Origin of the sequence: Lelliottia sp. JS-SCA-14, from assembly GCF_035593345.1 — a bacterium.
Taxonomy (GTDB): Bacteria; Pseudomonadota; Gammaproteobacteria; order Enterobacterales; family Enterobacteriaceae; genus Enterobacter; species Enterobacter wanjuensis.
On sequence record NZ_CP141606.1, the window covers coordinates 3,504,290 to 3,561,960 of the forward strand.

51 protein-coding genes and 1 pseudogene (2 of these 52 running past the window's edge) are annotated in these 57,671 nt (G+C 56.6%); 18 read left to right on the forward strand and 34 right to left on the reverse strand.

Features of this window, described 5'->3' with window-relative positions; genetic code table 11:
- Positions 1-463 carry the 5' portion of a Fe-S cluster assembly transcriptional regulator IscR gene (iscR, locus tag U9O48_RS16345; protein WP_282494191.1) on the reverse strand. 29 nt of this gene lie to the left of the window's left edge, so 463 of the gene's 492 nt are visible here — the first part of the coding sequence; the start codon lies at positions 461-463; its stop codon lies beyond the left edge, outside the window.
- A gap of 202 nt (positions 464-665) precedes the next feature.
- A complete protein-coding gene (trmJ, locus tag U9O48_RS16350) occupies positions 666-1,400 on the reverse strand; it encodes a tRNA (cytosine(32)/uridine(32)-2'-O)-methyltransferase TrmJ (RefSeq protein WP_285146889.1) in 735 nt (244 codons plus the stop codon).
- Between the two features lie 135 nt (positions 1,401-1,535).
- Between trmJ and suhB the strand changes: the two genes are divergently transcribed.
- A complete protein-coding gene (gene suhB / locus U9O48_RS16355) occupies positions 1,536-2,342 on the forward strand; it encodes an inositol-1-monophosphatase (protein WP_282494189.1) in 807 nt (268 codons plus the stop codon).
- A 68-nt stretch (positions 2,343-2,410) separates the two neighbouring features.
- Here the strand turns inward: suhB and U9O48_RS16360 are convergent, their stop codons facing one another.
- Both U9O48_RS16360 and U9O48_RS16365 read right to left on the reverse strand, forming a co-directional pair.
- Positions 2,411-3,391: a nickel/cobalt transporter gene (locus U9O48_RS16360; RefSeq protein ID WP_324722803.1), complete on the reverse strand. Its 981-nt coding sequence runs from the start codon at positions 3,389-3,391 to the stop codon at positions 2,411-2,413.
- Positions 3,382-4,020, reverse strand: coding sequence for a DUF1007 family protein (locus tag U9O48_RS16365; RefSeq protein ID WP_282494187.1), 639 nt, complete (start codon positions 4,018-4,020; stop codon positions 3,382-3,384). The genes U9O48_RS16360 and U9O48_RS16365 overlap by 10 nt, the downstream gene beginning before the upstream one ends.
- 125 nt (positions 4,021-4,145) lie before the next feature.
- On the opposite strand from U9O48_RS16365, the gene csiE reads away from it, so the two are divergent.
- Positions 4,146-5,423, forward strand: coding sequence for a stationary phase inducible protein CsiE (gene csiE / locus U9O48_RS16370; protein ID WP_285146892.1), 1,278 nt, complete (start codon positions 4,146-4,148; stop codon positions 5,421-5,423).
- Here the strand turns inward: csiE and U9O48_RS16375 are convergent.
- The 4 genes from U9O48_RS16375 to U9O48_RS16390 all read right to left on the reverse strand — a co-directional run bounded on the left by U9O48_RS16375 (position 5,418) and on the right by U9O48_RS16390 (position 12,269).
- On the reverse strand, positions 5,418-6,566 hold the full coding sequence (locus U9O48_RS16375) for a 3-phenylpropionate MFS transporter (protein WP_285149789.1): 1,149 nt from the start codon (positions 6,564-6,566) through the stop codon (positions 5,418-5,420). The genes csiE and U9O48_RS16375 overlap by 6 nt on opposite strands.
- 72 nt (positions 6,567-6,638) lie before the next feature.
- On the reverse strand, positions 6,639-7,484 hold the full coding sequence (locus U9O48_RS16380; protein ID WP_324722804.1) for an aldose 1-epimerase: 846 nt from the start codon (positions 7,482-7,484) through the stop codon (positions 6,639-6,641).
- A complete protein-coding gene (locus U9O48_RS16385; RefSeq protein WP_285149787.1) occupies positions 7,484-8,926 on the reverse strand; it encodes a sugar porter family MFS transporter in 1,443 nt (480 codons plus the stop codon). Before U9O48_RS16385 ends, U9O48_RS16380 begins: the two co-directional genes overlap by 1 nt.
- Before the next feature lie 70 nt (positions 8,927-8,996).
- Complete coding sequence (locus U9O48_RS16390; RefSeq protein WP_324722805.1) at positions 8,997-12,269, reverse strand: DUF5107 domain-containing protein; 3,273 nt, start codon at positions 12,267-12,269, stop codon at positions 8,997-8,999.
- A gap of 115 nt (positions 12,270-12,384) precedes the next feature.
- On the opposite strand from U9O48_RS16390, the gene U9O48_RS16395 reads away from it, so the two are divergent.
- The 5 genes from U9O48_RS16395 (at position 12,385) to U9O48_RS16415 (ending at position 19,079) form a co-directional block, all read left to right on the forward strand.
- Positions 12,385-13,584, forward strand: coding sequence for an ROK family protein (locus U9O48_RS16395; RefSeq protein ID WP_285158598.1), 1,200 nt, complete (start codon positions 12,385-12,387; stop codon positions 13,582-13,584).
- A 213-nt stretch (positions 13,585-13,797) separates the two neighbouring features.
- Positions 13,798-15,189 (forward strand): MFS transporter, encoded by a 1,392-nt coding sequence (locus U9O48_RS16400; RefSeq protein ID WP_285149784.1) that lies wholly within the window; start codon positions 13,798-13,800, stop codon positions 15,187-15,189.
- Complete coding sequence (locus tag U9O48_RS16405; protein WP_285149783.1) at positions 15,186-17,378, forward strand: alpha-galactosidase; 2,193 nt, start codon at positions 15,186-15,188, stop codon at positions 17,376-17,378. The genes U9O48_RS16400 and U9O48_RS16405 overlap by 4 nt, the downstream gene beginning before the upstream one ends.
- A 72-nt stretch (positions 17,379-17,450) precedes the next feature.
- Positions 17,451-18,869: an OprD family outer membrane porin gene (locus U9O48_RS16410; protein ID WP_390889407.1), complete on the forward strand. Its 1,419-nt coding sequence runs from the start codon at positions 17,451-17,453 to the stop codon at positions 18,867-18,869.
- A 27-nt stretch (positions 18,870-18,896) separates the two neighbouring features.
- Positions 18,897-19,079: a ChiQ/YbfN family lipoprotein gene (locus U9O48_RS16415; protein WP_282494177.1), complete on the forward strand. Its 183-nt coding sequence runs from the start codon at positions 18,897-18,899 to the stop codon at positions 19,077-19,079.
- A gap of 90 nt (positions 19,080-19,169) precedes the next feature.
- Here the strand turns inward: U9O48_RS16415 and U9O48_RS16420 are convergent, their stop codons facing one another.
- Entirely contained in the window at positions 19,170-19,664 is a 495-nt protein-coding gene (locus tag U9O48_RS16420) for a DUF2569 domain-containing protein (protein WP_285149781.1), read from the reverse strand.
- Between the two features lie 171 nt (positions 19,665-19,835).
- On the opposite strand from U9O48_RS16420, the gene U9O48_RS16425 reads away from it, so the two are divergent.
- On the forward strand, positions 19,836-20,258 hold the full coding sequence (locus U9O48_RS16425; RefSeq protein WP_285149780.1) for a DoxX family protein: 423 nt from the start codon (positions 19,836-19,838) through the stop codon (positions 20,256-20,258).
- 81 nt (positions 20,259-20,339) lie between these two features.
- On the opposite strand, the gene glyA is transcribed toward U9O48_RS16425, so the two are convergent.
- On the reverse strand, positions 20,340-21,593 hold the full coding sequence (glyA, locus tag U9O48_RS16430) for a serine hydroxymethyltransferase (RefSeq protein ID WP_095282924.1): 1,254 nt from the start codon (positions 21,591-21,593) through the stop codon (positions 20,340-20,342).
- Between the two features lie 304 nt (positions 21,594-21,897).
- On the opposite strand from glyA, the gene hmpA reads away from it, so the two are divergent.
- Positions 21,898-23,076, forward strand: coding sequence for an NO-inducible flavohemoprotein (gene hmpA, locus U9O48_RS16435; protein ID WP_285149779.1), 1,179 nt, complete (start codon positions 21,898-21,900; stop codon positions 23,074-23,076).
- A gap of 142 nt (positions 23,077-23,218) precedes the next feature.
- On the opposite strand, the gene glnB is transcribed toward hmpA, so the two are convergent.
- The 5 genes from glnB to purL form a co-directional block, all read right to left on the reverse strand.
- On the reverse strand, positions 23,219-23,557 hold the full coding sequence (gene glnB / locus U9O48_RS16440; protein WP_002914032.1) for a nitrogen regulatory protein P-II: 339 nt from the start codon (positions 23,555-23,557) through the stop codon (positions 23,219-23,221).
- Between the two features lie 80 nt (positions 23,558-23,637).
- Positions 23,638-24,975 carry a two-component system response regulator GlrR gene (gene glrR, locus U9O48_RS16445; protein ID WP_282494174.1) on the reverse strand — a complete coding sequence of 446 codons (1,338 nt, stop codon included), beginning with the start codon at positions 24,973-24,975 and terminating at the stop codon, positions 23,638-23,640.
- Positions 24,972-25,736 (reverse strand): two-component system QseEF-associated lipoprotein QseG, encoded by a 765-nt coding sequence (gene qseG, locus U9O48_RS16450; protein ID WP_285149778.1) that lies wholly within the window; start codon positions 25,734-25,736, stop codon positions 24,972-24,974. Before qseG ends, glrR begins: the two co-directional genes overlap by 4 nt.
- Positions 25,733-27,166: a two component system sensor histidine kinase QseE/GlrK gene (gene qseE, locus U9O48_RS16455; RefSeq protein ID WP_282494172.1), complete on the reverse strand. Its 1,434-nt coding sequence runs from the start codon at positions 27,164-27,166 to the stop codon at positions 25,733-25,735. Before qseE ends, qseG begins: the two co-directional genes overlap by 4 nt.
- A gap of 536 nt (positions 27,167-27,702) precedes the next feature.
- The gene (purL, locus tag U9O48_RS16460) at positions 27,703-31,590 is read right to left on the reverse strand and encodes a phosphoribosylformylglycinamidine synthase (protein ID WP_324722806.1); all 3,888 of its coding nucleotides are present in this window, start codon (positions 31,588-31,590) and stop codon (positions 27,703-27,705) included.
- A gap of 251 nt (positions 31,591-31,841) precedes the next feature.
- On the opposite strand from purL, the pseudogene mltF reads away from it, so the two are divergent.
- Positions 31,842-33,407, forward strand: a pseudogene (gene mltF, locus U9O48_RS16465) (membrane-bound lytic murein transglycosylase MltF); the annotation flags it as partial.
- Here the strand turns inward: mltF and tadA are convergent.
- Genes tadA through murQ form a run of 4 tightly spaced genes read right to left on the reverse strand, consistent with a single transcriptional unit; the run spans position 33,295 to position 36,766 of the window.
- A complete protein-coding gene (tadA, locus tag U9O48_RS16470; protein ID WP_282494165.1) occupies positions 33,295-33,834 on the reverse strand; it encodes a tRNA adenosine(34) deaminase TadA in 540 nt (179 codons plus the stop codon). The pseudogene mltF and the gene tadA overlap by 113 nt on opposite strands.
- Before the next feature lie 24 nt (positions 33,835-33,858).
- On the reverse strand, positions 33,859-34,494 hold the full coding sequence (yfhb, locus tag U9O48_RS16475) for a phosphatidylglycerophosphatase C (protein WP_285146910.1): 636 nt from the start codon (positions 34,492-34,494) through the stop codon (positions 33,859-33,861).
- 3 nt (positions 34,495-34,497) lie between these two features.
- Entirely contained in the window at positions 34,498-35,859 is a 1,362-nt protein-coding gene (locus U9O48_RS16480; protein WP_285146911.1) for a PTS transporter subunit EIIC, read from the reverse strand.
- Positions 35,860-35,872: 13 nt separating this feature from the next.
- Positions 35,873-36,766 (reverse strand): N-acetylmuramic acid 6-phosphate etherase, encoded by an 894-nt coding sequence (murQ, locus tag U9O48_RS16485; RefSeq protein ID WP_282494162.1) that lies wholly within the window; start codon positions 36,764-36,766, stop codon positions 35,873-35,875.
- 116 nt (positions 36,767-36,882) lie between these two features.
- Between murQ and U9O48_RS16490 the strand changes: the two genes are divergently transcribed.
- Complete coding sequence (locus tag U9O48_RS16490) at positions 36,883-37,731, forward strand: MurR/RpiR family transcriptional regulator (RefSeq protein WP_285149774.1); 849 nt, start codon at positions 36,883-36,885, stop codon at positions 37,729-37,731.
- A 56-nt stretch (positions 37,732-37,787) separates the two neighbouring features.
- Positions 37,788-38,048: a YfhL family 4Fe-4S dicluster ferredoxin gene (locus U9O48_RS16495; RefSeq protein ID WP_015960043.1), complete on the forward strand. Its 261-nt coding sequence runs from the start codon at positions 37,788-37,790 to the stop codon at positions 38,046-38,048.
- Here U9O48_RS16495 and acpS read toward each other — a convergent pair.
- The 12 genes from acpS to rseD all read right to left on the reverse strand — a co-directional run bounded on the left by acpS (position 38,045) and on the right by rseD (position 47,460).
- On the reverse strand, positions 38,045-38,425 hold the full coding sequence (gene acpS / locus U9O48_RS16500) for a holo-ACP synthase (protein WP_285146913.1): 381 nt from the start codon (positions 38,423-38,425) through the stop codon (positions 38,045-38,047). The genes U9O48_RS16495 and acpS overlap by 4 nt on opposite strands.
- Positions 38,425-39,156 (reverse strand): pyridoxine 5'-phosphate synthase, encoded by a 732-nt coding sequence (pdxJ, locus tag U9O48_RS16505; protein WP_285149773.1) that lies wholly within the window; start codon positions 39,154-39,156, stop codon positions 38,425-38,427. Before pdxJ ends, acpS begins: the two co-directional genes overlap by 1 nt.
- Before the next feature lie 27 nt (positions 39,157-39,183).
- Entirely contained in the window at positions 39,184-39,894 is a 711-nt protein-coding gene (gene recO / locus U9O48_RS16510; protein ID WP_285149772.1) for a DNA repair protein RecO, read from the reverse strand.
- Between the two features lie 10 nt (positions 39,895-39,904).
- Positions 39,905-40,810: a GTPase Era gene (gene era, locus U9O48_RS16515; RefSeq protein ID WP_282494156.1), complete on the reverse strand. Its 906-nt coding sequence runs from the start codon at positions 40,808-40,810 to the stop codon at positions 39,905-39,907.
- Positions 40,807-41,487 carry a ribonuclease III gene (gene rnc, locus U9O48_RS16520; protein WP_095284345.1) on the reverse strand — a complete coding sequence of 227 codons (681 nt, stop codon included), beginning with the start codon at positions 41,485-41,487 and terminating at the stop codon, positions 40,807-40,809. The genes era and rnc overlap by 4 nt, the downstream gene beginning before the upstream one ends.
- A gap of 221 nt (positions 41,488-41,708) precedes the next feature.
- On the reverse strand, positions 41,709-42,671 hold the full coding sequence (gene lepB, locus U9O48_RS16525) for a signal peptidase I (protein ID WP_282494155.1): 963 nt from the start codon (positions 42,669-42,671) through the stop codon (positions 41,709-41,711).
- Between the two features lie 16 nt (positions 42,672-42,687).
- Complete coding sequence (lepA, locus tag U9O48_RS16530; RefSeq protein WP_282494154.1) at positions 42,688-44,487, reverse strand: translation elongation factor 4; 1,800 nt, start codon at positions 44,485-44,487, stop codon at positions 42,688-42,690.
- Positions 44,488-44,672: 185 nt separating this feature from the next.
- Positions 44,673-45,149 carry a SoxR-reducing system protein RseC gene (rseC, locus tag U9O48_RS16535; protein WP_285149771.1) on the reverse strand — a complete coding sequence of 159 codons (477 nt, stop codon included), beginning with the start codon at positions 45,147-45,149 and terminating at the stop codon, positions 44,673-44,675.
- Entirely contained in the window at positions 45,146-46,099 is a 954-nt protein-coding gene (gene rseB / locus U9O48_RS16540; RefSeq protein WP_282494152.1) for a sigma-E factor regulatory protein RseB, read from the reverse strand. Before rseB ends, rseC begins: the two co-directional genes overlap by 4 nt.
- On the reverse strand, positions 46,099-46,752 hold the full coding sequence (gene rseA / locus U9O48_RS16545) for an anti-sigma-E factor RseA (RefSeq protein ID WP_095282945.1): 654 nt from the start codon (positions 46,750-46,752) through the stop codon (positions 46,099-46,101). Before rseA ends, rseB begins: the two co-directional genes overlap by 1 nt.
- Before the next feature lie 31 nt (positions 46,753-46,783).
- Entirely contained in the window at positions 46,784-47,359 is a 576-nt protein-coding gene (gene rpoE / locus U9O48_RS16550; protein ID WP_095282946.1) for an RNA polymerase sigma factor RpoE, read from the reverse strand.
- Positions 47,356-47,460, reverse strand: a complete 105-nt coding sequence (gene rseD, locus U9O48_RS16555; RefSeq protein WP_228483504.1) for a rpoE leader peptide RseD — start codon at positions 47,458-47,460, stop codon at positions 47,356-47,358. Before rseD ends, rpoE begins: the two co-directional genes overlap by 4 nt.
- A 323-nt stretch (positions 47,461-47,783) precedes the next feature.
- Here rseD and nadB point away from each other — a divergent pair, with 323 nt between their 5' ends.
- Positions 47,784-49,403, forward strand: coding sequence for an L-aspartate oxidase (gene nadB, locus U9O48_RS16560; RefSeq protein WP_282494151.1), 1,620 nt, complete (start codon positions 47,784-47,786; stop codon positions 49,401-49,403).
- On the opposite strand, the gene trmN is transcribed toward nadB, so the two are convergent.
- Positions 49,388-50,125 (reverse strand): tRNA(1)(Val) (adenine(37)-N(6))-methyltransferase TrmN, encoded by a 738-nt coding sequence (trmN, locus tag U9O48_RS16565; protein WP_324722807.1) that lies wholly within the window; start codon positions 50,123-50,125, stop codon positions 49,388-49,390. The two genes, nadB and trmN, sit on opposite strands and share 16 nt — an antisense overlap.
- A 131-nt stretch (positions 50,126-50,256) precedes the next feature.
- Here trmN and srmB point away from each other — a divergent pair, with 131 nt between their 5' ends.
- A complete protein-coding gene (gene srmB, locus U9O48_RS16570) occupies positions 50,257-51,588 on the forward strand; it encodes an ATP-dependent RNA helicase SrmB (protein WP_285146921.1) in 1,332 nt (443 codons plus the stop codon).
- 52 nt (positions 51,589-51,640) lie between these two features.
- Here the strand turns inward: srmB and grcA are convergent, their stop codons facing one another.
- On the reverse strand, positions 51,641-52,024 hold the full coding sequence (gene grcA, locus U9O48_RS16575) for an autonomous glycyl radical cofactor GrcA (protein ID WP_100779271.1): 384 nt from the start codon (positions 52,022-52,024) through the stop codon (positions 51,641-51,643).
- Positions 52,025-52,338: 314 nt separating this feature from the next.
- Between grcA and ung the strand changes: the two genes are divergently transcribed.
- A complete protein-coding gene (gene ung, locus U9O48_RS16580) occupies positions 52,339-53,028 on the forward strand; it encodes a uracil-DNA glycosylase (protein WP_282494198.1) in 690 nt (229 codons plus the stop codon).
- An 86-nt stretch (positions 53,029-53,114) separates the two neighbouring features.
- Here ung and U9O48_RS16585 read toward each other — a convergent pair whose 3' ends face one another.
- Complete coding sequence (locus U9O48_RS16585; protein WP_282494148.1) at positions 53,115-54,215, reverse strand: tRNA/rRNA methyltransferase; 1,101 nt, start codon at positions 54,213-54,215, stop codon at positions 53,115-53,117.
- Between the two features lie 206 nt (positions 54,216-54,421).
- On the opposite strand from U9O48_RS16585, the gene trxC reads away from it, so the two are divergent.
- From trxC to U9O48_RS16600, 3 genes are all read left to right on the forward strand, one after another.
- Positions 54,422-54,841: a thioredoxin TrxC gene (trxC, locus tag U9O48_RS16590; RefSeq protein WP_285146922.1), complete on the forward strand. Its 420-nt coding sequence runs from the start codon at positions 54,422-54,424 to the stop codon at positions 54,839-54,841.
- Between the two features lie 69 nt (positions 54,842-54,910).
- On the forward strand, positions 54,911-55,609 hold the full coding sequence (gene tapT / locus U9O48_RS16595; protein ID WP_285146923.1) for a tRNA-uridine aminocarboxypropyltransferase: 699 nt from the start codon (positions 54,911-54,913) through the stop codon (positions 55,607-55,609).
- A gap of 35 nt (positions 55,610-55,644) precedes the next feature.
- Positions 55,645-57,671: the 5' portion of a bifunctional acetate--CoA ligase family protein/GNAT family N-acetyltransferase gene (locus U9O48_RS16600; protein WP_285158647.1), read on the forward strand. It continues 637 nt past the right edge of the window; the window shows 2,027 of its 2,664 coding nt (coding positions 1-2,027); its start codon is at positions 55,645-55,647; the stop codon falls past the right edge of the window.

The following is a 57,671-nucleotide window of genomic DNA, read 5'->3' on the forward strand; positions in this document are numbered from 1 at the left end:
CTTGTCCGCGGGTGCTGCGTTGTGATTCATGGCTGTGCTGGCGGCCAGATACATCCAGAACTTCCTGGTTATTCACCAGTTCACCGAGGGTGATGTTGTTCAGGAAGCCGGTCAGACGGTCGCTCAGATCGCGCCACAGCGCGTGGGTCAGGCATTTATCGCCGCCCTGACAGCCGCCTTTGCCCTGGCAACGGGTCGCATCTACCGACTCATCAACAGCGCTAATAACTTCGCCCACTGCAATACTGCCCGCGTCTTTACCCAGCAGATAGCCGCCGCCTGGGCCGCGCACGCTGGAAACCAATCCGTTTTTACGCAATCTGGAGAACAGCTGTTCCAGATAAGAGAGGGAAATTCCCTGACGTTCAGAAATATCAGCCAACGGAACCGGGCCCGATTCAGAGTTGAGCGCAACGTCCAGCATCGCGGTCACAGCATAACGCCCTTTAGATGTCAGTCTCATGTCTTACTTAACCTCAAACTCGCCCCTGCCCGGGGTTTTTTATTGTAAAATGGGGGGTATTGCATAGCAGGGCCAAGTCTGACATTCCCGACTAAATTGGTCAACTATTTACTTGACTGTTTTAGTCAGGTATTTAGCCATATGTGCGCTCAAAGCCTTGCCGGGTGGCGCTTCGCTTACCCGGCCTACAAAATCGTGCGCACTACTCTTTATTCTTCTGCTCAATAATCGACGCCAGCATCCCGCGCAAAATGTTCAGTTCCTGCGTTTCCGGGCGAGCGCGGGTAAACAGACGGCGCAGCTTGTTCATCACCTGACCTGGGTGCGACGCGCGGATAAAACCGGTGGTCAACAGCGTTTGTTCCAGATGACCGTAGAAACGCTCCAGATCGTCCACCAGCGGATACGCGGCCTCTTCTTCCTGCTCGGCGCTGACGCCTTTTTCCTGGGTTGCCAGCCACGCCATACGTACTTCATAGGCGATAACCTGCACCGCCATCGCCAGGTTCAGGGAGCTGTATTCCGGGTTTGCGGCAATCGCCACGTGATAATGACACTTCTGCAGTTCGTCGTTGGTCAGGCCGACGCGCTCACGGCCAAACACCAGAGCGATAGGCGCCTGCTGTGCTTCGGCGACGCTTTTCAGGCCGCATTCGCGCGGATCGAGCATCGGCCACGGCAACGTGCGTGAACGCGCGCTGGTACCAACAACCAGGCTACAGCCCGCCAGCGCTTCGTCGAGGGTATCAACGATCTGCGCGTTGCCGATCACGTCACTCGCGCCTGCTGCCAGGGCGATGGCCTGAGAATCTGGTTTCACCAGCGGATTGACCAGCCACAGATTGGTTAAACCCATGGTTTTCATAGCGCGGGCGACAGAGCCCATATTGCCGGTGTGCGATGTTTCGACCAGTACGATTCGGATGTTTTGCAGCATAATGAGTTTTTCGAAAGCCAGTGTCTGAAGAATATTCGGTCATATTATCATAAACGAGAGACATGATCCGAACTCGCTGCTATACTCTGGGCCGTTTTCGTTTCCCTGTTCTTTAACATCCAGTGAGAGTAACCGATGCAACATCCTATGTTGACCATCGCCGTGCGCGCAGCGCGCAAGGCGGGTAATGTAATTGCCAAACACTACGAAACACCAGATTCTGTAGAAACCAGCCAGAAAGGCAGCAATGACTTTGTGACTAACGTCGATAAAGCCGCAGAAGCGATTATTGTCGAAACCATTCGCAAATCTTACCCGCAGCACACCATCATCGCTGAAGAAGGCGGTGAAATGACAGGCGAAGATCAGGATGTTCAATGGGTAATCGATCCACTGGATGGCACCACCAACTTCGTTAAACGCCTCCCACATTTCTCTGTTTCTATCGCTGTACGCATCAAAGGCCGTACTGAAGTGGCCGTTGTTTACGATCCAATGCGTAACGAACTGTTCACCGCAACCCGTGGTCAGGGCGCACAGCTGAACGGCTACCGTCTGCGCGGCAGCAACTCTCGCGATCTGGATGGCACTATTCTGGCGACCGGTTTCCCGTTCAAAGCCAAACAACACGCTCAGACCTACATGAAGATCCTCGGCAAGCTCTACACCGAATGCGCGGATTTCCGTCGCACCGGTTCTGCTGCGCTGGATCTGGCTTACGTTGCCGCGGGCCGCGTTGACGGTTACTTCGAAATCGCGCTGAAGCCGTGGGATTTTGCAGCAGGCGAACTGATTGCCCGTGAAGCAGGCGCCCTGGTGTGTGATTTCACCGGCGGTCATAACTACATGATGAGCGGTAACATTGTTGCCGGTAACCCGCGTGTCGTGAAAGCGATGCTGGCGAACATGCGTGACGAACTGAGTGAAGCGCTGAAGCGTTAATTCCTTTCGGTTCCCTCTCCCTGTGGGAGAGGGTTAGGGTGAGGGCATCAGCGCTCACCCTACTAAAATTAAAACGGTCGTATCCCCCGCCCCACCGGCACCGCGCTGATCCACATCGTCACCGCCGCCACCAGTAAAATTACCCCGCCCGCTAATGCCAGCGTCGTCCAGCCCACCTGCCGCCACAGTACCGGCGTTTTGTTGCCGCTCAGTTTTACCGCCAGCTGGCGAAAACTGTGGACCAGCAAGGCCAGCGACGTAATCGTCAGCGACGTCCCCGCCGCCATCGCCAGCGCGGAGATCACGCCCCAGCTAAACACCCCAATCACCTTACTGAACAACAGCACCATGATCGCCCCGGAACAGGGCCGCATCCCCATCGACAGGATAATCACCAGCCGCGCGCGCCAGTCGTCCCCGCTTTGCAGCTGCTCCTGCGTCGGCAAATGCTGATGCCCGCAGCCACAGTGTGCATCGTGAACATGATGCGGCGTAAACGCTTTGAATTTGGGTTTCTGCAGCAAGGCCCGCAGTTTTTTGACCGCTCGCCAACAGAGCAACAGCCCCAGCACACCCACCAGGGCATAGCTGCCCTTTTCCAGCCAGAAGCTGCTCATGTGCAGCTGGCGAGCCGGGAGTTGCAGCACCGTCAGCACCACAACCACCAGCGCAATCGCCACCAGCCCCTGCAATAAAGAAGAGGCGAGCGTCAGGCCAATACTCGATTTGAGCTTTGAAGGATGGGTTGCAAGCCAGGTGGTGATCACAATTTTTCCGTGGCCCGGCCCCAGGGCGTGCAGCACGCCGTAGAGAAAACTGAAGATCAGCAGCGAGCCACCCGCTTTTGTCGGATTCTCCGCCACCGACTTGAGCAGCCCGCTCATCTGCTGATTAACCTCGCGCTGCCAGATGATGCTTTTCATCATCACCTGCGGCCACGCCTGCCAGAGCCACAATGCGCCAACGGCGGCCAGAATCAGAAAAAGGAATAGCGGCCAGAGATGCAGCCAGCGGCGTTTTTTACTGAGTGAGGAGACAATCACTGACATTGCACGGTCACCTGCTGCGCAAACTGTTTACCCAAATCCATATCCTCCGGCGGCGCGTCGGCTTTATCGAGGGACAGCGCAAAATTCATCGTCTCTTCGCTCGGCGTTGGCGTATGGACCGCAATTTTGCAGCGCTTTTGCAGCGCGGCGGGAAGGGTCGCGTCTTTGTCCTCGGCATAGCTCATGTCGACGTAGTAGCTCGGGTCAAAGGTCGAAAACGTGTATTTCTGCCCGGCGAGCGGCTGCGGTTCCGCCAGCGGCAGAATAAAGGTTAACACCGCCTGATGACCGTCGCGCTCCATCCCGTAGGTGGTGGGCCGATTGAGGAATTTCACTTTCTGGCCGTTGTGCCAGAACTCGGTGAAGTAGTGCTGCCCGAGCACATTCGCCATCACCTCCGCCGCCAGTTTTTTCCAGATCTCATCGCCCGGTTTCGCATTACCTGCGTCATAGAGCAGATCCGCTGATGTGATTTCATCCATCGTCCAGCGCATTTTCAGCCCGCTGAGATGCGTATCATCCGCGACAATTTCCGTCTGCAGGCTGATAAAACTGTGAGGATGCGCGGCAGCGGCAGAAGATAAAACCGCCAAAAATAGCGCCGTCGCGCTGTGTTTAACTATTTGCATCTATTCCTCACGTCAAAAATTCTGTGATGTTCTCCCGCATTCCTGACGGAAAGACCCGCGGGTGCGCTTTCCTGCGCACATCCTTTAGCTATTCTTATCGAATACCCCTACTGGATACCCGACAGATGATGACGACACTCGAAAACCCATCTGTGCTTTCCAGTTCGCAGCGCCGCTGCCAGGTGCTTTTGATGCTTTACCTGCCAGGTTTTGCCGTCACCCCGCAAAGCATTATCGATATCAATGGGGTCGACGACGACATCGCACGGCAAGATATAGCCGAGACGCGCGATGAGATCCAGCGCTATCACCGGCTGAACATCGTGACGCATCATGACGGCAGCTTCCGAATTGAAGGTACGACGCTCGATCAACGCCTATGCCTGCTGCACTGGTTGCGCCGGGCGCTGCGGCTCTGCCCGCATTTTATTAGCCAACAGTTTACCCCGGCGCTTAAAACGGAGCTTAAACAGCTCGGCATCGCGCGCACGCTGTACGACGACACCAACCTGCGGGCGCTGATCGGTTTCTGTTCGCGCCGCCTGCAGCGCCACTTCGAATGCCGCGACGTGCAGTTTTTGCAGCTCTACCTGCAATATTGCCTGATCCAGCATCATCTGGGGCAGACGCCGCAGTTTTCCCCTGTACAGCGCCACTGGGCGCATTCGCGCGGTGAATACCTGGCGGCGCAGGAGATTGTCCGCCACTGGCAGCGCCGCGTGCATCAAAGCCCCCATGCGGATGAGCCGCTGTTTCTGTCGCTGCTGTTTATGATGCTGCGCACCCCCGATCCGCTGCGCGATGCCCATCAGCTGGACCAACGCCTGCGCCACGCCATCTCACGCATGATTGGCCGTTTTCGCGGCCAGACGGGCATGCGCTTTAGCGACGAACAGGGGCTGACGGATCAGCTGTACATCCACCTTTCCCAGGCGCTGGATCGCTCGCTGTTTGGGATTGGCATCGACAACAGCCTGCCGGAAGAGATCGGTCGCCTGTACCCGCGCCTTATGCGCACCACAAGGGACGTGCTGTTTGAAGTGGAAGCGGAATTCGGGCTGCGTTTTTCTGATGAAGAGATGAGCCTGGTGGCTGTGATTTTTGGTGCCTGGCTGATGCAGGAGACCGACCTGCATGAGAAGCAGGTCGTGTTACTGACGGGCGATGATAAAGCCTGCGAAGTGCTGATTGAGGGGCAGCTGCGCGAACTGACGCTGCTGCCGCTGAACATCCGCTATGTGTCGCTTCAGACGTTCCAGAAAGAGGGCGCACCGCGCGAGGCGGCGCTGATCATTACCCCTTACGCCACCGCCCTGCCGCTGTTCTCGCCGCCGCTGATCCACGCCGTGGAGACGCTCAACCCGCAGCAGCAGGAACATATTCGCGCCATGCTGGAATCATAACGCCACGTTTTGCGCTGCCACTTTGGGACGAACCACCAGAGCCGGCAGCGCCACCAGCGCCATTACCCAGAACACGCCGTGGCCGAGATGCTGATACAAGAAGCCCGCGAACACCGTCATCACCGCAATACTGCCGCCCATCGCCACCGCCGAATAGACCGCCTGGAGACGAATGACTTCGCTGCCCTGACGCGCGGCGATATAGCGCATCGCCGCCAGATGGCAGACGGTGAAGGTCCCGCAGTGCAGGATCTGAGCCACAATCAGCCACGGCAACTCGGTGGTCCAGCCCATGATCCCCCAGCGCAGCACGCCGCACACGGCAGAGAGCAGGAGCAGATCGCGCGCGCCAAAGCGGCGGAACAGCTTTTTACTCAGCGCGAAAATGATGACTTCCGCCACCACGCCGAGCGACCATAAATACCCGACCGCCGAGGCGGAATATCCCGCACCCTGCCAGTAAATCGCGCTAAAACCGTAGTAGGCCGCATGCGCGCCCTGCAACAGACAGACGCAGGCGAGAAAACGCCAGCTCTGCTTAATCAGTGTGCTCCACGCGGCCCAGCCGGTGCTCTCCTGATGGCGGCTTTCGCCCTGTGGTTTGACCGAGGGTTGCAGCAGCATGCCCAGCAGCATCGAGGCAATGCCCACGCTGAGCAGCGCCAGAATCGCCCGATAGTCATAGAGACTGACCAGCTTGCCGACCAGCGCCGAGCCAATCACAAAGGCCACCGATCCCCACAGACGCACGCGCCCGTAGTCCATCGTCACCTGTTTTTGCCAGGTGTTCGCCAGAGCATCCGTCAGCGGAACCAGCGGCGAGAAGAAGAGGTTAAAGCCGACCATCACCACCATCAGCCAGGCAAACTGCTGGCTGACCCAGAAGCCCGCGAGGAAGACCAGTGTGAGGAGCGCGAGAATGCGCATGGCTTTTATGAGCAGAGAGGGATCGCTGACGCGCGGCGCAATCAGCAGGCTGCCGAGGAATCGCGCCACCAGACCTGCGCCCAGCAGCACGCCGATGGTTTCCGGCGTCAGGCCGATACCTTTGAGCCACACGCTCCAGAAAGGCAGAAAAATACCGTAGCTAAAGAAGTAGGTAAAATAGCTGAGCGCCAGCCAGCGCGTGGAATGCAAACCCATGAATCCCTCCCGTTTTGGAGGCGCTAGTCTGGCGCTAAAAAGGGGCTGGCGCAAGCAGCTATTAACAGCCGATTAACAGGAACTTATCGCCGGATCGACGGCAATTTCCATCGCCAGACCAGTGCTTTCACCCCGCCCTAACGCCACTAATCCAGGCTGTCCGGCCTGATGATGGGCGTTCACCGGATGGCTCTGGGGTTCGAGGCATAAGAATGATTCACCCGACATTCGAAACAGCATCAGCCACGGAGTTTGCGATGACAATGTGACCTTCATCACATCGCGCTGGATCTGCGCCACCCCGTTCCAGCCGGAATAGCCGACATTCAGCCAGCCGCTTTCGCCGTGTTTTGCCTCGCCGAAGTCGATCGCCGGTGGAATTTCCCCCTGCCATGCCAGCGGCAGATGTTTCTCCCCTTCCGGCCAGTAGCCGCTGGCGGAAAACTGCACGCGGCTGCCCTCATCAAACACAAACCACGGATGAAAGCCGAGACCGTAGAGCATCGGGTTTTGGCCGAGGTGCGTGAGCGTCAGCTCCGCCCGCAGAACCTTTTCCCGCAACCCGTAACGCAACTCAGCCAGATAGTCGAAACCGCAGGAGTGCTGGCTGCGAAGCAGAAGCAGGCACTCCGTGTCGGAGACGGATTCGACGGCCCAGCGCTCGAGCCAGCCGTTGCCGTGCAGGAAGAACTCATCATCGACCGGGCTGTGCGGCAGCGCAATCTCCTGCCCCCGAAACGAAAAGCGATTCCCGGCGACGCGGTTGGCCAGCGGCAGCATCGGGAACAGCGCGCTGTCGCCCTGATCCCACAGAACGGGCGTGTGATGTGTGAGGGAAAACAGCTCGCGCAGCCCGCCGCCCTGCGGATTGACGCTAAGGCGCAGATGCGCGTTTTGCAGCAGTAACGTGTCCGCCATCAGTGCACCCGCCCGGCATTCGCCGCGTGAGCGGTTTTGCTGTGCTGTTTCTCCAGCTGTTCTTCCAGCGCTTCGAGGGTTACGCCTTTGGTTTCCGGGACGTTACGCAGAATATAGAGGAACCCGGCCGCACAAATCACGCCGTAGAGCAGGAAGCTGCCCGCCGCGCCCAGCCCGGCATTGAGCAGCGGGAAAGTGTAGGTCAGCAGGAAACAGGCCACCCACAGGGCCAGCGTACCAAGGGACATCGCCAGGCCGCGCACGCGGTTAGGGAAGATTTCCGAGAGCAGCACCCAGGTGACCGGGGCCAGCGTCAGGGCGTAGATCGCAATCGCCGCCAGCACCAGCAGCAGGACCGGCCAGCCCATAATGTTCATCGCATAAGCGCTGGCGATCAGCACATAGATAATCGTCAGGCCCGATGCGCCCAGCAGCATCAGCTTGCGGCGACCAATTTTGTCCACCAGCGGCAGCGCGGCGACGGTAAAGACGAGGTTGATAATACCCGTCGCCACAATCGATTTGAGAGTGTCGTTGATATCAAACCCGGCGGAGGCAAAGATCTCCTGCGCGTAGTTGAAGATCACGTTGATCCCGCACCACTGCTGGAACATCGCCAGCACCATCCCGATGATTACAATCGGTTTGATTTGCGGCTGCAGCAGCGTGGAGTAAGAGACTTTCTGGGTGTCTTTTTCCAGCGTATGGGCGATCTCTTTCAGCGTCTGGCTGGCGTATTGCGCGGTGCCAATACGTTCCAGCATGGCGCGCGCGCGTTCCGGTTTGCCGACTTTCATCAGCCAGCGCGGGGATTCCGGCACGAAGAACATCAGCAGTAAAAAGGCCAGAGCAGGCACCAGTCCCGCGCCAAACATCCAGCGCCAGCCGATTTGCCCGTTCCAGCTGTGGAGGATGGTCTCCTGCGTTGCCCCTGCCGCTACCGGCTCGGCGATCATCAGGTTCACCAGCTGCGCAGCCAGCACGCCGACCACGATGGTGAGCTGGTTGATCGCCACAAAGCGACCGCGTTTTTCCGCCGGGCTGACTTCGGCGATATAGAGCGGGCTGAGCGCCGAGGCAAGCCCAATCCCGATGCCGCCGATAATGCGAAACACCACGAAAATCTCAAAATTGCTCGCCAGCGCCGTGCCCAGCGCCGAGATGCTGAACAGCAGAGCCGAGAGAATGAGTGGGCGCTTACGCCCCAGTTTGTCAGCGCACCAGCCGGAGATCAGCGCACCCACAATACAGCCCACCAGCGCGGAGCTCATCGCCCAGCCGGACTGGGCCGGATCGGTTATCGAGAACCAGGCTTCATAGAAGGGTTTGGCCCCGCCGATCACCACCCAGTCGTAGCCAAACAGCAGCCCGCCGCAGGCGGCGACCAGGCAGATGGTCCAGACGTAGCCCATTTTCAGTTGTGTCTGTGCGTCATTATTCATCGTGATTCCTCTTTAAGGGAATGCAGGGAACAGAGGGTTAACAGGCGGGTTTTCCCGCCTGTCGGGTCAGTTAGTGAAAAATGCCAGCCGCCTGCGCGTGCTGAACGAAATGCGCTTTGTCATGCGCCGGATTCAGGGTTAACAGGGTATCGAGGCACCGCTGGCTGGCGGTGAAATCCCCCAGTCCCGCGTGGCCGAGCGCCTCGATAAACAGGCAGTGCTGCTGATGCTGTAGCCCGGCGGGCGCGTCGAGCACCACCAGATCCGGCAGCGACACGGCAAAGAAATCGGCCTCAGGCACCTCGTCGTGATGCGCTTTCGCCCAGGCCAGGAACCCGTTGAAGTGGCGCTCCGCTGCGGCGCTGTCGCCCAGGGCGCGCATCGCCATTCCCTGCCAGAAGAGATAATCCGCAGGCTGGTCGTTGTAGTAGCGCCCGGCATCGAGCGACGATCCGCCCTGCGCCGCGCGGGTGAAACAGCGCTGCGCCTCGGCCTGGCTGTCGAGCCGCGCGTGGCAGTATCCGAGCAGATACCCGATATCGTTATCCGTTTGCCCCGGCAGACGCCCTTCCCCGAGGTTATGTGGATAGCGGAGCGCGGCCTGCAGCAGGTTTATCGCCTCAGCAAAATTCCCGCTGGCAATATGCTGCAAAGCGCGATGCTGCTGGTTGAGCAGATACTGGCCGGTGACTTTGCCCTCCCCGCCCTCCCACGGGTGGAACTCACGGGTTTTGAGGACATTTGCCGCCTCGGCATAGCGCCCGGTCCCGTTCCACAGACTCAGCAGTTCCGCCGTCAGGTCGTCGCGTTTTAGCGCCACGCTTTGACGCGCAGTCAGCATGGCGAGGCGTTTTTCTACCGGCTGCCCGGTGAGTTTGTTGAGGTAGTCGAGTTCAAACAGGAAGCGCGGATTCTCCGGCTCCAGCTCGACGGCGCGCTGCAGATATTGCTGCGCCAGCGCCAGATCGTGCTGTTTGTTCCAGGCGTAAATGCCGAGCAGACGCTGGGCTGGCGCGAACTGCGGCTCATGTTGCAGAGTGAATTGCCAGCAGGCCACCGCCTCGTCATAGCGACGTTTGCTGTACCAGAAACAGCCCAGCTGATAGCGGGCAAACGGATCGTCCTGCAGGGTTTGCAGCATTTGCACTTCGTCGAGGGCGTTCGGGAAACGCACGCGATTGGGCTCGCAGCGCCGCGCAGCGGCGAGGTAACGGGTGCGCGTCTCGAGAGTGTCGCTCAGCGCGGCGCGCCATAGCAGCGGGAGCGTCTCCTGGCTGTCGAGCAGATCCAGCACCTCGCGCGCCGCATCGCTCATCCCCATCGACGTTAACCAGCCCGCCAGCACGCAGGCGTTGGCTCCGCGACAGCCTGTCACCTGACGCAGTTTTTCCCGCGCGACGTCATCCTGACCGATCGCCCAGCGCGCATAGTGCAGGGCGTAGCTGAGAGGATGGGTGTGCAGACCGGCATCGATAAACGCCAGCGCGTCCTCTTCGCGCCCGAGTTTTGCCAGCGCCAGCGCCTTCAGCCCCATCGCCAGGTTATTGCTGGCATTGATCCCGAGACTGACCTCGACTTTTTCCAGCGCGTCGGGGTAGTCACCGCGTTTCATCGCCAGACGCGCCAGGGACCAGAACGCCGCGTCGCGACAGTTGCCGCTCCACGAGGCTTTGTAGTAGTGATCCCAGGCCTTGTCGTTATCGCCCTGACGCTCCAGTGCCGTCGCCAGCAGCTGGCTGGCCTCGCCATCGCGCGGGTTTTTATTCAGGCGATGCGCGCGAACCAGCGCCGCCTCGGCACACTGCTGCGCCAGCGCCCAGTCGGCGCGGTTGAGCGCCAGCGTGCCGAGGGCGACGTTGTTGCGATAGTCATGCGCATCGAGTTCCAGCGCGCGGCGGTAGTAATCCTCCGCGTAACGGCTGGCGTGGTTGTACTGCTCCAGATGCTGGCCGATGAAATAGAGTTCATCGCCGTTGACGATGTTTTCCGGGAGCGCCGGTGCGGTGGCCGGTGCGGGCAGCGGTATCTCCTCCGGAATGTGCTCCTGATAGCTCAGCAGCGTCTGGCCTGAGGCGTCTTTCACCGTCAGGGTTAAACGCGCGTCGTGGCCTGCCAGCGTCTGCTGGTGGCTCTCGCCCGGCATCAGGCTGAGGCGCGTTTCCCAGAGGGTGTGACCCTCGACGCTCAGTTCGAGACTGACGTCCTCCAGCGGCGCGATGGCATAAATCCCCAGCTCGATTTGCGGCGCGTGGCGCTCCAGTTTCAACGCCAGCTGGGTATTGGCATTCTGCACCATGCCCAGATCGCTGTAGGGCAGGAAATTCTGTACGAACACTTTCTCTTCATACGGCGCAAGCCAGGTGAAATCCGGCTGGTTATCCGTGAAGACGCCGGTCATCAGCTCGATGTAGGGGCCGTTTTCATCCGTCAGATGGCGATCCCAGGCGCGGCCAAACTCTTCATAGCCCCAGGTCCACTGCTTTTTGCCCGGTGACACGTGGTGATCGGCGACGTGCAGCAGGCCGCCGCGCTCGCCGTGGTGGTACGCCCCGACGAAATCGTAGTCAGATTTTTCGGCCATGTAGGAGGTCGGCACCGGCACGTTTTTGTAGCGCGAGATATCCACGCCCGCCGAGTAGTCGACTTTGTAGTAGGTTCCATGAGCAATCGGGAAGGCAGAGACGTCGCGTTTACCGTGATCGAAGACCGCCGTCACATCCGGCGGGAAGACGCTTTGGTGGTCGTCCCCGCCCTTCACCGCCGGGTTGGCCCACCACAGGAAGTGGCGCGGCGTGGCGTTGGGGTTGAACACTTTGCCGGTGATTTCAATCAGGGCGCGATCCGGATAGAGGGTAAAACCGGTCATCACCTGCAGGCCGCGCATCGGTTCGGCCTCGCCCATCCAGACGGTTTGCGCGCCGTTGTCGGCAGGCTGGATGGTGACATCGACGGGCATAAAGGTGGTCGGGCGATGGTGCTGCGGCCAGTTGAATTCGATCCCGCCGGAGATCCACGGCCCGAGCAGGCCCACCAGCGCGGGTTTCACCACTTCGTTGTAATAGACAAAATCGCGCGCTTTGACTTTGTCATAAGCACGGTGAATTCGTCCGCCCAGCTCCGGCAGCAGCATAATGCGGATAAAGTCGTTCTCCATCCACACCGCCTGGTACTCGCGCATTTCGCGTTTACCCGTCAGGGTGTCGGTGACGCCATAGGGATAGACCGCGCCGGACGAACCCTGATAGACCCGCTTCTCAAGGAACATCGGGTTGGTGTCTTCGCTGCCTGTGGTCCAGGTGGGGAGAGAGAGAGTTTCTTGCCAGACTTTAACAACTCCGTACATAGCCATTCTCCAGTAAACAAATGTTAGTGAATGAGGGGATGGCAACAGTCTGGCGGAGAGTGATATGTTTTAATTGCTCAAAGCTCACGCAATACAGTTAACGAGGTTTAGTGAAATGCAGGAGTCAGGTCTGAACAATCAGCGGGTGCGACAGCTCAATCGCCAGACCCTGCTGAAACTGGTGTGGAAACACAAGCAGCTGAGTAAATCGCGCTTCGCGCAATTTACCGGTCTGTCGATTCCTGCGGTCAGCAAAATTCTCGACGAGCTGGTGGAGGACGGGAAACTGAGCCACTCCAGCGAAAATTTAAGCAGCAGAGGATTGAACGGCGGCAGTTATCAAATCCCGCCGGAGGGCGATTACATTCTTTGCATGAATGTGACCCCTACCAGCATCGAAAGCCAGCTTTGCGATGCGCAGCTGTCGGCGCTGGGGGAGTTTGAGCGCCGCGCCATCTCCGCCCCCACGCCGCAGGCCCTGCTGGCGGCAATTGAAGCCATCTGGCAGCAGCAGTCCAGAAACTGGCCGCGAAAAACCATCAATCTGGCGCTGGGCATTCACGGCCAGGTCGACCCGGTGACCGGGGTGTCACAAACCATGCCGCAAGCGCCGTGGCGCGGGAACGTAGAGATTAAATATCTGCTGGAAGAGAAGCTGCGCGTGACGGTGAAACTGGATAACGACTGCGTGATGCTGGCCCTGGCGGAGAAGTGGCAAAACGCCCAGAACCGCGAGGATTTTTGCGTGATTAACGTCGACTACGGCATCGGCTCGTCGTTTGTGATCAACGGACAGATCTATCGCGGGAATCTGTACGGCAGCGGGCAGATCGGGCACACCATCGTCAACCCGGATGGGGCGATGTGCGACTGTGGCCGCTATGGTTGTCTGGAGACGGTGGCCTCGCTTTCCGCCCTGAAAAAGCAGGCGCGGATCTGGCTCAAAAACCACCCTGCCTCCCCTCAGCAGGATCCTGAAACCCTGAGTTCACAGCAGCTGGTGAACGCCTGGCATGCGGGGGACGAACACGTGATGCGCTGGGTGGAGGAGTCGGCCCATGCGATTGGCCTTAGCCTGTATAACTTCCTCAATATTCTGAACATTAATCAAATCTGGTTTTATGGCCGCAGTTGCGGATTTGGCGAGAGCTGGCTTGAGGCAATTAAACAGCGCATCGGTTTTAATCCCTTTGATCACAGCGACGGCTTAAAACGCAATGCCACCCAGATTAACTTCGGCGGTTTAACCCGCGCCCAGCAGGTGATGGGCATTGGTTATTTATATGCCGAAGCCGCACTGGAAAATGAAGGCTAACGCGATTCAGCTTTTCATTTAATATATTTACCAGAGAAATGCTTTATTACTTCAAATAGTGTTTTAGGGTTTCGATTAGTAATCCGTGTTTACTGAAATATAAACTCCCGCGCAAAGTCCGTTTCATTTTTGCCTCCTACAATTGCCAGCATTCAATTCTCTCCGGGTTCAATAAACTGAATCCACGCTTCCTGGCAATTAGGAGTTTTCAGAATGGAATTAGCACAAGTCAATGAACAAAAGAGCGTGAATAAGGATAATTTCGCGAGCGACAGAGTCTCCTGGAGCACCGCTATTTCATACGGAATGGGAAGCTTTGGGGCAAATGTGATGTATGCCTTCATTGCTATCTACCTGATGCTGTATTACACCGACAGTTTTGGCATCAAAGCCGCGGCGGTGGGATTATTGTTTTTAATCGCTCGTCTTGTGGATGGCGCGACGGATATCGCCCTCGGTATTCTGGTGGATAATACCCACACAAAAATGGGGAAATTCCGCCCGTGGATTTTGGTCGGCAGTATTCTGGTTTCCCTGACCACCGTCGCCTGTTTTCTCAGTCCGAATCTTTCTGAGGCGGGAAAGCTGGTCTACGCCTACTCGACCTATATTTTGTGGAGTATCTGTTTCGCGATTATCGATATTCCTTACTGGTCGCTCTCTGCCGCCATCACGCAGAACCCCACCGAGCGCACCAAAGTGATTACTATCCCCAGAACCATTGCCACCTTTGGCTTTCTCTCCGTCAGCGCCTCGACGCTGTGGCTGGTGAAGTATGTCGGAAGCTGGTGGGCGGTCGCCATTATTTACAGCGTGGTGTTTCTGGTTTGCATGCTGATCACCTTTTTTGGCGTCAAAGAAAAGCATACGGTGCCGCGCAAAGAGCGACAGAGTTTTAAAGGATTCTGGACGCTGTTAAAGCAGCACCGCCCGCTGCGGTTATTACTAATCGGGATGTTCTTATTAGAGATGATTGGCGTGATCCGCGGGACCTTTCAGCTTTACTTCTTTATCTATAATTTAAATGCCGAAATGATGTTAGGGGTTTTCCTGACGGTCTCAATGATTGCGCAGGTTTTAGGTGCCGTCGTTTCTCCGTTTATTTCTGCCAAAATAGGCAAAAAGAATACCGCTATTTACAGCAGCGCGGTCATGGCTTTGGCCTGTATGCTGTTATTCTTTTTCCAGTCAAATATCATAATGATTTTTATCGTCGGTGCCTTAGCGCCCTTCTGCGGCGGAATTGGACAAATCTCCCTCTATTCTATGGTCGCAGATTGTGTGGAATACGGCGAATGGCGCAGCGGTAACCGCTCGGAAGGCATGGTCTTTTCTCTCAATATTTTTAAAACCAAACTCTCCGGAGCCATTGGCGGCGCAATCGGCGGATTTATGCTGTCGTGGGCTGGATATATTCCGCATCAGGTTCAGGCGAGCGAAACCGCCATGTGGATTGGCCTGTTATTTACCCTTATTCCGGGCGTATTAACCCTGTTAAGTCTGGTCCCGCTGGCCCGCTACGAAATTACGGAAAAACGCTTCTACGAAATTCTGAGCGATATCCATCAACGTAACGCCGCGTCCTCAGTCGAGGTGAAAGCATGATTATCTGGAACCCTGAGAAACAGTTTTTCCACCTGCAGAACAGCCAGACAAGCTATGTGATCGGGATTGCGCATCAGCGTTACCTGGTTCACTGCTACTGGGGGAAACGTATTGCCGACTGTTCACAGCCCCATGATTACCCGACGCTCGACCGGTCATCGTTCTCCCCCACGCCGGCGGGCTGGCCGGACAGAACCTTTTCGCTGGATACGGTGTTGCAGGAGTATCCCGGGCACGGCGCGGGCGACTATCGCGAACCGGCCTTTGAAGTGCGCTATGCCGACGGGCATCAGGTGTCGAATCTGCACTACGTCTCGCATCGGATCCTGCCGGGCAAACGCGCGCTCGACGGACTGCCTGCGACATGGGTCAGTTCGCCGGAGGAAGCAGAAACGCTGATGGTCACGATGGCCGATCCCGTCACGCACCTGCAGGTCGAACTCAGCTACACAATTTTTCGCGATCTGCCGGTGGTGACGCGCCACGCGCGGATCACAAACCCTGGCGACACACCGCTGCGTCTGCTGCGCGCCCTGAGCTGTTCGCTGGATTTCCCCGACAGCCAGTTTGAGCAGATCCAGTTCCCCGGCGCGTGGGCGAGAGAGCGTCAGCTGCATCGTCAGCCGCTGAACCCCGGCATAACGGTGCTCGACAGCAAACGCGGGGCGAGCAGTACCCATCAGCAGCCGTTTATTGGCCTGGTTCGCCCGCAGACCACCGAAATGCAGGGCGAGGCGTGGGGGTTGCATCTGGTCTACAGCGGCAACTTTACCGCCCGTACGGAAGTGGATGCGTATCAACAGACCCGCGTTCAGCTCGGGATAAACCCCCATGGTTTTGGCTGGGAGCTGCAACCCGGTGACAGTTTCCAGACCCCGGAAGTGGTGCTGGCCTGGTCGGACGCGGGGCTGAACGGGCTTTCCCATGCGCTACACACACTCTATCGCGACCATCTGGTGCGCGGCCCGTATCGCCATCAGACCCGCCCGGTTCTCGCCAATAACTGGGAATCGACCTACTTCGATTTCAATGAGGAGAAATTGCTGCGCTTTGCGCACAACGCCAAAGCGCTGGGCGTGGAGCTGCTGATGCTCGACGACGGCTGGTTTGGCGAGCGCAATGGAGATACGTCGTCGCTCGGCGACTGGTTTGTGAACCGGCAGAAATTCCCCAACGGCCTGCGCCCGCTGATCGACCAGGTTCATGCCCTGGAGATGAAATTCGGACTGTGGTTTGAGCCGGAAATGGTGTCCCGGCGCAGCAAGCTGTTTGCGAAGCACCCGGACTGGATCCTCAATGCGGGCGATCAGCCGCTGTCCGAAGGACGGAACCAGTACATCCTGGATCTGGGCCGCCCGGAGGTGCGAGACAATATTCTTGAACAGCTGAGCACTTTTCTCGCCAGCCATCCCGTGGATTACATCAAGTGGGATATGAACCGCAACATGACCGAAGTCGGCTCGTCGACAGCGCGGGCCGCACAGCAGCAGGAGACGGCGCATCGTTACATGCTGGGCCTGTACGCCCTGCTCGAGGCGCTGACCACCCGCTTCCCGCACATTCTGTTCGAGTGCTGCGCGGGCGGCGGCGGGCGGTTCGATCCGGGGATGCTGTTTTACATGCCGCAGGCCTGGGTTAGCGACAATACGGATGCCGCCTCGCGGGTGCATATCCAGTACGCCACCAGCATGCTCTACCCGCCGGTTATGCAGTGCGCCCATGTTTCCGAAGTGCCTAACCATCAGATGGGGCGCTCCACCAGCATGGAGATGCGCGGGGCCGTCGCCATGAGCGGGAACTACGGTCTGATGCTCGACCTGATGCACAGCAACGCCGAGCGCGACGCCGCCGTGCGCCAGCAGATCGATTTCTACAAAAAGCACCGCGAACTGCTGCAGTTCGGCACCTTCTGGCGACTTATTTCGCCCTGGGAAAACCCGGATTTTGCCGCCTGGATGTTCGTCTCCCCCGATCGCAGCGAAGCCCTGCTGATGGCCTTCTCACTGGTGAGCCGCGCCTCGGCCCCCCTGCGCAAAATCCGCCTCGCCGGGCTGGACCCTGATGCGCAGTACAAACTGGACGATTGGCTTCTGGGCGGAGATGAGCTGATGTATCGCGGGATCTTCGTCGACCCGCCGCTTAGCCGGGATTACGTCAGCCGCATCTGGCACTTAAGGCGTCAGCCTTAACATTCGGGGGCGTCCGCCCCCTTCATCGTGCTGTTCTGATTATCGATCTTCACATGGAAGAGGAGTAACCCTATGCACTTTTTGCGCCCTACTGCGCTGCTTGCCGCCCTGTTTATGAGCTTGCCCACACTGACCTTTTCAGCCCCCGCGAAAGCGGAGGGATTTGTTGATGATTCCCATCTCACCGGCGGGATTTACTATTCCCAGCGCTATCGCGATAAGCGCGACATGACCGTCGGCAGCGAGGATTACGGGCATTACGTGGAAGATCTCCACCATGCCACCTTTAACGCCAATCTCGATTTCGTCTCCGGGTATGCGGCGGATCTGATTGGCCTCGACGTGGCCGGTTTTGCCGCCGCCAACCTCGCCACCGGCAGTGCGGCGCATCCGAACGAAATCAGCCTGAGCTCGGCCAATCAGCGCTGGGGCGAGGACTGGTCCGGCGATAAGGGCGGTTTCAACCTCTATAAAGCGGCCCTGAAAATGAAGTATGACGATTACTGGATGCGCGCGGGCTACATCCAGCCGTCCGGCCAGACGCTGCTCGCCGTGCACTGGGGCTTTGTGCCCGGTGCCTATCAGGGGGCGGAGATTGGCGGTAACTGGGACTTTGGCGAGCACGGCGCGCTGTCGAGTTCTTACCTGTGGTCGGATAAATACAAAGCCCCGTGGTACACGGAGATGTACGAGTTCCGGGCAGCGGATAACACCACCAAAATTGATTACGTTCACTCCCTCGGCCTGCGTTACGACTTTAAAAACAAGCTGGTGCTGGAGGCCTCGATGGCTCAGGCGGCGGATTTTATGGATCAGTATTTCGGCAAAGTATCGTACAGCTTCCCGGTGGCCGGAAATGACCTTCGCGTCAGCTATCAGTTCTACGGCGCTAAGGACAAAGTGGGCGATAACACCATCGCCGCCTACGGTTCGGTCAACGATGAGTACGACGGCCTGGCCTGGCTGCAGGGCATCACCCTCGGTTACACCCTGGATACGCTGGATTTTCGCCTCGAAGCCCAGACCGTAAAAGCAGACGGCAATCAGGGCTTCTTCCTGCAACGTATCACTCCGGCCTATGCGAGCTCTAACGGACGACTGGATATCTGGTGGGATGCGGCCTCTGACTTTGATGCCAACGGGGAAACTTCGGCCTTCGCCGGAGTGACCTATGACCTGAAAAATTACGATCTGCCCGGCTGGGCGATTGGCGCGGGCTACGCCTACGGCTGGAACGGTAAACCCTGCACCACCTGTACCGTCGACGGCAAACTGGCCGATCAGAGCCAGCGCATCGATGAATCCGCCTGGACATTCAATATCGCCCACACGGTGCAGACCGGCCGCCTGAAAGGCACGCTGTTTAATCTGCACTACATCAACTACGACAACCATGGCAGTAACCCCAACTACAGCGGCGGTTACAACAACATGTTCCAGGACGAAATCGATATCAAATTTAACGTGATTGCGCCGTTCACGATCTTTTAATCGCCGACACTGCACAGGAGAAAAGTGATGAAAATAAGTGGCATAGTGATGAGCATTTTACTGCTGGCAGGCTGCCAGACCCCACCGTCAGAACGGACCCCGGAGACCATTTCGCCGACGGATTATCAGGCCTGTATTCAGGCCGCCAAAAGCGGGAACGGCGCGGAAAGCGAGGCGAAGTGTGAGAGGGTGATGGAGGATACGCGCTAAGGGTTAAGCGGCTGATTCTTTGGTCTTATGGCGGAAGTATTTACCCGATACAGAAAAAATGATCGGTATCGGGTATTTATAAAGGACGCACTAGCGACAGAATACCTCGTTAATGCGTTCTGATTTCAGGAAATAAGGTATCCAGATGACTGCCGCTATTACAGATGTCGTTGCAAAAGAGATATCTTTGCTATCCATCTTTGCGTCGTAAAAACAGACTGGAATACCATAATAATAGAGAACAGATATCATTCCGGCCAGATAATAAGCAATCATCAAGATGCGAGTATGTTTTTTCTTTTTAAAAAAGCACCAGCTTGCACATACGGTTATCACGAAGTGAAGTATCGTCAAGGCCATATAGCCAACATCAAACCAGTTTATCCTGTTGGCATAGGGCCAGACACCGATCATCGACGCGATAATCCCTAGCACGCCTAAGAGTAACAGGCCGAGGTTAATCGTTAATCCCGCAGCGGGAAGATACAGAAATCCATTAATTTGCTTCAAAAAAACACGTTCACACGGGTCGCAAAGCCCTGACCCTTTATTGGCTTCCTGCTGCTGACATTCAATGCAATGCATGTGTATTCCCTTACCAAAGAAAAAAGCGGATTTTACACACCTCCCGTATGCAATGCCGCAGTCTCAGGAATTAAAATCACTCATTTGTCTGATTCGGGATAAAAACACGAATGGCGATTTCACGAGTTGTGTATTAACTTTAAAATATGCCCCCTCAATAACGAGCCTGCCATGAACACTCTACGCTATTTCGATTTCGGTCAGTCCCGCTCGCTGGTTCTGCTGATTGCACGTATTGCGGTCGTTGTGTTGTTTATTATTTTTGGTATTCCGAAAATGACCGGGTTTGATGGAACGGTGCAATATATGACGTCCCTCGGCGCACCGATGCCGATGCTGGCGGCGATTATTGCGGTGATCATGGAAGTGCCCGCCGCAATTTTGATTGTGCTCGGGTTCTTTACCCGACCGCTGGCGGTGTTATTCGTCTTCTATACGCTGGGGACGGCGGTGATTGGTCACCATTACTGGGATATGAGCGGCGATGCGGTGATGCCGAACATGATTAACTTCTACAAGAATGTGAGTATTGCCGGGGCGTTTCTGCTGCTGGCGGTGACCGGGCCGGGGGCGATATCGATTGACCGTCGTTAACACCCTCGCTTATCGGGCCGACATGATTCGCAGACAATAAAAAAGGCCGCGCAAGCGGCCTTTTTTAATTGAAGCGAAAACTTACGCGTAAACAGGGAAACGTGCGCAGATATCCAGCACTTTACCTTTGATACGTTCGATCACCGCTTCATCGTTGATGTTGTCGAGAACATCACACATCCAGCCAGCCAGCTCTTTCACTTCGGCTTCTTTGAAACCGCGGCGAGTCACAGCCGGAGAACCGATACGGATACCGGAGGTCACAAACGGGCTCTTCGGATCGTTTGGAACGCTGTTTTTGTTGACGGTGATGTTAGCACGGCCCAGCGCGGCATCGGCTTCTTTACCGGTCAGGTTTTTGTCCACCAGATCCAGCAGGAACAGGTGGTTCTCAGTGCCGCCAGAAACCACTTTGTAACCGCGGTTCAGGAATACTTCCACCATCGCTTTGGCGTTTTTGGCAACCTGCTGCTGATAGACTTTGAACTCTGGCTCCATCGCTTCTTTCAGCGCCACTGCTTTGGCCGCGATCACGTGCATCAGCGGGCCGCCCTGTGCGCTTGGGAACACGGCAGAGTTCAGTTTCTTATACAGATCTTCGTCACCGCCTTTCGCCAGGATCAGGCCGCCGCGCGGACCCGCCAGGGTTTTGTGGGTGGTGGTGGTCACGACGTGCGCGTGTGGAACCGGGTTCGGGTAAACGCCTGCCGCGATAAGACCGGCAACGTGTGCCATATCCACGAACAGGTATGCGCCGATGCTGTCTGCGATTTCACGCATTTTTGCCCAGTCAACCACGCCGGAGTAAGCAGAGAAACCACCGATGATCATCTTCGGTTTGTGGGTCTGCGCCTGCTTCGCCATGTCTTCGTAGTCAATTTTACCGGACTCATCAATACCATAAGGGATGATGTTGTACAGTTTGCCGGAGAAGTTAACCGGGGAACCGTGAGTCAGGTGACCACCCTGCGCCAGGTTCATACCGAGAACGGTATCGCCCGGCTGCAGCAGCGCGGTGTAGACCGCGAAGTTAGCCTGAGAACCAGAGTGCGGCTGAACGTTCGCGTAGTCTGCGCCGAAAAGCTCTTTTGCACGGTCAATCGCCAGTTGTTCAACGATATCAACGTATTCGCAACCGCCGTAGTAGCGCTTGCCCGGGTAACCTTCTGCATATTTGTTGGTCAGCTGAGAACCCTGCGCCTGCATCACGCGCGGGCTGGTGTAGTTCTCGGAGGCGATCAGTTCGATGTGCTCTTCCTGACGTACTTTTTCCTGCTCCATAGCCTGCCACAGTTCGGCATCATAATCGGCAATGTTCATTTCACGCTTTAACATCCGCATCTCCTGACTCAGCTAACAATAAAATTTGGCCTAAAAAAGGCTGTCCTGATAGACGACGGGCAACAGTATAACCGAATAGTGTTGCGATAACAGGTCTTGACAAAGGATTTTACGCAAACGTTTACCTCCACGCCACGCAAGGGTTTGAGGAATAAAGACCTCGTGCTTTTCAATGGATTTCTTTTCAGGTTTGTGATGCAACTATTTCATGATGCAAAGAACCATTTACAACACAGGGTTATTTTTTATAAGATGCATCTAAAATGCATCATTAAAATAACCGTCAAAGGAAGTTGCTATGTTAGACGCTCAAACCATCGCTACAGTGAAAGCCACCATTCCCCTGCTGGTCGAAACCGGCCCTAAACTCACCGCCCATTTCTACGATCGTATGTTTGCGCATAATCCGGAGCTCAAAGAGATTTTCAACATGAGCAACCAGCGCAACGGCGATCAGCGCGAAGCCCTGTTTAACGCCATCGCCGCCTATGCCAGCAATATTGAAAATCTGGCTGCGCTGCTGCCTGCCGTTGAGAAAATCGCTCAGAAGCACACCAGCTTCCAGATTCAGCCCGAGCAATATGACATCGTCGGCGGCCATCTGCTGGCGACGCTGGACGAGATGTTCAGCCCTGGACAGGAAGTGCTGGACGCCTGGGGCAAAGCCTACGGCGTGCTGGCCGGCGTGTTTATCAACCGCGAAGCGCAGATCTACAGCGAGCACGCCACAAAAAACGGCGGCTGGGAAGGCACGCGCGCGTTCCGTATCGTGGAGAAGACCCCACGCAGCGCGCTTATCACCAGCTTTGAATTTGAGCCGGTCGACGGGCAGCCGGTCGCGGATTATCAGCCGGGCCAGTATCTCGGCGTGTGGCTGAAGCCTGAAGGGTTCCCGCATCAGGAAATTCGTCAATATTCTCTGACTCGTCAAGCGAACGGCAAAGGCTACCGCATTGCGGTGAAACGTGAAGACGGCGGTCAGGTCTCTAACTGGTTGCATAACCACGCCAGCGTCGGCGATGTCGTGCATCTGGCAGCTCCGGCGGGTGATTTCTTTATGGCGGTGGAAACGAATACGCCGGTGACGCTGATCTCTGCGGGCGTCGGGCAAACGCCGATGCTGGCGATGCTGGATACCCTCGCGGCGTCAAACCACAGTGCGCAGGTTAACTGGTTCCACGCGGCACAAAACGGCCAGGTACATGCTTTTGCTGACGAAGTGAAAACGCTGGGTGCCACGCTGCCGCGCTTCGCGTCTCACGTCTGGTTTAATCAGCCTGAAAGCGGAGACCGGTTTGATAGCGCAGGGCTGATGGATTTACGGACTCAGGAAGGGTTGTTCAGCGATCCGGCGATGCAGTTTTATCTTTGCGGTCCGGTCGGGTTTATGCAGTTTGCAGCGGGTCAGTTGGTTGAGCTGGGTGTGAATGCAGAGCAGATTCATTACGAATGCTTTGGTCCGCATAAGGTGCTGTAGGCCAAAAAAGCCGGGTGGCGGCTTCGCCTTACCCGGCCTACCAGGTAAATGCAAAACGGCAACATCGTTGCCGTTTTTAATGTTTTCGCCCTCTCCCCGTGGGAGAAGATTGGGGTGAGGGCAACAGACCGCACCCCTTTGCTTAAATCGCCGCGTCGTCTTCTTCACCCGTACGAATACGGATCACGCGCGCCACGTCAAAGACGAAGATCTTGCCGTCACCAATTTTACCGGTCTGCGCCGTGCGGATAATGGTATCCACGCAGGTATCCACGATATCGTCGGTCACCACAATTTCGATTTTCACTTTCGGCAGGAAATCCACCATGTACTCTGCGCCACGGTACAACTCGGTATGACCTTTCTGGCGACCAAAGCCTTTCACTTCGGTGACTGTCATCCCGGTGATACCGACTTCCGCCAGCGCTTCACGCACATCATCCAGTTTGAAAGGTTTAATAATCGCATCAATCTTTTTCATGGTGGGTCCTTAAACGCTCGCCTGTCTGTAGCCTCGTAATCGATTGCTCACAGTATCATAGTCAGTCAAATTTTGCGGTACTACTCTTTAAAATCGTTCGCTTCCAGCTCGTGGCGCGACAGCAGTTTGTAGAACTCGGTGCGGTTACGCCCGGCCATGCGCGCGGCGTGGGTGACATTGCCTTTGGTGATCTGCAGCAGCTTGCGCAGATAGTTGAGTTCGAACTGGTTACGCGCTTCGACGAAGGTCGGCAGCGCCGTGTTTTCGCCCTCGAGCGCCTGGTCCACCAGCGCATCGCTGATCACCGGCGAAGAGGTGAGCGCCACGCACTGCTCGATCACGTTCACCAGCTGACGTACATTGCCCGGCCAACTGGCGGTCATCAGACGTTTCATCGCATCGGTAGAAAACGCGCGTACGAAAGGTTTATGACGATCGGCCGACTGACGCAGCAGATGGTTTGCCAGCAGCGGAATATCTTCCGAACGCTCGGCGAGTGCGGGGATTTTCAGGTTCACGACGTTGAGGCGATAGTAGAGATCTTCGCGGAACTCTTTGCGCTCCATCGCTTTCGGCAGATCGCGGTGCGTTGCGGAAATGATGCGCACGTTGATGTCGATATCCCGGTTGCTGCCGAGCGGGCGCACTTTGCGCTCCTGCAATACGCGAAGCAACTTCACCTGCAGCGGCGCGGGCATGTCGCCAATCTCATCGAGGAACAGTGTGCCGCCTTCCGCCGCCTGGAACAGCCCTTCCCGGCTGCTGACCGCGCCGGTAAAGGCTCCGCGCGCATGGCCAAAGAGTTCCGATTCCAGCAGCTGCTCCGGCAGCGCGCCGCAGTTGATGGCGATAAAGGCATTTTTACTGCGCGGGCTGGCGTTGTGGATCGCCTGGGCCAGAATCTCTTTCCCGGTCCCGCTCTGGCCGTTGATCAGCAGGCTGACGTCCGACTGGGCGACCATCCGCGCCTGCTCCAGCAGGCGCAGCATTATAGGGCTGCGGGTGACAATCGACTCGCGCCATTTCTCATCCACCGACGGGGCGGAGTGTTCCAGCGCATCGTCGATGGCTTTGTACAGCGCGTCTTTGTCCACCGGTTTGGTCAGGAAGCTGAATACGCCCTGCTGGGTGGCGGCGACCGCATCCGGGATTGAGCCGTGAGCGGTGAGAATGATCACCGGCATACCCGGCTGCAGCTTCTGGATTTCGACAAACAGCTGCATCCCGTCCATCTCGTCCATGCGCAGATCGCTTATCACCAGATCGACCTTCTCACGGCCCAGCGCTTTCAGCCCTTCCGCGCCGCTTTCGGCGGTGACCACGCTGTAGCCTTCGCTGACCAGACGCATTCCCAGCAGCTTGAGCAGGCCGGGATCGTCATCCACCAGCAGGAGATGGGCAGGTTTGCGGCTTGTCATGGCTTATCGTCCTCTTGTTTCGGCGTCTCGCTCTCCTGCTCCAGCGCTTTGGCGGGCTGCGCAGTGCCTTTTGTATTATCCGGCAAATAGTTGCTGGAGGGCTTGCGGGTGGAGAGCTGCCGTTCAATATCCGTCAGGTTTTCCAGCTTGCGGGTGGTGTTATCAAGCTGGGAGCGTAAGTATTGCTGCTGCTGGCGCAGGGTGTCCAGTTCGCCGTCCGCAGACTGTTGCAGCTTACTGTAGCGTGAGCGCTCTTCGGCGAGCTGTAACTGCAGCACCTGTCCGTCGCGCCACAGCTGATAGAGCGGGCGAATTTGCGCGGGGATCTGCGGGCTGAGCGCATCCATCCGCGAAGTATTGTTGCGACGCTCTACCGGATTGATTTTGGCATTAGCCAGCAAGATGCCGCGCTTGAAGGTGTCCTGCCAGGTGTCGTCGGCCCACTGATGAGCCTGCGCGCGGGCCACGGCGGGGGCTAAACGCTCTGCGCAATCCATGCCGCGCAGCCAGAACAGCGGATTGGATTCGACATCATGGCCGCTGAGCTGCCAGATGTTATCGCAGTCGGTCGACAGGAAATCCGCCAGCTGATGCTCAGGGTATTTATCGTCTTGTTTATCGCTGATCGCGCTTTTTGGCGTGTGCGGCACACAGCCCGCCAGCAGTAAGCATGGCAGACCGATTCGTAAAATTTTGCTGGAAAACGTCGCGCTAAACGCGCGGAAAAAGACGTGTGACATACTCACCAGACTTAGATTCATTTCATTGATTTTTCCGGCTCAAGGGGCAGCTCAATGCGAAAACAGACATCCGCGCGATCGTCGTGGGAGATGTACAACTCCCCGTGCATGCGCCTGATGCAATCGCGGGCAATGCTTAAGCCCAAACCGCTCCCTTTTACCGCACCTTTTCGCTGATGACTTCCCTGGAAAAAGGGCTCAAAAATCATCTTCTGTTCGTCATCCGGAATAGGACTACCGGTGTTGGCGACGTCAATACAGACCCGTGAATTGTGGGTAAAACTGCGAATATAAATGTTACCGGATTCAGTACCATAGTGCACCGCATTGGAATAAAGATTATCCAGCACACTCATTAATAGCATAGGTTCGGCAAAACAGACTGGCTCCTGGAGATCCAGCTCGGTATGCATCATTTTAGCTCGCGCAGGCAGGCTGTGGGCGGAGAGCACCATATCGACCAGCGGTTCTATCTCCACTTTTTCCAGCTCGACGGCACCGTCAGCCAGTTTGCGATTGTAATCAAGCAGTTGTTCAATCAGCTTTTGCAGGTTGCGGCTGCTGTCATCCAGGATTTCGACAATCTCTTTTTGTTCGGTGGTCAGCGGCCCGGCCACTTCGTCGGCCAACAGCTCGGTACCTTCGCGCATACTGGCGAGGGGCGTTTTCAGCTCATGAGAGATGTGACGCAAAAACTGATGGCGCTGAGACTCCAGCCACTGAAGACGTTCCGAGAGCCAGATGATGCGCTGCCCAACGGAGCGTAACTCGCGTGGCCCTTTAAATACCACGGTGTTGCCGAGAGATTTGCCCTCCCCCAGACGATTGATCATCCGTTCGATGCCTTTCACCGGGCCGATGATCATTCGGGTGAAGAGCAGCACCAGCCCGAGGCTGACCAAAAACAGCACCAGCGCCTGCCAGCCAAAGAACTGACCGCGTTCGGCGATCTCCTGCTGTAATTGCAGCCCACGAGATGAAATCACCGCGCGAGTGGATTGCACCATCTCGGTGTTGGCGCTGGCAAAGGCTTCGAGCTTAGCGGTGGCGACCTCGTCCGGGCCGCTGTTTTTGCACTGCAGCTGCCCCAGGTCGTTCAGATCCTGGCGCAGCGCCTGATAGAGTTTGTCATCGGGGAGCACGCCCGCGTGGGCGTCCAGCATTTCGCTGTAGCGTTTGCGCTGGTTCTGATAGACCTTCGCCAGCGTGCGGTCGTCGAGCACGCAGTACTGACGATAGCTGCGCTCCATCTCCAGTGCGGCGTTGGTCATCGCCTCGCTGCGGCGCGCATCAACCAGCGTGGTGCGGTTGGTCTGCGCCGCCTGGGCGCTGAGCGCATTGAGGCTTTGCCACGCCTGCCAGGCCAGAACCAGCAGCGGTAACAGGATCAGCAAGAATGCCATCATAACGAGCTGTCGCAGGGAGCGAGGGAAAATTGACCAGCGTTTCAACGCATGACTCTCTCAATGTGGGTGTTGAGTGATGCTAACTGAGTCAGCCCTTTAGATACAACAAAGCCGGGTAAAAACCCGGCTTTGTTGTGAAATGAGGCGGTGCCTTACTCGACGTTTCGCCCTGGGTCTGATAAAGCATCGCTATAATCAGTAGTTGGACGGCAGGCACCTTGTTGTGCGTCATTCGAAGTTTATGTAGCGCGTCCCGAAGGGGCTGACATAAGAGGGTGAATGAGCCACTGGTTAATATTATGCAACAGCCGTGCCAGAATGCAAAACAAATTATTATCTTACTGTAACATAACAGTTTTATGGCATTAACGCGTTAATTGATGGCTGAACAATTTCCAGGCTAAGTGTCGCTAAATAGATACACCTTCTTACCGCCTTTTCATGCCTCTTATAAATCAATGCCTTACATGTCTCCTTTTGGAGACATCCATGTTATGGGTTTGTCGCAATTTTGCGACAGACATAAAAAAGCCCGGTGGCGCTCACGCTTACCGGGCCTACAAAGACAACTGCGTTAAACCTTAGCCCAGCTGTTTACGCGCATTGCGGAAGATGCGCATCCATGGGCTGTCCTCGCCCCAGTTTTCCGGGTGCCAGGAGTTGCTCACGGTGCGGAACACACGCTCCGGGTGCGGCATCATGATGGTGGCGCGGCCGCTTTCGCTGGTCACGGCGGTGATGCCGTTTGCAGAGCCGTTCGGGTTTGCCGGGTAAGTTTGCGTCACTTTGCCGAAGTGATCGACGAAGCGCAGGGCTACCAGCCCTTTGCTTTCGAGCGTGGCGAGATGCGCCGCATCGCGCACTTCCACCTGCCCTTCGCCGTGAGAAACGGCAATCGGCATCTGCGAGCCCACCATCCCCTGCAGCAGCAGAGACGGGCTTTGGGTCACTTCCACCAGGCTGAAACGCGCTTCGAAGCGGTCGGACTGGTTACGCACAAAGCGCGGCCAGGCGTCGCTGCCCGGAATCAGTTCGCGCAGATTCGACATCATCTGGCAGCCGTTACACACGCCCAGCGCCAGCGTCTGCGGGCGATGGAAGAAGGTTTCGAACTCATCGCGCACGCGATTGTTGAACAGGATGGACTTCGCCCAGCCCTCGCCTGCACCCAGCACGTCGCCATAAGAGAAACCACCGCAGGCCACCAGCGCCTGGAAGTCGTCCAGGCCGGTGCGTCCTGCCAGCAGATCGCTCATGTGAACGTCGATAGCGTCAAAGCCCGCGCGGTGGAACGCTGCGGCCATTTCGACGTGGGAGTTCACGCCCTGCTCGCGCAGAACCGCCACTTTCGGACGCGCGCCGGTCGAGATGTACGGTGCCGCCACGTCTTCGTTGATGTCGAAGGAGAGCTTCACATTCAGGCCAGGATCGCTGTCATTCGCTTTCGCTTCATGCTCCTGGTCGGCGCACTCCGGGTTGTCGCGCAGACGCTGCATCTGCCAGGTGGTTTCGGCCCACCACATACGAAGACGAGAGCGGCTTTCGCTGAAGACCGCATGACCATCAGCTTCAATAACAAAACGATCGCCGGTGACGGCTTTACCCAGATAGTGCACGCAATCCGCCAGGCCATGTTTCGCCAGCAGCGCTTCGACCGCTTCGCGATCCGCCGCACGCACCTGAATCACCGCACCCAGCTCTTCGTTAAACAGCGCGGCCAGACGATCTTCGCCCAGCGTGGCGATGTTCGCTTCCACGCCGCAGTGGCCGGTAAAGGCCATCTCCGCCAGCGTCACCAGCAGGCCGCCGTCTGAACGGTCGTGATAGGCCAGCAGCTTACGTTCAGCCACCAGCGCCTGAATGGCGTCGTAGAAGCCTTTCAGCTGCGCCACGTCGCGCACGTCTGCCGGTTTGTCGCCGAGTTGACGATACACCTGCGCCAGCGCGGTCGCGCCGAGGGCGTTGTGGCCTTTGCCGAGATCAATCAGCAGCAGGGCGTTATCTTCCGTGACCAGCTGCGGAGTGATGGTGTGACGCACATCTTCCACGCGGGCAAAGGCGGTGATGACCAGCGACAGAGGAGAGGTCATCTCGCGCTGTTCGTTGCCTTCCTGCCAGCGGGTTTTCATCGACATAGAGTCTTTGCCGACCGGAATGGTCAGACCCAGCGCCGGGCAGAGCTCTTCGCCCACCGCTTTTACCGCTTCGTACAGGCCAGCATCTTCGCCAGGGTGACCGGCTGCGGCCATCCAGTTGGCGGAGAGTTTGATGCGTTTGATGTCGCCGATCTGGGTCGCCGCGATGTTAGTCAGCGCTTCACCGACCGCCAGACGGGCAGAGGCCGCAAAGTCCAGCAGCGCCACCGGGGTACGTTCGCCCAGCGCCATCGCTTCACCGTAGTAGCTGTCGAGACTCGCAGTAGTCACCGCGCAGTTCGCCACCGGGATCTGCCACGGGCCGACCATCTGATCGCGGGCCACCATACCGGTCACCGATCGGTCGCCGATGGTCACGAGGAAGGTTTTTTCTGCGACGGCTGGCAGGTGCAGAACGCGATTCACCGCGTCGGCAATCGAGATGCCGCGCACATCCAGCGCTTTGCCCGCGGCTTTGCGGGTTTCCACATTGCGGGTCATCTTCGGCGTTTTGCCCAGCAGCACGTCGAGCGGCAGGTCAATCGGCTGATTGTCGAAATGCGGATCCTTCATGCTCAGGTGCAGCTCTTCCGTTGCTTCACCGATGACCGCGTACGGCGCGCGCTCGCGACGGCACAGTTCGTCGAACAGCGGCAGCTGATCAGGAGAGACCGCCAGCACGTAGCGTTCCTGGGATTCGTTACACCAGATTTCCAGCGGGCTCATGCCAGGCTCATCGCTCAGGATGTCGCGCAGGTTGAATTTGCCGCCGCGTCCGCCGTCGCTCACCAGCTCCGGCATGGCGTTAGAGAGACCGCCCGCGCCGACGTCGTGGATGAACAGAATCGGGTTGGCGTCACCAAGCTGCCAGCAGCGGTCGATCACTTCCTGGCAGCGACGTTCCATTTCCGGGTTGTCGCGCTGGACGGAGGCGAAATCGAGATCCGCGTCAGACTGACCGGATGCCATTGAAGAAGCCGCCCCGCCGCCCAGGCCGATGTTCATCGCCGGGCCGCCGAGGACGATCAGCTTCGCGCCGACGGTGATCTCACCTTTCTGCACGTGATCGGCGCGGATGTTGCCGATCCCGCCTGCCAGCATGATCGGCTTGTGGTAGCCGCGCAGCTCTTCGCCGTTGTGGCTGTCGACTTTCTCTTCGTAGGTACGGAAGTAGCCGTTCAGGGCCGGACGACCAAATTCGTTGTTAAACGCCGCGCCGCCCAGTGGGCCTTCGGTCATGATGTCGAGCGCGGTGACGATGCGCTCCGGCTTGCCGAAATCTTCTTCCCACGGCTGTTCAAAGCCAGGAATACGCAGGTTGGAGACGGAGAAACCGACCAGGCCCGCTTTCGGTTTTGCGCCGCGTCCGGTTGCGCCTTCGTCACGGATTTCACCGCCGGAACCCGTCGCCGCACCCGGCCACGGAGAAATCGCCGTCGGGTGGTTGTGTGTTTCCACTTTCATCAGGATATGCGCAGGCTCCTGATGGAAGTCATAGCGCCCTGCTTCGCGGTCGGCGAAGAAGCGGCCTACCTCGGAACCTTCCATCACCGCCGCGTTGTCTTTATAGGCAGACAGCACGTGGTCAGGCGTTTGTTCCATGGTGTTTTTGATCATTTTGAACAGCGACTTCGGCTGTTCTTCGCCGTCGATAATCCAGTCGGCGTTGAAAATCTTATGACGGCAGTGCTCGGAGTTGGCCTGCGCGAACATGTAGAGTTCGATGTCGTTCGGATTGCGGTTCAGCTTCACGAACGCATCCTGCAGGTAGTCAATCTCGTCATCGGCCAGTGCCAAGCCGAGACGCAGGTTGGCGTCAATCAGCGCCTGACGGCCTTCGCCCAGCAGATCCACGCTCTGTACCGGCGCAGGCTGATGGTGAGCGAAGAGCTGCTGTGCGTCATCCAGCGTCGCGAAAACGCTCTCCATCATGCGGTCGTGCAGCTCGTCGGCGACGGTCTGCCACTGTTCCGCGGTGAGGGTTGAGGCTTCAACGTAGTACGCCACGCCGCGTTCCAGACGATTGATCTGGCTCAGGCCGCAGTTGTGGGCAATGTCAGTGGCTTTAGAAGACCAGGGGGAGATGGTGCCAGGGCGAGGCGTCGCAAGGACCAGTTTGCCGGAAGGCGCATGGCTGCTCAGGCTCGGGCCATACTTGAGCAGACGTTCAAGCTGCTCGCGCTGCTGCGCATTTAAGGGAGCATTCAGGTCAGCAAAATGGACATACTCAGCGTAAATATTGCTTACCGGAAGGTCGGCTGCCTGAAAACGTGCCAGCAGTTTGTTGATACGGAAGGCAGACAGTGCAGGCGAACCACGCAGAATTTCCATCATAAGTCTCTCGTCTTCGAAGCGCCTGAGGCGCTTACAGTGTGCGCAAGGGGAAAACGGGCGTCATTATAGAGAATCCTGAGCGCCGACGAAACCGTTTGCGTCGAAATAAAATCATCTCGCCTTTTTATCCATCGGTGTGACCTGTCTCTCTAATTTGTTGCCAACTGACGCAAGTTTGCGCAAAATGCCGCTCAATCAATGGCAAACCTTATAATCAACATGGCTACAGCACACTGAGGCAACGCACGGCGCAGAGAATTAACTAATTGAAAAAATTAAAGATTAATTATCTGCTCATCGGCATTGTGACATTGCTGCTGGCAGCGGCCCTCTGGCCTTCTATCCCCTGGTTCGGCAAAGCCGAAAACCGTATCGCCGCGATCCAATCGCGGGGGGAGCTGCGCGTCAGTACGATCAGCTCTCCGCTGACCTACAACAATGTGAACGGCAAAATCACCGGTCTCGATTACGAGCTGGCGCAGCAGTTTGCCGACTACCTGGGCGTGAAGCTCAAAATCACCGTTCGCCAGAATATCAGCCAGCTGTTTGACGACCTGGATAACGACGATGCCGATATGCTGGCCGCCGGGCTGGTCTATAACAGCGAGCGCAGCAAAAGCTATCAGCCAGGGCCAACCTACTATTCCGTTTCGCAGCAGCTGGTCTATCGCGTCGGCAATTTGCGCCCCCGCACTCTTGCCACTCTGACCGCTCAGCAGCTCACCATCGCGCCCGGGCATGTGGTGATTGAGGATCTGCGCTCCCTCAAAGAGAAAAAATTCCCCGATCTCAGCTGGAAGGTCGACGAGAAGCTCGGCACCACGGCGCTGCTGGAGCAGGTAAAAGATAAAAAGCTGGCGTATACCATCGCCGATTCGGTGGCGATCAGCTTGTTCCAGCGCGTGCACCCGGAGATTGCGGTGGCGCTGGATGTGACCGACGAACAGCCCGTCACCTGGTTTAGCCCTCTCGACGAGGATCAAACCCTCTCCGCCGCGATGCTCGATTTCTTCAATTCGATGAATGAAGACGGCACGCTCGCACGCCTTGAGGAGAAGTATCTCGGCCACGGCGGGGATTTCGATTACGTCGATACCCGCAGCTTCCTGCGCGCGGTGGATAGCGTTCTGCCGGATCTCCAGCCGTTGTTTGAGAAATACGCCCAGGAGATCGACTGGCGTATGCTGGCGGCGATTTCCTATCAGGAATCCCACTGGGACGCGCAGGCGACTTCCCCGACCGGCGTGCGCGGCCTGATGATGCTCACCAAGAACACGGCGCAAAGCCTCGGTCTGACGGACCGTACCGATGCGGAACAGAGCATCAGCGGCGGCGCGCGCTATCTGCAGGATATGATGGCGAAAGTGCCGGAGACGGTGCCGGAGGAGGAGCGGATCTGGTTTGCGCTGGCGGCGTACAACATGGGTTACGCGCACATGCTCGACGCGCGGGCGTTGACCGCCAAAACCAAAGGTAATCCTGACAGCTGGTCTGACGTTAAACAGCGTCTGCCGCTGCTCAGCCAGAAGCCCTGGTATAACAAACTCACCTACGGCTATGCGCGCGGGCACGAGGCCTACGCGTATGTGGAAAATATCCGTAAGTACCAGATAAGCCTGGAAGGGTATCTGCTGGAGAAAGAGAAGGAAGTGATAGAGGCGAATCAGCTGGCGCAGAGCTATCCGGTGGTGTCACCGAATGAGCTTAATCACCCGACGACTTCAGTTCTGCCTTTTGTTGCTTTTTCTGCTGACGGCGCATTCGAAAGAAATCGCTTAATAGCCCCGAACAGTCTGGTGCAAGCACCCCGCCGATAATCTGCACCTGGTGGTTCATGCCCGGGTGCCCGAGCACATCCATCAGTGACCCCGCCGCGCCGGTCTTTTCATCCCGCGCGCCGTACACCAGCGTGCCGATGCGGCTGTGAACCATCGCGCCGGAGCACATCACGCAGGGTTCGAGCGTGACGTACAGCGTGGTGTCGAGTAAACGATAATTCTGCAGTACCAGTCCGCCCTGACGCAGGGCCATGATTTCCGCATGCGCGGTCGGATCGTGGCGGCCAATCGGACGGTTCCACCCTTCGCCAATCACCTGATTGTTATGCACCAGAACGGCACCCACGGGGACTTCGCCCTCATCCCAGGCGCGTTTTGCAAGGGAGAGCGCGTGGCGCATCCAGTATTCATGGTTGAGTTCAAGGTCAGACAACGAAAGGTACTCCAGTTGGAAAGCGGGCGGCATTATACACACCCGTTATGGTTAACACTATTCCAGTTGCTGAAGTTCGCCCGAGGGCGTGACGCGCCAGCGGTGCTGGCAGAAATAAAGCAGCGGGTTATCCTGCTTGCTGTCGCTGTAGCCGCTGTAAAGACGCAGCGGCGTGCCGATTTTCTTTTCAAGCTGCACCACTTTCTCATGGCCCAGACAGCGCAGCGTCAGTACCCAGCCGCCGTAAGCGCGGCCCATCTGGGTGGCAATCAGATTGACGCGCGGCAGCCAGGGGGTGTCGAAATAGACCTGCTCCACCAGCGGCTGCGGCGAGCCGGTAATCAGCCAGATATCGGCGTCGTTGGCGTTGAGATATTGCGTCAGGCGATCCTGAACCACCGGAAACGCGGTGACGTGACCGCGAAACCAGTGGACAAAATCCTGCTGAAGCTGTTTAAGCCGCGCGTCGCTGTGACCAAAGGTACAACCCCACAACAGCAGACTCATGGGCCAGCGCGCCGCGCGCCCTTTCACCAGCAGCGCAATCCCGATAACCGGCAGGAGTGGCAGCACGAGCAGTGCGTTCAGGGGCTGGCGACGCAACAGATAGCGCATAAATGTGCCAAACATATCCTGCTGATGTAGCGTTCCATCCAAATCGAAAAAGACAACGCGACGCTCGTGATTAACCAAACCTTACTCCTCTGGATCGTTGAACCCTAACAGCCAGGTCATCAGGAACCCGGCGATGACTGCTACTAAACAGCCTAACAGATAGAGCATGACTTTTCCGGTCACGATGGTTAATGCCAGCGGTAAACCGGAGATCCCGAAGGTGATAACCGTCGCCACTTTCCAGTAGCTGATCAGCGCGCCACCCACAGCGCCACCGATACAGGCGGCAAGGAACGGCTTGCCGAGCGGCAGCGTGACGCCGAAAATCAGCGGCTCGCCGATGCCCAGCAACCCAACCGGCATCGCGCCTTTGATCACTTTTTTCAGACGTTCGTTACGGGTTTTCATCAGAATGGCGACCGCAGCACCGACCTGCCCCATCCCCGCCATCGACAGGATAGGTAGTAGCGCGTTGTAGCCGTGAGCCTGGACCAGCTCGACGTGGATCGGCACCAGTCCCTGATGCAGCCCGGTTAATACCAGCGGCAGGAAAGTGCCCGACAGTACGGCACCGACCAGCAGTCCGCCGCGATCGATAGCCATCGTCGCGCCGTGAGCAATCGCCTCGGAGATCAGACCGCCCAGCGGCTGGAGCGCCACAATCGCGACAGTACCGGTGATAAGCGTGGTCAGCAGCGGGTTGAGGATCAGTTCGATCGAGCCCGGCAGCAGGTTGCGCAGACGTTTTTCGATCCAGCACATCAGGGCCACCACCAGCAGCACTGCAATGACACCGCCGCGGCCTGGCTGGAGCGCCTCGCCGAACAGGGTGATTTGCGCGAGCTGCGGGCTGGAGAGGATCCCCGCCATCACGCCGCCCATCGCCATCGAACCGCCGTAGACTTTCGCCGCGTTGACCCCCACCAGAATGTTCATGATGGCAAACACCGCGCTGCCGAAGATGCCCAGAATGCCAAGCATATTTGGATAGTGGGTCGCAAAATCCCCGACGATATCCGGGCGCTTGAGGATATTAATGATCCCGGTAATCAGACCCGAGGCGATAAACGCCGGGATCAGGGGGATAAAGACGTTGGCCAGCTGGCGCAGCGCGTCGCTCATTGGGGCTTTGTATTTGGCTTTGGCCTGCGCTTTGTTGCGATCGACATCGCTTAAAGCTGCAGCGCTTTCCCCGGTCATCAAGGCGCGCATCGCATCGACGACCTGCGCGGCTTTGCCCGGTCCGACGATCAGCTGGTGCTGTGCGCCCTGCTTCACGTAGCCGCTGACGCCGGAGAGCTTTTTCAGACGCGCCAGATCGAGCTGATCGTCGTCCTGAACTTCGACCCGCACGCGCGTCATGCAGTTTTCGAGACGGCGAATGTTTTTCTCTCCGCCAATCCCCTGCAGGATGTCGCTGGCGAGCGCTGCTGTTTTTTCCATATACGCCTCAGTGTTAGTTTTGTAATGCCGCGCGCAAGAATCCCTGATGGGCTTCCAGTTTTGCTCGCGCCGCTGTGGCGTCCAGTCCGCTCAGAATCATCAGAATGGCCGGTTTAACGTCGTGGTCGGTTTGCTGGAGAACGGCTTCCGCCTCTTCACGGCTGGCTCCGGTGGCTTCAACGACCATACGGCAGGCGCGGTCCACCAGCTTGATGTTGGTGGCTTTCATGTCCACCATCAGGTTCTGGTAGACCTTGCCGAATTTGACCATCGCGCCCGTGGAGATCATGTTCAGCACCAGTTTTTGCGCGGTGCCTGATTTCAGACGCGTGGAGCCGGTCAGGGCTTCCGGTCCGACGACCGGCGAGATAGCAATGGCCGCCACCTGAGCAATCGGCGAACCTGGATTACATGAGATGGCTACCGTCGTGCAGCCCAGCTGGTTCGCATACTCCAGACCACCGATGACATAAGGCGTGCGCCCGGAGGCCGCCAGGCCAACCACCAGATCGTTTTCGGTCAGGTTGATGGCGATAAGATCGTCGGCCCCCAGCTGTTTGTCGTCCTCGGCCCCTTCGACCGCTTTAAGCAGCGCGCCAGGCCCCCCGGCAATCAGCCCGACTACCAGACCGTGCGGCACACCGAAGGTTGGCGGGCATTCAGAGGCGTCCAGCACGCCGAGACGTCCGCTGGTCCCCGCGCCCATGTAAATAATGCGTCCACCGGCTTTCAGAGCGGCGGCGGCGGCATCGACCGCTTTCGCCACCTCGGGCAATGTCTCTTTCACTGCCAGCGCGACCAGCGTATCCTGTTGATTAAAACGGTTAACAAGGTCGAGAGTGGAGAGCGCGTCGAGATCCATGGTTTGTGGATTACGGGTTTCGGAAACGAGTGAGCCAAGATTCATCTTTTGTACCTCAGGAATTTTTAATTCATATTAACCGTACTATAATGGAATATAAAATTCATTCAGGCGAGCAAAACTCTGTTTTGCAGCAGCAATCACATTTCGCCAGGAGGCGTATGAACTGTTTAATTCGTATTCGCCAGCGTTACGCGGGCTTTGCCCAGAGCGATAAAAAACTGGCGGACTTCCTGCTGGCGCAGCCCGATCGTGCGCGTCATCTGAGTTCTCAGCAGTTGGCCAGCGAGGCCGGTGTGAGTCAGTCGAGCGTGGTAAAGTTCGCCCAAAAGATTGGTTTTAAAGGTTTTCCGGCGCTGAAGCTGGCGATCAGCGAAGCGCTGGTCAACAACCCGAATCCGCAGTCTATGCCGCTGCACAACCAGATCCGCGGCGACGATCCGATGCGTCTGGTCGGCGAAAAACTGATCAAAGAGAACGTCACGGCGATGCACGCCACGCTGGATGTGAACAGTGAAGAGAAATTGCTGGAGAGCGTGGGGATGCTGCGCGCCGCGCGGCGGATCATTTTGACCGGCATTGGTGCGTCCGGGCTGGTGGCGCGTAACTTTGGCTGGAAGCTGACCAAAATCGGCTATAACGCGGTGGTTGAACAGGACATGCACGCCCTGCTCTCTACCGTGCAGGCTATGACGCCTGACGACCTGCTGTTAGCCATCTCCTACTCCGGGGAGCGTCGCGAGATCAATCTGGCGTCCGACGAGGCGCTGCGCGTTGGGGGGAAAATCCTCGCCATTACCGGCTTTACGCCGAATGCGCTGCAGCAGCGGGCTACGCGATGCCTGTACACCATCGCCGAGGAACAGGCCACCCGCAGCGCGGCCATTTCCTCCACCAGCGCGCAGATGATGCTGACGGATTTGCTGTTCGTGGCGCTGGTCCAGCAGGATCTTGAGCATGCGCCAGAGCGCATTCGTCACAGTGAGGAGCTGGTAAAAAAACTGGTCTGAACAGGGAATGAGCGTATAATGCCCGCCCTGTTTGTGATGTTTCTGAGATTTTCCTGATGGCGCTGTTAATCACCAAAAAATGCATCAATTGCGATATGTGCGAACCCGAATGCCCTAATGAGGCAATTTCGATGGGTGACAGCATCTATGAGATTAACAGCGACCGCTGCACCGAGTGCATCGGCCATTACGAAACGCCGACCTGCCAGAAAGTCTGCCCTATTCCCAATACCATTCTGAAAGATCCGGCGCACGCCGAATCAGAAGAACAGCTGTGGGATAAGTTCGTACTCATGCACCACGCGGACAAAGTCTAACTTTCAATGATTACCGTGGCGCAGGCGTAATGACGTTCGTCAGCCAGCGTAACGTGCATGTGATTCACACCGAGTTTTTCAGCCAGTTTTTGCGCCTCGCCCCATAACCGCAGACGGGGTTTGCCCAGCTCATCGTTAAACACTTCAAACTGATTAAACGCCAGTCCATTACGAATCCCGGTGCCGAACGCTTTTGCGGCGGCTTCTTTGACCGCAAAGCGCTTCGCCAGAAAACGCACCGGCTGTTGGTGCGCTTCCCAGATGGCCCATTCGTTGTCGCTGAGCACCCGTCTGGCAAGGCGATCGCCGCTACGGGCGATCACCGCTTCGATGCGGGAAATTTCAACGATATCCGTACCTAAGCCAAGAATCGCCATTACTGACGCGCTTCCAGCATCAGGCGTTTCATTTCGGCAACGGCCTCTTTCAGACCGCTCATCACTGCGCGCCCGATAATCGCATGGCCGATATTCAGCTCGTGCATTTCCGGAATTTCAGCGATCGCTTTGACGTTGTGATAGGTCAGACCGTGACCGGCGTTGACCTTCAGACCGAGGCTCGCCGCGTAGGTGGCCGCTTTGGCAATACGATCGAGCTCTTTGGCCTGGGTGGCTTCATCTTTCGCGTCCGCGTAACAGCCGGTGTGAATTTCGATGTACGGTGCACCGACGTCGGCTGCGGCTTTGATCTGCTCGAAATCAGCGTCAATAAACAGGGAGACCAGGATACCCGCATCGGCGAGGCATTTGCAGGCATCGGTCATTTTGTCACGCTGACCGGCGACATCCAGCCCGCCTTCGGTGGTCACTTCCTGACGTTTCTCTGGCACCAGGCAGCAGAAATGCGGCTGGGTTTCGCAGGCGATCGCCAGCATCTCTTCCGTCACCGCCATCTCCAGATTCATACGCGTATCCAGCGTCTGGCGCAGGATACGAACGTCGCGATCGGTGATGTGGCGGCGGTCTTCACGCAGATGAACGGTAATGCCGTCAGCGCCAGCCTGCTCGGCGATAAATGCCGCCTGAACCGGATCAGGATAAGCAGTGCCTCGCGCGTTACGCAGCGTGGCAATGTGATCGATGTTGACGCCTAACAGTAATTCAGCCATGACAATCCTCGGTTTTCTCATTGTTCGTTAACGCTTTGGCACAAACTGCCTGAATAATTCGCGACTCTTTAAAGGCTTACCACCAAGATACGGCTTGAGGGCAATTCGGGTAAAGCGTTTTGCCGCGCGTAAGGTATCCTGGTCAGGAAATTCTCGTTCATACAGCGCCCTGAGATGCCGCCCGGTGAACGTCGTGTTATCAATCACCACGCTGGCAATAAATCCCTTCTCTTCCCGATAGCGGTAGGTCATGGCGTCATCCACGGATTCGCCGCTCCCCGCGCAATGGAGAAAATCCACGCCATAGCCAAGATGGCCGAGCAGCGCCAGCTCGAAGCGACGTAATGCGGGTTCGGGCGTGCCCGTTGCGCCAGCCAGCGCCTGGATGCAGTGGAGATAATCGAAAAAGAGTTCAGAGAAGCGGGTTTCGTGTTCAAGAACACGGGAGATGAGTTCGTTGACGTACAGACCGCTATAGAGCGTGACACCCGACAGAGGAAGCGCCAGGGAGACGGCTTCGGCACTGCGCAGGGTTTTGACTTCACCGCGTCCACCGAAGCGAACCAGCAGCGGGGTGAAGGGTTGTAATGCCCCCTTCAGGTTAGAGCGTTTGGAGCGTGCGCCTTTTGCGACAAGGCGCACGCGACCCGATTCTTCCGTGAAGACGTCCAGCATCAGGCTGGTTTCGCTCCACGGACGGCTGTGCAAGACGAATGCGCGCTGCCAGCCTTCAGTCATGTTCGTTGTCTTATACGTCGTCGCCGTAACCGAGACTACGCAATGCGCGCTCGTCATCAGCCCAGCCGGATTTCACCTTCACCCACAGCTCAAGGTGAACCGGTGCTTCGAACATCTCCTGCATGTCTTTACGCGCTTCGATGCCGATGGTTTTGATTTTGGCGCCTTTGTTGCCGATCACCATCTTCTTCTGACCTTCACGCTCAACGAGGATCAGCCCGTTGATGTCGTAACCGCCGCGCTCGTTCGTCTGGAAACGTTCGATTTCCACAGTCACGGAGTACGGCAGTTCTGCCCCGAGGAAACGCATCAGTTTTTCACGGATGATTTCAGAGGCCATAAAGCGCTGGGAACGGTCGGTGATGTAATCTTCCGGGAAGTGATGAATCGCTTCCGGGAGATGTTTACGCACGATACCGGCGATGGTGTCGACGTTCATTCCCGTTTCTGCGGACAGCGGCACGATGTCGAGGAAGTTCATCTGGCTTGCAAGGAACTGCAGGTGCGGCAGCAGATCGGCTTTTTCCTGCACGTTGTCAACTTTGTTGACCGCAAGAATAACCGGCGATTTGCCGTCGCGCAGTTTGTTCAGCACCATCTCGTCGTCCGGCGTCCAGCGGGTGCCTTCAACCACGAAGATGATCAGTTCCACATCACCGATAGAGCTGCTCGCCGCTTTGTTCATCAGGCGGTTGATCGCGCGCTTCTCTTCCATATGCAGGCCTGGGGTATCGACGTAAATCGCCTGATATGGGCCTTCGGTATGAATACCGACGATACGGTGACGCGTGGTTTGCGCCTTACGGGACGTAATAGAAATTTTCTGCCCAAGCAGATTATTCAGCAGCGTTGATTTGCCAACGTTCGGACGTCCGACGATGGCAACAAAACCGCAGTAACTCTTTTCTTCGCTCATTCCAGCTCCAGCATTTTTAACGCCTGTTCGGCGGCAGCCTGTTCCGCCTTACGACGGCTTGAACCTGTGCCAACCACCGGTTCACTCAGGCCGCTAACCTGGCAATGGATGGTAAATTCCTGATCGTGTGCTTCGCCGCGAACCTGCACCACCAGATAGGATGGCAGAGGAAGGTGGCGACCCTGCAGATATTCCTGCAAACGAGTTTTAGGATCTTTTTGTTTATCGCCCGGGCTAATTTCGTCCAGACGCGTTTGATACCAGTTCAGAATGAGTTGCTCAACCGTCTGAATATCGCTGTCGAGGAAAACACCACCGATTAATGCTTCGACAGTATCCGCGAGGATAGATTCACGGCGAAAACCACCGCTTTTCAGTTCACCCGGCCCGAGTCGCAGGCATTCGCCCAGTTCAAACTCACGTGCAATTTCGGCAAGCGTATTGCCGCGCACCAGCGTGGCGCGCATACGGCTCATATCACCTTCATCCACACGAGGGAAGCGGTGATAAAGCGCGTTGGCGATCACGTAACTTAAAATGGAGTCACCCAGAAACTCGAGGCGCTCATTGTGTTTGCTGCTGGCACTGCGGTGGGTTAATGCCTGTTGCAACAACTCCTGATGCTGAAAAGTGTAGCCCAGCTTCCGTTGAAGCCGATTAATTACGATGGGGTTCATGCGATACCAGTAAATGAATGCGTCAAAAATGCAGCACACGAAACCGACCTGATAAGACCAACGCGGTTTCGTGTGCCGTGGCACTGAGTCAGCGCCAACCTTAAACTTCGGGGGAATATTCTATACACAACGACAGGGTATGTCGTTAGCCAGGAGAGATTATCTCTTAAATAATTCACGTAACCCTCATTTAAGAGGGTTACGTGTGCAAATATCAGGAATTAATGGATTGCGCCGATACGATTCAGACGAACACCGGTCGGCCACTCCCCTTCCTGCTTCTCGAAGCTCATCCAGATTGCGGTCGCTTTACCGACCAGATTGGCTTCCGGAACAAAGCCCCAGTAACGGCTGTCCGCGGAGTTATCGCGGTTATCACCCATCATAAAGTAATGTCCTGGCGGAACAATCCAGGTGGCGAGCTGCTGGCCTGGCTGCTGGTAGTACATACCCAGCTGATCCTGCGCGATCGGCACTGTCAAAATACGGTGCGTCACGTCGCCCAGGGTCTCTTTACGCTCAACCAGACGGATCCCGTTCTCTTTGGTTTCGCCTTTCGGCAGCTGGAAGAAACCGCTGGTCGCTTCCCCGCCGTTACGACGGGCAAAGGTCTGCACGAAGTCGCTTGGCTCAACGTTGGAGTAGGTGATCGGCAGCGCGTTTTCACACGCCGTACCGGAGCTACAGCCAGGCTGAACGGTCACTTCTTTCGCCACAGGATCGTAGCTCACTTTGTCGCCCGGCAAGCCGACGGCACGTTTGATGTAGTCCAGACGCGGATCTTCCGGGTATTTGAAGACCACGATATCGCCGCGTTTAGGATGACCAGTTTCGATGAGCGTTTTCTGGTAGATCGGATCTTTAATGCCGTAGGCAAATTTCTCGACCAGAATAAAATCGCCAATCAGAAGCGTTGGCATCATCGAACCGGACGGGATCTGGAAAGGTTCATAGATAAATGAACGCACCACCAGAACAATCGCCAGCACCGGGAAGACGGAAGCACCGGTTTCCAGCCAGCCCGGTTTCGGGCCGACTTTCTTCAGGGTTTTCGCATCCAGCTGTTCACCCGTCACAGACTGACGTTCGCGACGTTTCGGGGCAAAGATAAACTTATCCAGACACCACAACAGCCCCGTTACCAGGGTCGCAATGACCAGGATCAGGGCAAACATGTTCGCCATGCCAACTCCTTAAGGATTATTTTCCGTCTTTGCCCACGTGCAGAATGGCCAGGAACGCTTCCTGCGGCAGTTCGACGTTACCGACCTGCTTCATACGTTTCTTACCATCTTTCTGTTTCTGCAACAGTTTCTTCTTACGGCTGACGTCACCGCCGTAGCATTTCGCCAGGACGTTTTTACGCAGCTGTTTCACCGTTGAGCGGGCAATAATGTGGTTGCCAATGGCAGCCTGGATCGCGATATCAAATTGCTGACGCGGGATCAGCTCTTTCATTTTCTCGACCAGTTCGCGGCCACGGTACGGGGCGTTATCGTTATGGGTGATCAGCGCCAGCGCATCCACGCGATCGCCGTTGATCAGCACATCCACACGCACCATGTTGGACGCCTGGAAACGTTTGAAGTTGTAGTCCAGTGACGCATAGCCACGAGAGGTGGACTTCAGACGGTCGAAGAAGTCGAGCACCACTTCCGCCATCGGGATTTCATAGGTCAGCGCCACCTGGTTACCGTGGTAAACCATGTTGGTCTGCACGCCACGCTTCTCGATACAGAGCGTAATGACGTTACCGAGGAACTCCTGCGGCAGCAGCATGTGACATTCCGCGATTGGCTCACGCAGCTCTTCAATGTTGTTCAGTGGCGGCAGCTTGGACGGGCTATCGACATAGATAACCTCTTTGCTGGTGGTCTGAACTTCATACACTACGGTCGGTGCCGTGGTGATCAGATCCAGATCGTATTCACGCTCCAGACGTTCCTGAATGATCTCCATGTGCAGCAGACCCAGGAAGCCACAGCGGAAGCCGAAGCCCAGCGCGGTAGAGCTTTCTGGTTCATAGAACAGGGAAGCATCGTTCAGACTCAGCTTGCCAAGCGCGTCACGGAAGTTTTCATAATCGTCAGAGCTGACCGGGAACAGACCCGCATAAACCTGTGGCTTCACTTTTTTGAAGCCCGGGAGCGCTTTGTCTGCCGGATTACGTGCCTGAGTCAGAGTATCGCCCACTGGCGCGCCCAGAATGTCTTTGATCGCACATACCAGCCAGCCTACTTCGCCGCATTTCAGTTCGGTACGGTCAACCTGTTTCGGCGTGAAGATGCCCAGACGGTCAGCGTTGTATACCTGACCGGTACTCATCACTTTGATTTTGTCGCCTTTACGCATGGTGCCGTTTTTAATACGGACCAGGGAGACAACGCCAAGGTAGTTATCGAACCATGAGTCGATGATCAGTGCCTGCAGCGGCGCATCCGCGTCGCCTTCTGGTGCCGGGATATCACGCACCAGGCGTTCCAGCACATCAGGTACACCTACACCGGTTTTCGCGGAGCAGCGCACGGCATCAGCGGCATCGATGCCGACGATGTCTTCAATCTCTTCCGCTACGCGCTCAGGATCGGCGGCGGGCAGGTCGATTTTGTTCAGAACCGGCACCACTTCGAGATCCATTTCCATCGCGGTGTAGCAGTTCGCCAGGGTCTGAGCTTCTACGCCCTGCCCGGCATCGACCACCAGCAGCGCGCCTTCGCAGGCCGCCAGCGAACGAGAAACTTCATAGGAGAAGTCAACGTGGCCTGGGGTGTCGATGAAATTCAGTTGATAGGTTTCACCATCAAGGGCTTTGTAGTCGAGCGTCACGCTCTGCGCTTTGATGGTAATACCACGTTCGCGTTCCAGGTCCATGGAGTCCAGTACCTGGGCTTCCATTTCACGATCAGACAGGCCACCGCAAATCTGGATAATACGGTCAGACAGCGTCGACTTACCGTGGTCAATGTGAGCAATGATCGAAAAGTTACGTATGTTCTTCATATAGTTAAATAATTATGCCTTACGAATTCCTGGAGGCCGCTGTTCTTAGCCTGACGTTTTTCAGTGCGAAAACGCAGCATTCTACACTACATCTTCGTCACCAGGAAATGCTCTTCAAGCCAAGCATAGCGTCAAGGAAGGACGTTTTCTTTTCAGGGATGTAAATAAAGATAAAGCCCGATGAATTACCGGGCTTCTGAAGAGAGCGTTTCAACACGAAGCATGTCCGGCGGGAGCCCCACGCTGAGGATAATGGGCTGCCAGGCTTCTTTCTGTGCGAGCTTATGAGAAAAGCCGCGCGCCAGCATAAAACCGCCCACGCCACCGAGTGCTCCGCCGCTCATCGCCGCGAGATCGGTGCCAAACAGCATCTGGAAAATTCCGGCCACCACAAACAAGCCCACCAGCGGCGAGAGATACACCAGCATCGCGGAACCTAACAGGCTGCCTTCGGCAATGCCCAGCTCGACCTTTTGACCGACGGTCAACGGCTGTTCGCTCGGCACAGAGATCGTGTGCGATGTTTGCGGCCCTAACTTATTAAGCACGCGGCTGCCGCACCCTGCGCGGGAGGCGCAGCTGTTGCAAGACGCTTTCACGTCACAGCTCACCAGCGCGACGCCATTTTGCCATGAGACCACGGTGGCCCATTCTTTAATCATTGTGCGGTCCTGAATTTAATGCTGTCAGCAATGCGCTTCGCCGTTTGCGGGGGAAGTTCACCCACAATGGTGATCTCGGCGTTGTCGCGCACAGTGGTGCTCACGGTCCGACGGCCGGTGCGCAGCATTTGATCGCTACTGTTCGCCGTCGCGCGGTTGATATTCACCGAGAAGCTGAACAGGCCATCAGAATAGAGACGAGACTCAACCGGCGTTTCAATGGTCGGCAACTGGCGACGGCTGCTGGAGATTTCGCTGAACCCTTGCGGGATCCAGGATGGCACCCAGTTAAAATTCACCGTATCGCCCGCGGGTACTGACAGCAGCGGCGGTAGGCTCGCTTTCGCCAGATTCTGCATGCTGTTGCCCACCTGACCATCCACCGTGAAGGAGATGACGCGGAACTGTTCCAGCGTTTCGCCGTCACGATCAAGCAGATCGACGCGCATAGGGAGCTTGCTTTCCGCATCCATCCACACGATGTAGCTGTAACGCGTGCCGTCTCTCGCCACGACGCGAATCACTTCGCACAGCCGGTCCGCGATACGCGTGCGGCCAACGGAGATGAAATCGTAGTATGGGGACAGACGTTTAAAATCGGTATAGATGAGAGCCGGAAGCGAATCGACAATGTAATCACCATTGAGCGTAAACGGCTCAAGGCCTGGCTCGAAATAGCTGATTTCATTGCCGCGCTGAACAACTTCACGGCGCGGGCCGTCGAGTTGTAAAAGCTGGGCGAGCGGCTGGTTATCAAGTCGGGCATGGCGGTAGCGTAACGACTCTACACCCTGCTTGTTGATACTGATAAAGGCCAACTCGTAGTTGAGTGACTGGCTCGCCATATTCATCTGCTGCAACAACGCCCCGGACGATAAATCAGCCGAGGCGTTGGCAGAGAAGAACAGGCTACCCGCCACTAAGGACATGGCGCACCAAAGTTGCTTCATTACTGCGATTGCGTTCCTAAAGTTTGGTTTCCTGGCACTTGCACACCAGCCTGCTGGGTCTGTGCCTGCTCAAACTGGAGCTGCTCAGAGTGCAGACGACGCTGCAACTCATAGTCCTGCAGCATCGCATTAATGCGACGACGCTGTTCCTGAACCTGCTGTTGCTGGCCCGGGCTGACTGATGCATCGGCGGCTGGCACACCCAAACTAACCGGACTTGCTTTACCCATCATCGGCAGTGTGTTGAACACTGGCGCTTCAGGCTGCTGGTTAGCTTCTGATTGACCGTTATAGTGCTGGACGCCAACGATAACTGCAAGCGATACGCATGCAGCCACACCCATTTGGGTGAGTTGACTGGCCCACGGACGCACTTTTTTCCAGAATGGCATCTTCTGCCATTGATGCGGCGCAGGTTGGGCTTCAGGAATCAGCGGAGTGGTCTGATGTACAGGCTCGTTCTCAATTGCCGCCATTACGCGGGCAGAGATATCGAAATGGAGAACATCGCCCGTATCACCGCGCATAGAGTCGCGGATGAGATGGTAACTCTCCCAGGTCTTTTGCATCTCGGGAGAGTGAGAGAGCTCGTTGAGCAGCTCACTGTCCAGCGTTTCACCATCCATTAAAGCGGAAAGTTTTTCTTTCTGCATGCCTAATACCTTTTCCAGTATCCCGCTATCGTCAACGCCTGATAAGCGGTTGAACTTTATTATCAATAGCTTCTCGCGCACGGAAGATTCGCGAACGAACCGTTCCGACCGGACAATCCATGATAGCCGCTATCTCTTCATAGCTGAGTCCATCAAGCTCCCGCAAGGTAATTGCCATGCGTAAATCTTCCGGGAGTGCCTCGATCGTGCGAAAAACGATTTGTCTCAGTTCTTCTGACAACATTAAGTTCTCAGGGTTCGAAATTTCTTTCAACGCGCCGCCGCTTTCGAAGTTTTCAGCGTCAATGGCATCCACATCACTAGACGGCGGACGACGGCCCTGAGCGACCAGATAATTCTTTGCTGTATTGACTGCAATACGATACAGCCAGGTGTAAAAAGCACTATCTCCCCGGAAAGAATCCAGCGCACGATAGGCCTTTATAAAAGACTCTTGTACCACATCAGGAACGTCTCCTGACGGCACGTAGCGGGACACCAGACTCGCCACTTTATGCTGGTAGCGCACTACCAGTAAGTTAAAGGCTTTCTGATCTCCCTTCTGGACCCGTTCAACCAGGACCTGGTCCGTTAACTGCTCGCTCATCCGAGGTAATGTCTCCCCAAACCTAAATTCCACGCGTTATCGAAACGCCACTCTAAAAACACTGCAATGTGAGCAAGCACGAGGTTAGAGGGTCTATTCATCAATAAGTTCCGTTACGCGTTTGTTTTTGTCCATCGTGTCGCAGACTGTTCATTTTCTCTCATTATAAGTCTGTTAACGATACGTACCCAGTTTCTGATAAGAAATGGCATTTTTGCAGCCAGAAGAGTACCGCAACACAGGGTTTATTTCACCACATAATCTGAAGCTAACGATCTGCTTCGCAAAATATTTTCGTTCTTTTACGTGTTTTTTGAGCTTGCGTTTATGTTTAGGCTGCGCAACACCACTCAAAAAAACGTGCGATTCATCGCATTCGGGTGCTATTCTGGCCAAACACTGTTTAGTAAATTAAACAAACATCATGAACACAACTCCTGAACTGCATTGTGATGTACTGATTATCGGCAGCGGCGCGGCCGGGCTCTCTCTGGCGCTGCGACTTGCCTCGCATCAGAAAGTGATCGTCCTGAGCAAAGGGCCGATGAGCGAAGGCTCGACGTTCTACGCGCAAGGCGGCATCGCTGCGGTGTTTGATGAAACCGACAGCATTGCTTCGCACGTGGAAGATACGCTGATCGCGGGCGCGGGCATTGTCGATGAACACGCCGCGGAATTTGTCGCCAGCAACGCACGTCATTGCGTGCAGTGGCTAATCGACCAGGGCGTGCTGTTTGATACCCACGTTCAGCCCAATGGCGAAGAGGGATATCATCTCACTCGCGAAGGCGGCCATAGCCACCGGCGCATCCTGCATGCCGCCGATGCCACCGGCAAAGAAGTTGAAAACACGCTGGTCAGCAAAGCCTGCAACCATCCCAATATTCAGGTGCTAGAGCGCAGCAATGCGGTGGATCTGATCATCTCGGATAAAATTGGCCTGCCGGGCACGCGCCGCGTCGTCGGAGCCTGGGTCTGGAACCGCAATAAAGAGAAGGTCGAAACCTGCCGGGCGAAATCTGTGGTTCTGGCAACAGGTGGCGCTTCCAAGGTTTATCAGTACACGACGAATCCGGATATCTCCTCCGGGGACGGAATTGCGATGGCATGGCGTGCAGGTTGTCGCGTCGCCAATCTGGAGTTTAACCAGTTCCACCCAACCGCCCTCTTCCACCCGCAGGCGCGCAATTTCCTGCTGACGGAAGCCCTGCGGGGTGAAGGCGCGCATCTCAAGCGCCCTGACGGCACGCGTTTTATGCCTGACTTCGACGAGCGCGGCGAGCTTGCCCCGCGTGACATCGTGGCCCGCGCGATAGACCACGAGATGAAACGTCTCGGTGTCGACTGTATGTATCTCGATATCAGCCATAAGCCCGCGGATTTTGTGCGCCAGCACTTCCCGACGATCTATGAGAAATTGCTGGGCCTCGGGATCGATCTCACCAAAGAACCGGTGCCGATTGTGCCCGCCGCGCACTATACCTGCGGTGGCGTGATGGTGGACGATCATGGCCGTACTGATGTGGATGGCTTGTACGCTATCGGCGAGGTGAGCTACACCGGGCTGCATGGCGCGAACCGCATGGCGTCTAACTCGCTTCTGGAGTGTCTGGTTTACGGCTGGTCAGCCGCGGAAGATATTACCAAACGGATGCCGTACGCCCGTCAGGTGGATCAACTCCCTGCCTGGGATGAAAGCCGGGTGGATAATCCGGATGAGCTGGTCGTCATTCAGCACAACTGGCATGAGCTGAGACTCTTCATGTGGGATTACGTCGGGATCGTGCGCACCACGAAACGTCTGGAGCGCGCGCTGCGCCGGATTACGATGCTCCAGCAGGAGATTGACGAGTATTACGCCAATTTCCGCGTATCCAACAATCTGCTGGAGCTGCGCAATCTGGTGCAGGTGGCGGAGCTGATTGTTCGCTGCGCGATGATGCGCAAAGAGAGCCGGGGCCTGCATTACACGCTGGACTACCCCGATCAGCTGGCGGAATCCGGTCCATCGGTACTCGCCCCTCTCGCTCACATAAACAGATAAAATGCCTGGGTCAGCGCAGTGTAGGCTTCTGAGTAACACTGATCTGGCCCACGGATCACCATCCTGTCGCTGAAGCACTCGCCCTCTTTTGGCGAGAGCGCTAATAACACGCGGTGCGGGAGCCTGGCTTCGTTATCGGCAATGTCAGTGCGCAGGCGGAGGAACCAGCCCATCTCCAGCGCCTTTTTGATAAAAGCATTGCCGGTGCTTTCGGGCAGCACGACGCAAAAAAATCCCTCTTCTGAGATCAAATTCGCCGCGGTCATGAGCAGCGCCTGGTGATCCAGCGAGCCGGTGTAGCGTGCCTGGTTGCGTTCCGGCGTGGCGCATTCGACGCCCGGTTCAAAATAAGGTGGGTTGCTGACAATCAGATCGTAGCGCGCCGTTTGCTCAGGCGCCCAGGTAAGAATATCGGCGCACTCCACCTGGACACGAGACGCCCATGGGGATTCGACGGCATTCTCACTGGCCTGACTGGCAGCCTGCGCGTCGAGCTCGACCGCATCGATAGTGACATGCTGCTCCGTGCGCTGCGCCAGCATCAGCGCCAAAAGGCCGCTTCCTGCGCCAATATCCAAAATTCGCTTAACCTTCGCGACGGGCGCCCACGCACCCAGTAAGATACCGTCAGTACCGACTTTCATCGCACAGCGATCGTGAGCCACAAAAAACTGTTTAAACGTAAAACCATCGCGGCGCAGCTGCGCTTTGGGTTGAGACATGTCAAAGCAACCTTCTTAAATAAAACCGGATTAGCATAGGGGAAAGCGAAGTGGCGGAAAAGGGATATCCACAAACAGATGAAGATTGCAGCCATAACGTCTATAATCAGCGCCCCACACAGAGGTAGAACATGACTGTAACGACTTTTTCCGAACTTGAACTCGATGAGTGCCTGCTGGAAGCTCTCCAGAATAAAGGCTTCACACGCCCAACTGCCATCCAGGCGGCTGCTATTCCGCCTGCGTTAGAAGGCCGTGATGTACTCGGTTCTGCGCCGACAGGCACCGGTAAAACGGCGGCATATTTGCTGCCTGTCTTGCAGCATCTGATCGACTTTCCTCGCAAGAAATCTGGCCCACCGCGTATTCTGATCCTGACGCCGACACGTGAATTAGCCGTGCAGGTGGCAGAGCATGCGCGTGAACTGGCCGCTAATACGCATCTGGATATCGCCACCATCACCGGTGGTGTCGCCTATATGAACCACGCCGAAGTGTTCAGTGAGAACCAGGATATCGTGGTCGCGACAACCGGACGCCTGATGCAGTACATCAAAGAAGAAAACTTTGACTGCCGTGCGGTGGAAACGCTGATCCTCGATGAAGCAGACCGTATGCTGGAACTCGGTTTTGCGCAGGACATCGAACACATTGCGGGCGAAACGCGCTGGCGCAAACAGACGATGCTCTTCTCCGCCACCCTGGAAGGTGACGCGATCAAAGACTTCGCCGAGCGTCTGCTGAATGAGCCGGCTGAAGTATCAGCTACGCCGTCCACGCGTGAGCGCAAGAAGATCCACCAGTGGTATTACCGCGCCGATAACCTTGAGCACAAAGTCGAGCTGCTCAAGCACCTGCTGAAACAAGATGACACCACGCGTACCATCGTGTTTGTGCGTAAGCGCGAGCGTGTGCATGAGCTGGCGAATATGCTGCGTTCCGCAGGTATCGACAACTGCTATCTTGAAGGCGATATGCCCCAGGCGAAGCGTACCGAGGGGATTAAACGTCTGACCGAAGGTCGCGTCAACGTGCTGGTTGCCACTGACGTGGCGGCACGCGGTATCGACATCCCAGATGTCAGCCACGTTATTAACTTCGACATGCCGCGTACGGGCGACACCTATCTGCACCGTATCGGTCGTACCGGTCGTGCGGGCCGTAAAGGCACCGCGATTTCTCTGGTAGAAGCGCACGATTACATGCTGCTGCTGAAAGTGGGTCGTTACATCGAAGAGCCGGTGAAAGCCCGCGTCATTGATGAACTGCGTCCTACCACGCGTGCGCCGAGCGAGAAGATGACGGGTAAACCGTCCAAGAAAGTGCTCGCGAAACGTGCCGAGAAGAAAAAAGAAGAAGCGAAAGAGAAGCCGCGCGTGAAGAACCGCCATCGCGATGCCAAAAACATTGGCAAGCGTCGTAAGCCTAGCGGTACGCCGCCGACTTCACAAAACGAAGAGTAAAAAAAAGCCGGGTTCATCACCCGGCTTTTTATTTCCCCCAAAACCTCAAGCCTTACAGGCTTTCAGTAAAGGTACGTGCAATAACGTCACGCTGCTGTTCTGGAGTCAGAGAGTTGAAGCGTACCGCGTAGCCAGAAACACGAATGGTCAGCTGCGGATATTTTTCTGGGTTCTTCACCGCATCTTCCAGGGTTTCACGACGCAGAACGTTAACGTTCAGGTGCTGACCGCCTTCCACGCGAACTTCCGGCTGGATGTCCATTGGGATTTCACGGTATTCGATTTCGCCCAGTTTGTTAACCGGTACGATTTCGTCTTCAGCAAAACCGGCTTTCGCGACCACACAACGCGCTTCGCCTTTTTCGCTGTCCAGCAGCCAGAAAGAGTTCAGCAGATCGTCATTTGCAGCTTTAGTAATCTGGATACCTGTAATCATGTTATGCCTCCAGGGCTACATTAATTTATGGATGTCGGCCTCTCGCGGCCAATTGGTAAAACCATTGTTGCTTGAGTGTATATATATCAGCCGCCACCCCATGATTCTTTGATTTAAATCAACAAAAACCGCGACCACACAAAGTGTGTGGTTTGATTTTATTGTTTTATATCAATTTACGACCACCGCAAAACCGCTATTTTTTGAGTAATTCAAATTAAATTGAAAGACTTAGACGCAAATTTCGCGCGGAATTTTGCTCCCCTCTCTTAAAGGGTTAAGCTAGGCGCAATTGAGAGATGCAGGAGAGCATGATGACAACCCCTTTGACATGGCATGACGTGCTGGCAGATGAAAAGCAGCAGCCCTATTTTGTGAATACGCTCAGCACGGTCGCCACAGAGCGGCAATCCGGTCAGACGATCTATCCCCCGCAGAAAGATGTGTTTAACGCCTTTCGTTACACCGAACTGAATGATGTGAAAGTGGTGATCCTCGGTCAGGACCCTTACCACGGTCCGGGACAGGCGCATGGTCTGGCTTTCTCTGTACGTCCTGGGATTGCTACCCCGCCGTCGCTGCTGAATATGTATAAAGAGCTGGAAGGCTCGATGCCAGGGTTTACCCGTCCGGCGCATGGCTATCTTGAGAGCTGGGCGCGTCAGGGCGTGCTGCTGCTTAACACAGTGTTAACGGTTCGCGCGGGACAGGCACATTCTCATGCCAGCCTGGGCTGGGAAACCTTTACCGATAAAGTCATCAGCCTGATTAACGAACATTGTGAAGGAGTGGTGTTTTTACTCTGGGGCGCACATGCGCAGAAGAAAGGGGCGATCATTGATACTCAGCGTCATCACGTGCTGAAAGCGCCACACCCTTCGCCGCTGTCGGCTCACCGCGGATTCTTTGGCTGTAACCACTTTGTGCTGGCGAATGAATGGCTGGAAAAACGCAACGAAGCGCCGATTGACTGGATGCCCGTGTTACCGGCAGAAAGCGAATAACGATTAATCAATGAGTAGGCCGGATAAGGCGTAGCCGCCATCCGGCAAAATGCCCGGCAGCGAGATGCTAACCGGGCATATCAAAGCTAGGCTTTGTTCTGACGCCACCATTCAGCCAGCAGGACGCCGGTTGCAACGGATACGTTGAGGCTTTCTACCTTGCCTGTCCCGTCGATTGAGACGCTCAGGTCGGCAGTAGAGAGTGCCGCATCAGACAGACCATCACGTTCCTGACCCAGCACCAGCACCATCTTGCGCGGCAGCGTCGCTTTAAACAGCGGCGTACCTTTGTGGCTGGAGGTGGTCACGATAGAGTAACCCGCCTGGCGGAACTCTTCGATGGCATCCAGAACACTTTCGCCCGTAATCGGCTGTACGTGTTCCGCCCCACCTTCGGCAGTACGAATCGCCGCACCGGATTCGACAATCGCCGCATCCTGCAACAACACGCCTTTCACGCCGAAATGGGCACAGCTACGCATCATCGCACCCAGATTGTGAGGGTTACCCACATCTTCCAGCGCCAGCACGCAGTCATCGGCATCTGCCTGACTGACCCACTGCTGCACGGTGGTGCCGTTACGTTTTTTGATCAGGAAGCAGACGCCACCGTGATGCTCGGTACCGGAAGCTTTGGTCAGCTCCGCGTCGTCTACCACATGGTAGGCTTTGCGGTTCGCCGCCATCCAGCGCAGCGCTTCTTTGAAACGCGGCGTGACGCTCTGGATAAACCAGGCGCGAACGATGCATTCAGGACGGCTCTGGAACAGGGCCTGACAGGCGTTCTCGCCGTAGACACGGGTCTCTTCTGCGCGTTGACGACGCAGAACTTCCGGATCGATAAAGCTCTTACCACTGATTCCACCGTGATCGGCTTTTGCCGGTGCTTCTTCACCCGGTGCGCGGGAAACCGTGCGCCATGGGGATGCATCACGTGGGAAATCATCGCGTGGACGGTCGTCGCGACGGCGATCGTCACGCTTACGGTCATCACGTTTGCGGTCATCACCGCGGTTACTTCTGTTGTCATCGCGGGCGGGGCGACGGCCACCGTCTGCACGAGATGGACCCGGACGGCCCCCACCCTTTCCGGTACGCGGATTTTGGGTGCGTTTGTCAGAATCATCATCACTGCGGACATACATCACTTTGACCTTGCCGCTTTTATTCTTCAGTTCGTCGTTCATGCTTTTCTCCACCAGCGCTGCGCGAAGCGCGCAGATTACCCGATGTGTCAGCGCATAGCCATTATTTCATACAAAAGCCTGTGACTATTGTTCCCATTGAATAAAACGCATTGTCGTTTCAAACAACCTCAATGATAATGTGTAACATATCAGAAACATTATCGGCATTTTGCCGCTTTGTCCCACTGCTCTATCAGAGGTTAGTTATGAATACCGTATGTGCCAACTGCCAGGCCCTCAATCGCATTCCGGATGACCGAATTGATGATGGGGCGAAATGCGGGCGTTGCGGTCATGAGCTTTTCGATGGCGACGTGATTAACGCAACCGGCGAAACCCTCGATAAATTGCTGAAAGACGACCTGCCGGTCGTGGTGGATTTCTGGGCGCCCTGGTGCGGCCCATGCCGTAACTTTGCGCCTATATTTGAAGACGTCGCCGAAGAGCGCAGCGGGAAAATGCGCTTTGTGAAAGTGAACACCGAAGCGGAACGCGAACTGAGCACCCGATTCCGCATCCGCAGTATTCCGACCATCATGATTTTCAAGAAGGGTGAAGTCGTCGATATGCTTAATGGTGCCGTGCCAAAAGCGCCTTTTGAAAGCTGGCTGAACGAAACTCTCTGACATTCACGGGGCACCGCTTGTGCCCCGTTACTCCCTCTGCGAGAATGGCGTTTTTTCTGCGCCTCTTCCATGACTGATAACGCCGTACTTCAATTGCGCGCCGAACGCCTGGCGCGTGCGACCCGCCCCTTTCTTGCTCGTGGCAACCGCGTTCGCCGCTGTCAGCGCTGTCTTTTGCCGCAAAAGCAGTGCCTGTGTGACACCCTGACCACCAGCCACGCGCAAAGCCGTTTCTGCCTGGTGATGTTCGATACCGAGCCGATGAAGCCCAGCAATACCGGGCGTCTGATCGCCGACATTCTGCCGAATACCGCTGCGTTTCAGTGGTCGCGCACCGAGCCGCCGCAGGCGCTGCTCGATCTGGTTGCCAGCCCCGACTATCAGCCCATGGTGGTGTTTCCTGCATCTTATGCCGGTGAAAACCGCGAGGTGATTTCTGCGCCTGCGACAGGCAAACCGCCGCTGTTCATCATGCTGGATGGCACCTGGACCGAAGCGCGGAAAATGTTCCGCAAGAGCCCATATCTGGATGCGCTGCCGGTGATCTCCGTCGATCTGTCACGCGTTTCCGCCTATCGACTGCGCGAAGCCCATGCCGAGGGGCAATATTGTACGGCAGAAGTGGCGATCGCCCTGCTGGATCTGGCGCAGGATACGTCAGCCGCGACCGCACTGGGCAACCATTTTTCCTGCTTCCGCGAGCGCTATCTGGCAGGAAAACCCACACATCAGGCCAGCATCACAGCAGAAGAGCCGGAAAGCGTTTAAAATCATCAGGTCACTCGCGTTTACAGGAGACTTGTATGAGCCAGCGAGGGCTAGAAGCGCTACTCCGCCCTAAATCCATCGCCGTGATCGGTGCCTCCATGAAGCCCGATCGCGCGGGATATTTAATGATGCGCAACCTGCTGGCCGGTGGATTCAATGGCCCGGTCATGCCCGTCACCCCGGCGTATAAAGCCGTTCAGGGCGTGCTGGCGTGGCCTGACATACAAAGCCTGCCCTTCGTCCCCGATCTCGCCATCCTCTGTACTCATGCCAAACGCAACCTCACCCTGCTGGAAGCGCTGGGTGAGAAAGGGTGTAAAACCTGCATCATTCTCTCTTCGCCACCCGAACAGCAGGCAGAATTACTGGCCTGCGCGGGCCGGTATCAGATGCGCTTGCTTGGGCCTAACAGTCTGGGGCTTTTGGCTCCGTGGCAGGGATTGAACGCCAGTTTCTCTCCGGTACCGATTCGCAAAGGCAAACTGGCGTTTATCTCTCAGTCTGCCGCCGTGTCCAACACCATTCTCGACTGGGCGCAGCAGCGCGAAATGGGCTTTTCGTATTTCATCGCGCTGGGCGATAGCCTGGATATTGATGTCGATGAACTGCTCGATTTCCTGGCGCGCGACAGTAAAACCAGCGCGATCCTTTTGTACCTCGAACATCTGAGCGATGCGCGACGCTTTGTCTCCGCCGCGCGCAGCGCCTCGCGTAACAAGCCGATCCTGGTCATCAAAAGTGGCCGTAGTCCTGCGGCGCAGCGTTTGCTGCAATCCCACTCGGGCATGGACCCTGCCTGGGACGCCGCCATTCAACGCGCCGGTTTGCTGCGCGTTCAGGATACCCATGAGCTTTTCTCGGCGGTCGAAACGCTGAGCCATATGCGCCCATTGCGCGGTGAAAAGCTGATGATTGTCAGTAACGGCGCGGCACCGGCAGCGCTCGCTCTTGATGAACTGTGGTTACGCAACGGGAAACTCGCCACGCTCAGCGAAGAGACGCTGCAACATTTGCGTGACGCCCTGCCTGTGAGCGTGACGCCGGGGAATCCGCTGGATCTGCGGGACGATGCCAGCAGCGAGCGGTATATCAAGGCTATCTCGATACTGCTGGACAGCCAGGACATTGATGCCCTGATGGTGATCCATTCCCCCAGCGCCGCGGCGCCCGGCAGCCAGAGCGCACGCGCGCTGATCGATGCCGTTAAAAACCATCCGCGCGGAAAATATGTCACCCTGCTGACCAACTGGTGCGGGGAGTACTCCTCGCAGGAAGCTCGACGCCTGTTCAGCGAAGCGGGATTGCCGACCTACCGCACGCCGGAAGGGACTATCACCGCATTTATGCATATGGTGGAATACCGCAGGAACCAGAAACAACTGCGAGAAACCCCGGCGTTGCCCGATAATCTGGCGGCTAATGCGACCGAAGCCCACAATCTGCTGCGCCAGGCCATTGAAGACGGAGCGTCGTCGCTGGATACCCATGAGGTACAACCGATTCTGGATGCCTACGGCATGAAAACCTTGCCGACCTGGATCGCGAGTGACAGCGCCGAGGCGGTGCATATTGCCGAACAGATTGGTTATCCGGTGGCGCTGAAGCTCCGGTCGCCTGATATTCCACATAAGTCGGATGTACAGGGCGTGATGCTCTATTTGCGTACCGCGGCAGAAGTGCAGCAGGCTGCCGAGGCGATTTTCGATCGCGTCAAAATGGCCTGGCCGCAGGCGAGAGTCCATGGGCTTTTGGTCCAGAGCATGGCGAACCGCGCCGGGGCGCAGGAACTCAGAGTGGTTGTGGAGCACGACCCGGTCTTTGGCCCGTTGATTATGCTGGGAGAAGGCGGTGTGGAGTGGCGACCGGAAGAGCAGGCTGTTGTCGCGCTCCCGCCGCTGAACATGAATCTGGCGCGTTACCTGGTTATTCAGGCGATTAAGAGTAAAAAAATTCGCGGACGCAGCGCGCTCCAGCCTCTGGATATCGCCGGGCTGAGCCAGTTCCTGGTTCAGGTTTCAAACCTGATTGTCGATTGCGCTGAGATCCAGCGGCTGGATATCCA

Coding starts and splice junctions, on each gene's coding strand:
- trmJ (WP_285146889.1), bottom strand. CDS start 1,400: ATGCTGCAAAACATCCGAATCGTACTGGTCGAAACATCGCACACCGGC.
- suhB (WP_282494189.1), top strand. CDS start 1,536: ATGCAACATCCTATGTTGACCATCGCCGTGCGCGCAGCGCGCAAGGCG.
- U9O48_RS16360 (WP_324722803.1), bottom strand. CDS start 3,391: ATGTCAGTGATTGTCTCCTCACTCAGTAAAAAACGCCGCTGGCTGCAT.
- U9O48_RS16365 (WP_282494187.1), bottom strand. CDS start 4,020: ATGCAAATAGTTAAACACAGCGCGACGGCGCTATTTTTGGCGGTTTTA.
- csiE (WP_285146892.1), top strand. CDS start 4,146: ATGATGACGACACTCGAAAACCCATCTGTGCTTTCCAGTTCGCAGCGC.
- U9O48_RS16375 (WP_285149789.1), bottom strand. CDS start 6,566: ATGGGTTTGCATTCCACGCGCTGGCTGGCGCTCAGCTATTTTACCTAC.
- U9O48_RS16380 (WP_324722804.1), bottom strand. CDS start 7,484: ATGGCGGACACGTTACTGCTGCAAAACGCGCATCTGCGCCTTAGCGTC.
- U9O48_RS16385 (WP_285149787.1), bottom strand. CDS start 8,926: ATGAATAATGACGCACAGACACAACTGAAAATGGGCTACGTCTGGACC.
- U9O48_RS16390 (WP_324722805.1), bottom strand. CDS start 12,269: ATGTACGGAGTTGTTAAAGTCTGGCAAGAAACTCTCTCTCTCCCCACC.
- U9O48_RS16395 (WP_285158598.1), top strand. CDS start 12,385: ATGCAGGAGTCAGGTCTGAACAATCAGCGGGTGCGACAGCTCAATCGC.
- U9O48_RS16400 (WP_285149784.1), top strand. CDS start 13,798: ATGGAATTAGCACAAGTCAATGAACAAAAGAGCGTGAATAAGGATAAT.
- U9O48_RS16405 (WP_285149783.1), top strand. CDS start 15,186: ATGATTATCTGGAACCCTGAGAAACAGTTTTTCCACCTGCAGAACAGC.
- U9O48_RS16410 (WP_390889407.1), top strand. CDS start 17,451: ATGCACTTTTTGCGCCCTACTGCGCTGCTTGCCGCCCTGTTTATGAGC.
- U9O48_RS16415 (WP_282494177.1), top strand. CDS start 18,897: ATGAAAATAAGTGGCATAGTGATGAGCATTTTACTGCTGGCAGGCTGC.
- U9O48_RS16420 (WP_285149781.1), bottom strand. CDS start 19,664: ATGCATTGCATTGAATGTCAGCAGCAGGAAGCCAATAAAGGGTCAGGG.
- U9O48_RS16425 (WP_285149780.1), top strand. CDS start 19,836: ATGAACACTCTACGCTATTTCGATTTCGGTCAGTCCCGCTCGCTGGTT.
- glyA (WP_095282924.1), bottom strand. CDS start 21,593: ATGTTAAAGCGTGAAATGAACATTGCCGATTATGATGCCGAACTGTGG.
- hmpA (WP_285149779.1), top strand. CDS start 21,898: ATGTTAGACGCTCAAACCATCGCTACAGTGAAAGCCACCATTCCCCTG.
- glnB (WP_002914032.1), bottom strand. CDS start 23,557: ATGAAAAAGATTGATGCGATTATTAAACCTTTCAAACTGGATGATGTG.
- glrR (WP_282494174.1), bottom strand. CDS start 24,975: ATGACAAGCCGCAAACCTGCCCATCTCCTGCTGGTGGATGACGATCCC.
- qseG (WP_285149778.1), bottom strand. CDS start 25,736: ATGAATCTAAGTCTGGTGAGTATGTCACACGTCTTTTTCCGCGCGTTT.
- purL (WP_324722806.1), bottom strand. CDS start 31,590: ATGATGGAAATTCTGCGTGGTTCGCCTGCACTGTCTGCCTTCCGTATC.
- tadA (WP_282494165.1), bottom strand. CDS start 33,834: ATGCCGCCCGCTTTCCAACTGGAGTACCTTTCGTTGTCTGACCTTGAA.
- U9O48_RS16480 (WP_285146911.1), bottom strand. CDS start 35,859: ATGGAAAAAACAGCAGCGCTCGCCAGCGACATCCTGCAGGGGATTGGC.
- murQ (WP_282494162.1), bottom strand. CDS start 36,766: ATGAATCTTGGCTCACTCGTTTCCGAAACCCGTAATCCACAAACCATG.
- U9O48_RS16490 (WP_285149774.1), top strand. CDS start 36,883: ATGAACTGTTTAATTCGTATTCGCCAGCGTTACGCGGGCTTTGCCCAG.
- U9O48_RS16495 (WP_015960043.1), top strand. CDS start 37,788: ATGGCGCTGTTAATCACCAAAAAATGCATCAATTGCGATATGTGCGAA.
- acpS (WP_285146913.1), bottom strand. CDS start 38,425: ATGGCGATTCTTGGCTTAGGTACGGATATCGTTGAAATTTCCCGCATC.
- pdxJ (WP_285149773.1), bottom strand. CDS start 39,156: ATGGCTGAATTACTGTTAGGCGTCAACATCGATCACATTGCCACGCTG.
- recO (WP_285149772.1), bottom strand. CDS start 39,894: ATGACTGAAGGCTGGCAGCGCGCATTCGTCTTGCACAGCCGTCCGTGG.
- era (WP_282494156.1), bottom strand. CDS start 40,810: ATGAGCGAAGAAAAGAGTTACTGCGGTTTTGTTGCCATCGTCGGACGT.
- rnc (WP_095284345.1), bottom strand. CDS start 41,487: ATGAACCCCATCGTAATTAATCGGCTTCAACGGAAGCTGGGCTACACT.
- lepB (WP_282494155.1), bottom strand. CDS start 42,671: ATGGCGAACATGTTTGCCCTGATCCTGGTCATTGCGACCCTGGTAACG.
- lepA (WP_282494154.1), bottom strand. CDS start 44,487: ATGAAGAACATACGTAACTTTTCGATCATTGCTCACATTGACCACGGT.
- rseC (WP_285149771.1), bottom strand. CDS start 45,149: ATGATTAAAGAATGGGCCACCGTGGTCTCATGGCAAAATGGCGTCGCG.
- rseB (WP_282494152.1), bottom strand. CDS start 46,099: ATGAAGCAACTTTGGTGCGCCATGTCCTTAGTGGCGGGTAGCCTGTTC.
- rseA (WP_095282945.1), bottom strand. CDS start 46,752: ATGCAGAAAGAAAAACTTTCCGCTTTAATGGATGGTGAAACGCTGGAC.
- rpoE (WP_095282946.1), bottom strand. CDS start 47,359: ATGAGCGAGCAGTTAACGGACCAGGTCCTGGTTGAACGGGTCCAGAAG.
- rseD (WP_228483504.1), bottom strand. CDS start 47,460: ATGAATAGACCCTCTAACCTCGTGCTTGCTCACATTGCAGTGTTTTTA.
- nadB (WP_282494151.1), top strand. CDS start 47,784: ATGAACACAACTCCTGAACTGCATTGTGATGTACTGATTATCGGCAGC.
- trmN (WP_324722807.1), bottom strand. CDS start 50,125: ATGTCTCAACCCAAAGCGCAGCTGCGCCGCGATGGTTTTACGTTTAAA.
- srmB (WP_285146921.1), top strand. CDS start 50,257: ATGACTGTAACGACTTTTTCCGAACTTGAACTCGATGAGTGCCTGCTG.
- grcA (WP_100779271.1), bottom strand. CDS start 52,024: ATGATTACAGGTATCCAGATTACTAAAGCTGCAAATGACGATCTGCTG.
- ung (WP_282494198.1), top strand. CDS start 52,339: ATGACAACCCCTTTGACATGGCATGACGTGCTGGCAGATGAAAAGCAG.
- U9O48_RS16585 (WP_282494148.1), bottom strand. CDS start 54,215: ATGAACGACGAACTGAAGAATAAAAGCGGCAAGGTCAAAGTGATGTAT.
- trxC (WP_285146922.1), top strand. CDS start 54,422: ATGAATACCGTATGTGCCAACTGCCAGGCCCTCAATCGCATTCCGGAT.
- tapT (WP_285146923.1), top strand. CDS start 54,911: ATGACTGATAACGCCGTACTTCAATTGCGCGCCGAACGCCTGGCGCGT.